Raw genomic sequence first — 56,887 nt, 5'->3', positions numbered from 1 at the left:
GGTCATGGACCTCGACCAGTGGCCGTACCCGAAGAACCCCATCGTGCCGCTGGCCGAGTCGGTCCACGAGCGCTACAGCGTCGAGATCTTCCGCGGCTGCACCCGCGGCTGCCGGTTCTGCCAGGCCGGGATGATCACCCGCCCGGTGCGCGAGCGCGGCTTCGAGACCGTCACCCGCATGGTCGAGCAGGGGGTGAAGTCCTCGGGGTTCCAGGAGGTCGGCCTGCTGTCGCTGTCCAGCGCCGACCACAGCGAGATCGGCGCCATCGCCAAGGGCCTGGCCGACCGCTACGAGGGCACCAACACCGGGCTGTCGCTGCCCTCCACCCGGGTCGACGCCTTCAACATCGACCTCGCCAACGAGCTGACCCGCAACGGCCGCCGCTCCGGGCTCACCTTCGCCCCCGAGGGCGGCAGCGAGCGCATGCGGCGGGTGATCAACAAGATGGTCACCGAGGCCGACCTCATCCGCACCGTCACCGCCGCCTACGCCGCCGGCTGGCGCCAGGTGAAGCTCTACTTCATGTGCGGGCTGCCCACCGAGACCGACGACGACGTGCTGGCCATCGCCGACCTCGCCCGCGAGGTCATCCGCACCGGCCGCGAGGTCACCGGCCGGTCCGACATCCGCTGCACCGTCTCCATCGGCGGGTTCGTGCCCAAGCCGCAGACCCCGTTCCAGTGGGCCGGCCAGACGTCGGCCGAGGTGGTCGACGCCCGGCTGCGCCGGCTCCGCGACACGCTGCGCGCCGACCGGCGCTACGGCAAGTCCATCGGCCTGCGCTACCACGAGGGGCGGCCCTCGGTCATCGAGGGGCTGCTGTCGCGCGGCGACCGCCGCGTCGGCGCCGTCGTCGAGCGGGTCTGGCGCGACGGCGGCCGGTTCGACGGGTGGAGCGAGCACTTCTCCTACGACCGCTGGGCCGGCGCCGCCGAGGCCGTGTTCGCGGACACCCCGGTCGACCTCGACTGGTTCACCGTGCGCGAGCGCGCCGAGGACGAGGTGCTGCCCTGGGACCACCTCGACGCCGGGCTCGACCGCGGCTGGCTCTGGCAGGACTGGCAGGACGCGCTGCACGGCGACGAGTCGGTCGAGGTCGACGACTGCCGGTGGAACCCCTGCTACGACTGCGGCGTGTGCCCGAGCATGGGTACCGAAATCCAGATCGGACCGGGTGAGGGGCGGAAATCCCTGCCGCTGACCGTGGTCTGAGCGGGACGCGATCGACCCGGAGGGGGATCGGCGCCGCGCGGTCCGGGGAGACCCGGGAGAGAACGAGGTATGGCCCGGCGCCCCGCTCGCGCCGGGCCATACGTGTACTAAGACGGGCCAGGGGGCGGGGAGGTTTGCACGCCGGCGCGGATTCCCGGGATTTTTTTCGGCCCCGGCCGGAGGCCCAGGTCAGCGTCCGACGGGTCCGGGAGGGCCGCGGCGGGGCTCTCCGCGATCCGCGGCCGCCAACGCTTTTCAACCGGTGCCCCGGCGGGAACAGCACATACGTGTGCGTCCGGCGACCGGGCGCGGCGACATCCGGTCATCCGCCGAACCGTCCGCTCCGCGGGCCGGAGCGGCCTTGACCCCGGGCCGGTGGCGCGCGCTCCCCGGCGCACACCGTACGCTGAGGTAAGACGTGAATCTCCCAGGTGGGGGTCTCAGGGAGGAATCTCCTCCCACCACGGGAGACATCGAGGAAAGGAGTAGCGCTGCCCCCCGCACCCGAGGGCACCACCTCGCCCTCCACCGGACACCCGGGCCAGCGGTTGCGCGTCCGCTACGCCAAGCGCGGCCGGATGCGGTTCGCGAGCCATCGCGACATCGCACGCGCGCTGGAGCGGGCGCTGCGCCGGGCCGAGGTGCCCGTCGCGTTCTCCGCGGGGTTCACGCCGCACCCGAAGATCTCCTACACCGGCGCCGCCCCCACGGGGGTGGCGAGCGAGGCGGAGTACTTCGAACTCACCCTGGCCGAACCCCGCGACCCCGGGCAGGTGCGTGCCCGGCTCGACGCGGCCATGCCCGACGGGCTCGACGTGGTCGAGGTCGTCGGAGCGTCGCCGGGCGGTCTCGCCGACCGCCTGGAAGCATCGGAGTGGCAGGTGGACATGCACGGCGTCGCCCCCGACGACGCCGAGCAGGCGGTGGCCGCGTTCCTCGCGGCCGACGCCGTGGAAGTGGAGCGGCTCACCAAGAAGGGCCGACGCCGCTTCGACGCCCGCGCGGCGGTCCTGCGCATGCGGGTCGACGGGCGCGGCACAACAGAGCAAGACGAGACATATGCCATACTTCGGATGGTCGTCCGGCACACGACACCTGCCGTTCGACCGGACGACGTGGTGACCGGCCTTCGTCAGGTGGCCGGCCTCGCGCCGCCGTCATCACCGGTGATGACCCGGCTGGCGCAGGGGCCGCTCGACGAGGCGTCCGACGCGATCGCCGATCCGCTGGCAGCGGATGACCAGGCCGATCCGGACGGACGCGCGGGACCACCGCGGCCGTCCTCGCCCACACGGAGTTCACCGCATGCGTGACCTCCTTCGGGGGTGGGCGACTCATGACGACTTTGCGCCGGCGGCGGGCACACCGCTTCCGGCGCCGACACAGCGACGACAGTCCTCGCGCGCAGCGGCCGCGGCCTCGCGCCGGTGCCGCGCCCGGGGACTCTGACGGGAGACCGCCCGGATGCTCGACAACGAGCCCAACAGCGGTGCCGACGGCACCGCGGGTACAACTGAAACCTCGGAGACCGGCCGCACCACCACCTTCGCGCCGCCGCAGGACGGTGAGGTCCGCGTGAGCGGGCCCACCGGCCGGCGCAGCGGGGCGTCCCGTTCGGCCGGTCCGCCGCCCGAGCCCGACCCCGCGCCCGTCGCCGACGGACCGCTGACCACGCTCGCGGGCGCGGTCGAGGCCGCGCCGCCCGTCGAGTCCGTCCCGGCCGAGGCGGAGCCCGCGGTGGAGGCCGCCGCGCCCGAGCCCGCCGCCGAGGAGAAGCCCAAGCGGACCCGCGCGCGCCGCACCACCGCCGCCGCCTCCTCCGCCGACGACAAGCCCAAGCGCACCCGTGCGCGCCGCGCCGCGGCCCCCGCGGCGGAGCCGCCGGCCGCCGACGACGCCGCCCCCGCGCCCACCGCCGAGGAGCCGGCCGCGGAGCCCGCGACGGCGCCGGGCGTGGCGTTCCAGCCGCCGATGGTGGTGTTCCAGCCGCCCGTCGCGCCCATCACCCCCGCCGCGGGCAACGGCGCCGCCCACGACGACGACTCCGACGACGACACCGCCGACGACGACGACGTCTACTCCGGCATGGCCGACGACGACGTCGACACCGACACCGACACCGAGGCCGACGCCGCCCACGACGACGACTCCGACGACGACGACCGCCCGTCGCGCCGCCGCCGGCGCCGCGGCGGCCGCGGCCGGGGCAAGTCCCGCATCGGCGAGGACGACACCGACACCGAGCCCGCCGCCGAGGTGGCGGAGCCCGAGCCGGAGGCCCGCGACGCCGCCGACACCGACACCGACGACGGCGAGTCCGGCGGCAGCCGCCGGCGCCGCCGCCGCCGGCGCCGCTCGGGCGGCGACGACGACGCGCCCGCCCAGGACGACCCGCCCAACACGGTGGTGCGGGTGCGCGAGCCCCGCGCCGAGAAGCCGATCGAGGACGAGGTCCAGGCGGTCCGGGGCTCCACCCGCCTGGAGGCCAAGAAGCAGCGCCGCCGCGAGGGCCGCGAGCAGGGCCGCCGCCGCACGCCCATCATCACCGAGTCCGAGTTCCTGGCCCGGCGCGAGGCTGTCAAGCGCGACCTGGTGATCCGCCGGACCGGCGAGCGCACCCAGATCGCGGTGCTGGAGGACGACGTCCTCGTCGAGCACTACGTCGACCGCGCCACCCACAAGTCCTACGTCGGCAACGTCTACCTGGGCCGCGTGCAGAACGTGCTGCCGTCGATGGAGGCCGCGTTCGTCGACATCGGCAAGGGCCGCAACGCCGTCCTCTACGCGGGCGAGGTCAACTGGGACGCGTCCGGGCTGGAGGGCCAGCCCAAGCGGATCGAGTCGGTGCTGAAGTCGGGCCAGTCGGTGCTCGTGCAGGTCACCAAGGACCCGCTCGGCCACAAGGGCGCCCGGCTGACCAGCCAGATCAGCCTCCCCGGCCGCTACCTGGTGTACGTGCCCGACGGCTCCATGACCGGGATCAGCCGGAAGCTCCCGGACAAGGAGCGCGCCCGGCTGAAGCAGATCCTGAAGAAGGTGATGCCGGAGAACGCCGGCGTCATCGTGCGCACCGCCGCCGAGGGGGCGAGCGAGGAGGAGCTGGAGCGCGACATCTCGCGCCTGGCCGCGCAGTGGGAGTCCATCAAGCGCAAGTCCAAGTCGGCCACGGCGCCCGCGCTGCTCAACAGCGAGCCCGACCTCACGGTCAAGGTCGTGCGCGACGTCTTCAACGAGGACTTCTCCAGCCTGGTGGTGGCCGGCGGCGACGCCTGGGAGACCGTGCGCGAGTACGTCGACTACGTCGCGCCGAACCTGGCCGAGCGGGTCTCGCACTGGACCGGCGACCGCGACGTGTTCGAGGCGTACCGGATCGACGAGCAGATCGCCAAGGCGCTGGACCGCAAGGTGTGGCTGCCCAGCGGCGGCTCCCTGGTCATCGACCGCACCGAGGCCATGACCGTGGTCGACGTCAACACCGGCAAGTTCACCGGTCAGGGCGGCAACCTCGAGGAGACCGTCACCAAGAACAACCTGGAGGCGGCCGAGGAGATCGTCCGCCAGCTGCGGTTGCGCGACATCGGCGGCATCATCGTGATCGACTTCATCGACATGGTGCTGGAGAGCAACCGCGACCTCGTGCTGCGCCGGATGCTGGAGTGCCTGTCGCGCGACCGCACCAAGCACCAGGTCGCCGAGGTCACCTCGCTCGGGTTGGTGCAGATGACCCGCAAGCGCGTCGGGCAGGGCCTGCTGGAGGCGTTCTCGCACACCTGCGAGCACTGCGGCGGCCGCGGCCTGGTCATCTCCACCGAGCCCGTCGAGGCCCGGGGCGGCGGCAACGGCGGCCAGAGCGGCAGCGGCGGCGGCAAGAAGAAGAAGGGCCGCGCCGACAAGGGCGACGACAAGGCCAAGGACGACAAGCCCAAGGGCGAGGACAAGTCGGCCAAGGCCGACGACGCCGCCGCCAAGGGCGAGGAGCAGGCCGAGTCCGGTCCGGCGCCCGCGGACACCGCGGGCGAGGCGACCGGGGCGGCGGCCGAGACCGCCGAGCCGGCCGCCGCGGAGGGTGCCGAGCCCGCCGCGGCCCCGGCCAAGACCCGCAAGGCGCCCGCCAAGCGGGCGTCGCGGAAGAAGGCCGCCCCCGCCGCCGAGGCGCCGGCCGCCGCGGACGCCGCGGCGGAGTCCGGCGACGCCGACACCGCCCCGGCCGAGGGCGCCGACGCCGAGTCGGGGGCCGAGCAGCGGCCGCGCCGGCGCCGTACCCGCCGCACCAAGGCGGCGGCGCCGGAGTCGGCCGTGGTCGAAGCGGGCTGATATGCGGGCGTGCCGGGCGCCGACCAGCGGGTGGTAACCTAATGGTCGGTGCGTCGGCGCGCCCCCAATGTTCGCGCGCCCGAGACCTGCTACCGATCCGGTGGCCCCACGGCGGGCGAACGGGTCGACGGTCGATTTTGAGCGCATTCCGATCCCCGCCCCGCGGGGATGGTCCACGAGCAGGAAGAGAGTTCCCCGGTGTACGCGATCGTGCGAGCGGGCGGCCGACAGGAGAAGGTGGCTGTCGATGACGTCTTGGACATCGACAGGGTCTCCGACGAGGCCGGTTCGACGCTGACGTGGGAGCCGCTGCTTGTCGTCAACGACGGCAAGGTCATCAGCGACACCACGGAGCTGAGCGGCTACCAGGTCACCGCCGAGGTCATCGGCGAGACCAAGGGCCCGAAGATCAACATCCTGAAGTACAAGAACAAGACCGGTTACAAGAAGCGCCAGGGTCACCGCCAGAAGTACACCCAGGTGCGCGTCACCGGCATCGCCGCGAAGTAGGGGAGGGCTCGACATGGCACACAAGAAGGGCGCGTCGTCCAGCCGTAACGGGCGCGACTCCAACGCGCAGCGCCTCGGCGTCAAGCGCTTCGGCGGCCAGACCGTCAAGGCCGGCGAGATCCTCGTCCGCCAGCGCGGCACGCACTTCCACCCGGGCGACAACGTCGGCCGCGGTGGTGACGACACCCTGTTCGCGCTCGTCGCGGGCCAGGTGCAGTTCGGCAACCGTCGCGGCCGCAAGGCCGTCAACATCGTTCCGAGCGCCTAGTCGTCGGCACGACTCCGGGGCGGGCCAGATGACGTCATCTGGCCCGCCTCGCGCGCGTTCGGGCGCATACGCTGGGCACAGGCTCTAGGCCACGGGGAGTGGAGACATGCCGGACTTCGTCGACGAAGCCGTCCTGCACATCAAGGCGGGTGACGGCGGGCACGGGTGTGCCTCCATCCACCGTGAGAAGTTCAAGCCGCTGGGCGGCCCCGACGGCGGCAACGGCGGCCGGGGCGGCGACGTCGTCCTGGAGGTCGACCCGCAGGCGGCCACGCTGCTCGACTACCAGCGCCGTCCGCACCGCAAGGCGCGCAACGGCACCCCGGGGCAGGGCGGCCACCGCTCCGGCGCCAACGGCGACGACCTGGTGCTGCCGGTCCCCGACGGCACGGTCGTGACCACCCCCGACGGCGAGCCGATCGCCGACCTGGTCGGCGCGGGCACCCGGCTGGTGATCGCGCGCGGCGGCAGCGGCGGGCTGGGCAACGCCGCCCTGGCCTCCGCCAAGCGCAAGGCGCCGGGGTTCGCCCTCAAGGGCGAGGAGGGGGAGTCCCTCGACGTCCGCATGGAGATCAAGACCATCGCCGACGCCGGGCTGGTCGGGTTCCCCAGCGCCGGCAAGTCCTCGCTGATCGCCGCGCTGTCGGCGGCGCGGCCCAAGATCGCCGACTACCCGTTCACCACGCTGGTGCCCAACCTGGGCGTGGTCGAGGCCGGCGCGGTCCAGTACGTGGTGGCCGACGTCCCGGGCCTCATCCCCGGCGCCAGTGAGGGCCGCGGGCTCGGGCTCGCGTTCCTGCGGCACGTGGAGCGCTGCTCCACGCTGGTGCACGTGCTCGACTGCGCGACCTACGAGCAGGGCCGCGACCCCATCAGCGACCTCGACGCGATCGAGGCCGAGCTGGCCGCCTACGGGGCGCGCACCGGGGTCGACCTGTCCGACCGGCCGCGGATCGTCGTCCTGAACAAGGTCGACGTGCCCGACGGCCGCGAACTCGCCGAGTTCGTCACGCCCATGCTGCACGAGCGGGGCCTGAAGGTCGTCGCGGTGTCGGCCGCCACCCGCGAGGGCCTGCGCGAGCTGGCGTTCGCCATGGGCGAGCTGGTCGACGCCGCGCGCGCGGCCCGCCCCGTGCCCGAGCCCACCCGTGTGGTGCTGCGCCCGCGCGAGCTCGGCGAGACCCCGTTCGAGGTCGTCGCCCTCGGCGACAACACGTTCCGGGTGCGCGGCGACAAGCCCGCCCGGTGGGTGCGCCAGACCGACTTCGCCAACGAGGAGGCGGTGGGCTACCTCGCCGACCGCCTCAACCGGCTCGGCATCGAGGAGGCGCTGGCCAAGGCCGGCGCGACCGAGGGCGCCGAGGTCTACATCGGCGCCGAGGACGACTCCGTGGTGTTCGACTGGGACCCCTCCATCGACGCCGGGCACATCCCGATCGGCCCGCGCGGCACCGACTCCCGGCTGGGCTGACGCCGCGCGGGGGGCCCGCGGGCCCGGCCGCCGATCGTACGAGGGACCACGGAGAGCAGCGACGTGCACAGCGCACCGTCCGACCAGGAAGTACAGCAGGGGCAAGAGCAGCGGCAGGAGCAGGGGGACCGGCGCGAGGCCGCCGAGCGCGCCGGGTTCGGCCGGGCCCGCCGCATCGTCGTGAAGGTGGGGTCGTCGTCGCTGACCCTGCCGGACGGGCACATCGACCGCGAGCGCATCCGCGACCTCGCGGACGTGCTCGCGGAGCGGCGCGCGGCGGGCGCCGAGGTGGTGCTGGTGTCGTCGGGCGCGGTGGCCGCCGGCCTGGGCCCCATGGGCCTGGCGGCGCGCCCGCGCGACCTCGCCACCCAGCAGGCGGCCGCCAGCGTCGGCCAGGGCCTGCTCGTCGCCCAGTACACCGCCGCGTTCGCCGCGCACGGGCTGACCGCCGCCCAGGTGCTGCTGACGGTCGAGGACCTGATGCGGCGGGTGCAGCACCGCAACGCCCGGCGGGCGCTGCGCCGGCTGCTCGACATCGGGGCCATGCCGATCGTCAACGAGAACGACACCGTCGCCACCCACGAGATCCGGTTCGGCGACAACGACCGGCTCGCCGCGCTGGTGGCGCACCTGCTGCGCGCCGACGCGCTGCTGCTGCTGTCCGACGTCGACGCCCTCTACGACGGCGACCCGGCGCGGCCGGGGACGCGCCGCGTGCCCCGGGTCGCCGACCCGCGCGACCTGGGCGGCATCGACATCGGGGGAGCGGGGCGGCGCGGGGTCGGCACCGGCGGCATGGTGACCAAGGTCGACTCCGCCCGGATCGCCACGCAGGCGGGGGTGCCGACCGTGCTGACCTCGGCCGCCAACGCGCGGGCCGCGCTGGCGGGCGGGCACGTGGGCACCCTGTTCGCGGCGCAGGCGGGGCGGCGGCCGTCCACGCGGCAGCTCTGGCTGGCGCACGCCACCGCGGGGCGGGGGAGCGTGGTGCTCGACCCGGGGGCGGTGCGGGCGGTGGTGGCCGAGCACGCGTCGCTGCTGCCCGCCGGGGTGGTCAAGGTGGAGGGCGACTTCACGGCGGGCGACCCGGTGGACCTGCGGTCGGAGGACGGCGCGATCGTCGCCCGGGGCCTGGTCAACTACGACGCCGGGGAGATCCCCGACCTCATGGGCCGGTCCACCCGGTGGCTGGCGCGCGAGATGGGCCCGGAGTACGAGCGCGAGATCGTGCACCGCGACGACCTGGTGCTCCTCGACGGCGCACGGCCGTAGCGCGCCGCGCGTCGGGCACGCTGCGCGGCCGCCCGGCCGGTTAGGCTGGCGGGATGAGGCCGACCACGCACGAGTTCGACACCGAGCTGCTGCACGGCGGCGAGGTGGCCGCCCTGGGCGCCGTGGTGTACCGGGGGCGCACGGTGCTCCAGCCGGGGCCGGACCGGTTCGCGCCGCTGCGGCGGTGGGCGCAGGGGGTCGCCGACGAGGTCGGCGGCCCGGTCACCTGGCGGGCGAGCGCCGACGGCGCGACCGTGGCCGAGGGAACGGTGCACCCCGCCTGACGCGCGCGCCGGGCGGGGTGTCCATGCCGTCGTCCGGCGGCACCCTCTACAGTCTGCGGGCGCTCTCCGCCCCGCACTTGGAGCAGTGGAACTTACGGTCGGTCCCGAGCACCCAATCGTGCTCTCCGCCGTTCGGACACGCGGACATCCACACCACCTACGCCCTCGACGAGCAACCTGGCGCGGACACCGTACAGCCGGGACCACCGCACTGTCCCGGAAACCGGAAATCCCGTGACCGCTAATCCCGATCATGCAATCCCGCAGGACAATCGGGGGGCGGGGCGGCCGGAGCCGCCCCGCCGCCGACCACACCCCGACCTCGTAAGCTGAAGACCCCTCCCACCCCTGGCGCAACCGGAAAGTGAACCACCATGAGTGACATCGAGCGCGAGGTCCGTGCCGTCGCGGAACGGGCCAAGGACGCCGCGGCCGACCTCGCGCCGCTGACCCGCGCGGCCAAGGACGACGCCCTGCTGGCCATGGCCGACGCCCTGGTCCGCGAGACCGAGGCCATCGTCGCCGCCAACGCCGAGGACGTCGCCCGCGCCCGCGAGGGCGGCGAGAGCGCGGCGATGATCGACCGGCTCACGCTCACCCCCGACCGCGTCGCCGCCATCGCCGACGCCGTGCGCGCCATCGCCGACCTGCCCGACCCGGTCGGCGAGGTCCTGCGCGGCGGCGTGCTGCCCAACGGGCTGGAGCTGCGCCAGATCCGGGTGCCGCTCGGGGTCATCGGCATCATCTACGAGGGCCGGCCCAACGTCACCGTCGACGCCGCGGCGCTCTGCCTCAAGAGCGGCAACGCGGCGCTGCTGCGCGGATCGTCCTCCGCGTACTCCTCCAACACCCGCATCGTCGAGGTGCTGCGCGCGGCGCTGGGCAAGACCGAGGTCCCCGCCGACGCCGTGCAGCTCGTGCCCGGCACCACGCGCGCCTCCGCCCAGGCGCTCATGCGGGCGCGCGGCCTGGTCGACGTCCTCATCCCGCGCGGCGGCGCGTCGCTCATCCAGGCGGTGGTGCGCGACTCCACCGTGCCCGTCATCGAGACCGGCGAGGGCAACTGCCACGTCTACGTCGACGCGGCGGCCGACCTCGACAAGGCGCTCGCCATCACGGTCAACTCCAAGACCCACCGCTGCTCCACCTGCAACACCGCCGAGACCCTGCTCGTCCACGAGGCGGTGGCCGACGCGTTCCTGCCCCGCCTGGCCGCCTCCTGCGCCGAACTGGGCGTCACCCTGCACGGCGACGACCGGGTGCGCGCCGCCGTTCCGGCCGCGGTGCCCGCCACCGAGGCCGACTGGACCGACGAGTACCTCTCCCTGGACCTCGCCGTGAAGGTCGTGGCGTCGCTGGACGAGGCGGTCGCGCACATCCGCGCCTACTCCACCTCGCACACCGAGGCCATCGTCACCGACTCCCAGTCGGCCGCCCGCCGGTTCGTGGCCCGGGTCGACTCCGCCGCGGTCATGGTGAACGCCTCCACCCGGTTCACCGACGGCGGCGAGTTCGGGTTCGGCGCCGAGATCGGCATCTCCACTCAGAAGCTGCACGCGCGCGGCCCCATGGGCCTGCCGGAGATGACGTCGACCAAGTACGTGGTGACCGGAGACGGCCACATCCGCTGACGCGGAAGGGCCGGCCGAGGGCGGCGGCACGGGGGCGGCGCCCGGTGATCGAAAACGCTACGATGCCGATGTTTCCGGTATTTCAGCGTTCGAGGAGCCCCCTATGCCCGACGACCTCAGCCGGCCCCCGCACGCCGAAGGCGGCGCGGCGCTCGACCTGGGCGTGCCCACCGCCGCGCGGGTCTACGACGTGATGCTCGACGGCAAGGACAACTACGCGATCGACCGCCAGGTGGCCGAGGCCAGCCTCGCGGTCATGCCCGAGCTGAAGCAGATCGCGCTCCACAACCGCGCGATGCTGCACCGCGTCGTGCGCCACCTCGCCGCCGAGCAGGGCATCACCCAGTTCCTCGACCTGGGATCGGGGCTGCCGACCGCCCGCAACACCCACGAGGTGGCGCAGGAGGCCGCCCCGGGCGCCAAGGTGGTCTACGTCGACATTGACCCGCTGGTGCTGGTGCACGGGCACGCCATCCTGGCCGACAACCCCGACACCGCCGTGGTCACCGCCGACATCCGCCGCCCGCGGGAGGTCCTCGACCACCCCGACGTGCGCGCGCACATCGACTTCGACGCCCCGGTGTGCGTGATGCTCGTGGGCATCCTGCACCACCTGCTCGACGAGGAGGACCCGAACGGCATCGTCGCGACCCTGCGCGACGCGGTGGCCCCGGGCTCCTACTTCTTCATCACCAACTTCACCCGGCTGGGCGACGCGCCCGAGAGCGTGGAGCTGGAGAAGGTCCTGCTCAGCCAGCTCGGCACCGGGCGGGTGCGCACGCCCGAGGAACTGGAGGCGTTCTTCGACGGCCTGGAGCTGCTGCCCCCGGGCATCGTGCCGCTGCCGCTGTGGCGGCCCGACGGCATCGTCCGCGACAGCGGCTCGATCGCGGCCCGGTTCATGACGGGCGGGGTGGCCGTCAAGCGGTGACCCCGGCCGCCCCGGTGCGGGCCCCGGCGTCGGCCGGGGCCCGTGCGGCGGGGACGGCGGGGGCGGTCAGGAGGCGCTTCCGCCGTTGCGCGGCCCGTTCTTCCACCGGTCGGCGACCGTGTCGAACAGCCGGCCGCCCGCGTTCGCCGCGCTGCCGGCGACGTCGCGCAGGGTGCCGACTAGGGGGTCCTCGCTGCGGGCCCAGGACTCGCGGTAGGAGTTGGCGGCGTTGCGGGCCTCCTGGCCCACGTTCGCGTCGCGGTCGGTGGAACGGCGGGGGTAGTCGCCGTTGATGATGCGCTGGTAGGAGCCGTCCTCGATCCACCGGTGCAGCTCGGCCATGCGGATGACCGCGAACGGGTGGGTCTGGCCCATCAGGCTGAGCAGCTTGATCAGGCTGTCGCGGGCGTCGCCGCCGCGGTCGTACTCGCGGGCCTGCTCCAGGAACGCGTCGGGGTTCATCTCGGCCAGGCGCGAGCCGCCGGCCAGCTTCATCAGGGCGCGCTTGGCGGCCTCGGGGTTCTGCGCGGCGAGCACGCCCGCGCGGTCGCAGGACAGCTCGGACTTGCGGTACCACTCCTCCAGCGCCGTGACGATCGCGCGGATCCCGATGTAGCCCAGCGGGATCCAGGCGACCCGCGCGGCGAGCCGGATGAGGGCGAGCAGCATCGTCCGGTACACGGCGTGGCCCGACAGGATGTGGCCGACCTCGTGGCCGACGACGAACCGCTGCTCTTCGGGGTCGAGCAGGTCGAACAGGCCGGTGGTCATGACCATGAACGGCTTGTGGCTGCCGATGGCCATGGCGTTGGGCCGCGGGTTCATCTGGATGTAGAGCTCGGGCACCTCCTTGAGGTCCAGGACGTAGGCGGCGTCGCGGACGTAGTTGTACACCTCGGGGAACTGCCGCTCGTTCACCCGCACGGCGCTGGACAGGAACATGAGGCGGAGGGCGCGCTCGTTGAACATGCCCGAGAGCCGCTTGAAGACCTCGTCGAAGCCGCGCAGCGACCGGAGCGCGACCAGCGCCCCGCGGTCGGCCGGATGCTCGTAGGCCCGGGAACTGATGTCGTCGAGTCGGACGCGTGCGCGCTCAGGTGAGTTGGTGGCCATGTCGGCATGCTATGCGGCGGTCGTACGCGGCGCCACGGTTTCGGGCTTCGAGATATGACGCGATTTTTCCGCGCCGCGCGGGTACGGGGTGAGGGGGCGGCCGGGCCGGTCGGTTACCCTCGGCGGTGCCGGAGAGAACCCGGCATCCGGGACGAAACGGAGTGGCAGTGGTGAAGCAACCGGACGGCACCCCCCGGCGCGTCGGGATCATGGGCGGCACTTTCGACCCGATCCACCACGGCCACCTCGTGGCGGCCAGCGAGGTCGCCCACCTCTTCCGGCTGGACGAGGTCGTCTTCGTCCCCACCGGCCGGCCCTACCAGAAGGACCCCGACAAGGTCGCGCCGCCCGAGGACCGCTACCTCATGACGGTCATCGCGACCGCGGAGAACCCCCAGTTCCGGGTGAGCCGCATCGAGGTCGACCGCCAAGGGCCCACCTACACCATCGACACGCTGCGCGAACTCCGCCGCATCCACCCGCCCGAGGTGGAGCTGTTCTTCATCACCGGTGCCGACGCTCTGGGCGCTATCCTGAGCTGGCACAACGTGGATGAACTCTTCGAACTCGCGCATTTCGTAGGCTGTAACCGTCCCGGCCACCGGCTCACCGACTCCGGTCTGCCCGACGGGAAGGTCAGCCTGGTCGAGATTCCGGCCCTGGCCATCTCGTCCACCGAGTGCCGGGAACGCGTCCGCAAGGGCGAACCCATCTGGTACCTCGTCCCCGACGGTATCGTCCGCTACATCAACAAGACCGGGCTCTACCTCGACGCATCCGCCGGGTAGGGGCCCACGGGAGGCATCCGCTACATCGTGACCGCCACGGACCGGGCCGTCGAGCTCGTGAACATCGCCGCCGAGGCGGCGGCCGACAAACTCGCGCAGGAGATCATCGCCTACGACGTCAGCGACCAGCTCGTCATCACCGACGCGTTCCTGCTCTGCTCCGCGCCCAACGACCGCCAGGTGCGGTCCATCGTCGACGAGGTCGAGGAGCGGCTGCGCGTCGCCGGCGCCAAGCCCGTGCGCCGCGAGGGCGAACGCGACGGCCGCTGGGTGCTGCTGGACTACGTCGAGTTCGTCGTGCACATCCAGCACGAGGAGGAGCGCGGGCACTACGGCCTCGAACGGCTGTGGAAGGACTGCCCGGAGATCCCCCTCCCCGAATCCGCGAAGGGCCGCCGGCGCGACGACGCCGACTGACCCACCGCACCGCCAGCCCACCCACCGGTCAGGAGACCCGCCCGTGCCCGAGCCCGACGAGACCCGCCGTGTGATCTGCTGGCGCCATGGGCGCACGGCCTGGAACGCCGAGAAGCGGTTCCAGGGGCAGACCGACATCCCGCTCGACGACACCGGTCTGGCCCAGGCGCGGCGCGCCGCCGCGCTGCTCGCCACCCTGCGCCCCGACGCCATCGTCGCGTCGGACCTGCGGCGGGCCGCCGACACCGCCGGGTTCCTCGCCGAGCACACCGGGCTCACCGTCGAGTACGACAAGGGCCTGCGTGAGCGGTTCGGCGGCTCCTGGGAGGGCCTGACCAACAGCGAGATCCGCGCGCGCTGGCCCGAGGAGAACGCGCGCATGGACATCCCCGACGGCGAGGACCTCTCCGCCGTCGGCGAGCGCGTGCGCGACGCCATCCTCCGGGCGCTGCCCCGGGTGCCCGACCACGGCCTGCTGGTCGTGGTCGGGCACGGCGCCGCCCTGCGCGCCGGGATCAACGCCATGATCGGCCTGCTCCCCGAGCAGCGCCAGGCGCTCGGGCCGCTCGGCAACTGCTCGTGGTCGGTGCTCGGCCCGCACCGCACCGGCGGCTGGCGGCTGCTCGAACACAACGCCGCCAGCCTCCCCGAGGAGCGCGTGCTCGGCGACGACCGCTAGACCCCGGGCCGGCGGACGGGCGTCCGCACGGGAAACCGTTTCGACGCCGCCGCCGGATTCCGCTATTGTTGCGGTGTCGCTGGGCCCCGCCCGGACGGCACCCATCAGGGGCTATGGCGCAGTTGGTAGCGCGCCTCCATGGCATGGAGGAGGTCTGGGGTTCGAATCCCCATAGCTCCACTCGACTCCGGGACGACTGTGCTCGGCGGCAGAGCCGCCTCGCGCGGTCGTCTCGTCATTTTGCCCGGGGGACAACCCCCGGACCCCCGGGAGGACACCCCCTGTGGCTGGTGCCGGGCTGGTCCGCCTCGCGCGGTCGTCTGGTCGTTTCCCCCGGGGGACGACCCCCGGAATCCCTGGGAGGACACCCCCTGCGGCCGGGAGCGAACCCCCTGGGGCTGGTGGGGGCGGGCGCCCGCAAGGGGGTGCGGACGCCCGGGCGGATCACAGGTACAGGCCGGTCCCGCGTTCGGGGGCCTCGTTGGCGACGGCGTGCACGTCGCGCTCGCGCAGGACCAGGTAGCGCTCGGCGTGCAGCTCGACCTCGCTCTGGTCCTCCGGGTCGAACAGGACCCGGTCGCCGGCCTTGACGTGCCGGACGCCGGTGCCCGCCCCGCAGACCTCGCCCCACACCAGCCGGGTGGCGATCTTCACGGTGTCGGGGATGACCAGGCCGCCGCTGCTGCGGCGCTCACCCTTCTCCGGCAGTTCGCGGACGAGCAGCCGGTCGTGCAGCATCTGGATTTCGAGCTTCGATGAGGACACGCCCCCAGCTTATTGCGGGTGGCGGGGGGAGGGGCGGCCGCGTCCGGCGCGAGCACCCGCCGCGATCCGGTAGAGTCGGTGTGTCGCACGGGGCTATGGCGCAGTTGGTAGCGCGCCTCCATGGCATGGAGGAGGTCTGGGGTTCGAATCCCCATAGCTCCACCCGGCGCACAAGGCTCGAACCCCTGCCAACGGAATCGTTGGCCCGGGTTCGGGCCTTGTCGGCGTTCTGGGCCCGGTTGAGGGCGTTGGCCTGGTCGCACGGGCGCCGCGGGCGGCGCGCTTGGAGTGCCGGCCGGAGCAGACCGAGTGACGGTAGACGTCACCGGGCCGGTACGTGGACCGGACACGATCGGCCGCGACCCGCACCGGCCGCAGCGGATGGTGGTACAAGGTTGTCGGGAGGAGGGCCACCATGGACGCTGCGCCGAAGGAGCCGGGGACGCGTGACAAGATCCTGATCGCCGCGGCGACGATGCTCGGCGAGAACCCGACCGCGCGCTTGAGCGTTCGCGCGGTCGCCGCCCGCGCGCAGGTGAGCACGGGCTCGTTGCGGCACTTCTTTCCCACGCAGCGGGCCCTCATCGACACGGTGATCGCCGGGCTCTACGACGTCGACATTCCCGACGACCCGATCAACGACCACACGAGGACGCCGAACGAGCGTCTCATCACGGGTCTGCGCCTGCTCCTCGCGCAAGTGGGCACCGGCGACCGTGCGCGACGGGCCTGGGGGGCGGTGTACGACGCGTACGTCGCTTCTGCTCCCTCCGACGACGACACCACCACCTACCTCGCGCTCGAGCGCATGGGCCGCCACCGCATCGAGCGATGGTTGGCCACTCTCGTCGAAGAGGGCGCGATTCCCGCGGGCGCGATCGAGCAACGGGCGCGGTTCCTCATGACAGTGGTCACCGGCCTCATGACGGAACGCGCCCTACCCGCTGACGCGGTGCGGGTCGAGACCGAAACGGAGACACTCCGCCTCGCCGTCCACGCCGTGACGTCCGCGCTGGCCGGAACCCCGAGCCCCGCCACGGCACCCTGACCACCCACCCGGAGATCGATCGTTCCGGCGCGACCGCGGGTCCGCCGCCCGCCGTCGCGATCCCGAACATCCATGGCATTCCGGACGCCGCCGTCTACAGTCGGCCGCGGATCCCGATGGGAATGCCGGAGAACCGGCCTGCCGGGTCCACGTCGCGCTTCACGGCGTGCAGGCGGGTGAGGTTGTCGCCGTAGACGCCCGCTGCGCGTTCGTCGTCGCCGGGTGCGAGGAGGTTCGGGTAGGCGGCGGAGAGGGCGAGCGGTCGCAACGCGTCGAGCAGGTGATCCGCCCACGCGATCTGCTCGTCGTGTCCCTCGGCATCCGTGGTGGCCGCGATGACCTCGACCATGAGGTGCGGCTCCCGAAGCGCCCACGCCGAGTGGTCGGCGCTGACGCGGGTGGCGGCCCCGTGGAAGTGATGGATGTTCACGGCGCTCAGTGGCGACGTGCGGCGCCGCTCGCCGTCCGCCAGCACCTCGGCGACAGCGGGTGTCAGGCGGGTGAGGGACGCGGTGCGGAGTGTGTAGTGCCGTCCCGCGGGGAACATCCCGTCGAGCGCGTGGAGGGCTTGTGCCGGTGTGGCCGGGCCGACCGTGGACATGAGGGGCGTCCCGAGCCGTTCGACCTCCCGCACCCACGGGGCGCCCTCATCCGCGTCGCCGCTCCAGTGCACCGCCAGGAGCAGCGCCGGGCCGCCGTCGGGACCGCCGGCGATCGCGGGACTGATCGCGAGCCGGTCCGGGACGGTGGGGAGGAGTCGGTCGAGGGCGGTGAGCACCTGCCGCAGCTCGGTGGTGCTGAACGCGATGACACCGGCGAGCATGCCGGGCAGCTCCGCCAGTGCGATATCGAGCGAGGTGACGACGCCGAAGTTCCCGCCCGCGCCGCGGAGCGCCCACAGGAGGTCGGCGTTCTCCTCCGCCGACGCGGTCGTGATCGACCCGTCGGCCAGTACCACCTCGGCCGAGACGATGGCGTCTGCGGCGAGACCGAGGGTGCCGAGATAGGGGCCGTATCCTCCGCCGAGGGTGAGCCCGGTGACGCCGACCTCGTTGACGGTGCCGACCGCCGCGACGAGACCGTGCTCGCCGGCGGCGTCGATCAGATCGTCCAGCCGCGCTCCGCCTTGCACGCGGGCGGTCCGTGCGTCCGCATCGATCTGGACGCCGCGCATCCGGGAGAGATCGAGCGTGACGCCACCCTCGGCGTGCGCTCTGCCCGCCCAGTCATGACCTCGGCCGCGCACGCTTACCGGCACCTCAAGGGGGACGCTCCGCAGCACGCGCCGCACATCCGCGGCGTTCGCCACCTGTGCGATGAGCGCCGGGCGCCGCGTCGGGTGCGCGCTCCATAGAGCGGCGGACGACTCGAAGGACTCGTCCGCGGGCTGGATCACCCGCCCCTCGATCGATCGGGTCAGCGTGCTCGCCAGCGTGTCCCAGTGGCGGCGTTCCTGCATGGTGTCTCCTGCTCGTTCGTATGCCGCGGCTGCGGCGACTGGTGCAGGTGCTCGGCCGACCGCCGTTCGCGGCGGCCGCGTCGGGGGCGTCGGACGGCTTGTGGGCCGGTCGGACGTGCGCGTCGTCCACCGCGTGCCCGCGGTGGAGACGCCGAGCTCGAAGCCGGGGACCGGAGGTCTCCGCACACCGTCTCTAGTACGCCGTGATAGTTTGTCCGCGGAACAGTAGCACACTGTATTAGAAGCGAGAGGGGTAGGACGGGCGAGACCGCGTCGCGGCACGAGACGCGACCGTGAACGCTGCCGCGACCCTATTCAGGGAGGACCCGGTGGCGCGGTGTGTGCGCCGTCTCCGCGCGAGCGGGGGCGAGCACAGGCTCATCGCGACACTTCTTCTCGATGCAACGGGTCCGGGTGGACACCGTGGTCGCGGGCCCGCACGAGGTCGAGCCGCCCCACGACCCGGTCCACGACGTCCGACCGGACTCTCTGCCGAGCGCCTCCTCGCCTGCCCGCACCCCATGCCCGCCGAGGCCGGCGCGGGGCCGATCGACCCGCTCGCCTGGCGGTGGGCCGCCCGGCCCCGCCGCGCATCACCTCACGACGACACGGAGAATCCCATCGACACGTCCCACGCATCCTCCATCCTGCGTCCGCTCGGAGCGTTCGAGCACATCATCGACCTGTACATCTCCCGCAACCCGGTGCAATTCTCGCTCGCCATCGAGCTGGCTTCGTCCGTTCCGCCTGGCCGACTGACGCAGGCGCTGGCCGAGCTGCAAGCCGCGCATCCGCTGCTGGCGGCCCGCATCGACCGAGGTGGTGAACGTCCGGCCTTCCATCGCGCAGACGCCACCATCCCCGTCAGGCACGTGGAGGGCGGCGACTGGCGCACCGAGGCCGCCACCGAACAGACCCGCCCCATCGACCCCGCCGGCAGCCCGCTGGCGCGGGCGACGCTGCTCACCGACGACGGCGGGAAGCACGGGTCGGTCGTGCTGCTGACGTTCTCCCACCAGATCGCGGATGGACGCGGAGCGCTGCGGGCGGCTCGCGACCTGCTCGCCCTGCTCGCCGGCCGAACGCTGCACCCGCGCCCGGTGCCGGACGCGCAGGAGGATCTCCTGCACCGTCTGCCCCCGGCAGCGGCGCCCTCCGTCGACGACGGGTCGGCCGAACAGCCGGTGCCCGAACCTGGAACGCTCCGACCGTTCGACGCCGCGGCACCCGGCATCGAGATCGCCGAGCTGGACCAGCTCACCACGGAACGCCTTCGCACCACGGCACGCGAGCACGACTCGACGGTGCAGGGCGCGCTCTGCGCGGCCGGTGCGCTGGAACTGCTCGAACGTCCGGGAGCAGAGCAGGTCCGCATCAACGTACCCATCGATCTCCGCTCCTCGGGCCTCGACGACGACCTCGTCAACCGCTTCGTCGCGACCACCGTGACGTTCCGTGCGTCAGCGGACGACGGCCTCTGGTCACGGGCGCGTGACGCGACCGCACAGCTGCGGTTCGCCCGCGACCACGCACGAGAGGCCGTCGCGATGCTCGCGTCGCTCCACCCCCGCGATGCCGCGGAGGCGGAGGCGGCGATGCTCGCCGCGACGTCAGCCGACCTGGAGATCACCAATCTCGGCGTCTCGGGAGAGGACACGTCCACCGCCGCCGCGATCTGGGGACCGACGATGACCACCCAGGTCGACGATGAACGCATCCTCGGCGTCCTCACCCACGGCGGACGGCTCCGGCTCGTGCTCACGACGCACGGGCGTCCCGACGGGCTCACCACCGGCATCGCACGTCGGCTGGCCGCCGCGGTGTGACACCGCCCCGCCGTCCGCGAGGGCGAGGTCCGCGAACCGCTCTCCCAGCACGAAGGGAGACGCGGTGTTCGGGTGGTCTCCGGCGGGCAGCGGATGGGTCCGCGCGTCATCGGAGCCGTAGAGCGCTCCGCCGACGAGGTGGAAGGGCGTCGTCCCGCGAAGGGCGGCCCGGTCACCGGGCCGCCCTTCCGCTTTCCGCACCGGACGGAGGCCCTGGAGCCGGGCGCTCCGGGGCGGTCACGCCGCGCCGACGCGCCTCACGCCGCTGCGCGGTCGCCCGCGGTGCGGCGGCGCAGGTCCGCGTCCTGGACGTGCGGCGGCACGTAGGCCACGTCGATCGGGCCGAGGTCGGTCCCCGGCGGGACGACGGCGTCGATGCGGTCGAGCACGCCGTCGTCCAGGACGGTGCCGGCCCCGGCCAGCAGGTCGTCCAGCTGCTCCATGGTGCGCGGCCCGATGATCGCCGAGGTCACCGCGGGATGGGCGATGGCGAACGCCAGCGCGAGGTGGGCCAGGGGGAGCCCGGCCTCCTCGGCGACCGGCAGCAGGGCCTCGACCGCGTCGCGCTTGCGCTCATCGGTCATGTGCCGGGGGACCCACTGCACGTGGTCGGCCGAGACCGGCTCGCCGCCGCTCCGGCGGAACCGCCCGGTGAGCAGCCCCATCGCCAGCGGGCTCCACACCAGGGCGCCCAGACCGTAGCGGCGGCAGACCGGGAAGACGTCGCGTTCGGCTCCCCTGTTGAGGATCGAGTAGTGCGGCTGCTCGGTCCGGAACCGGGCCAGTCCGCGCCGCTCGGCCACCCATTGGGCCTCCACGATCTCGGCGGCCGGCAGGTTGGAGTGCCCGATGGCCCGCACCTTGCCGGCGGCGAGCAGATCGGTCAGGGCGCCCAGCGTCTCCTCGATGTCGGTATCGGGGTCGGGGTGGTGGATCTGGTAGAGGTCGATGTGGTCGACGCCGAGGCGGCGCAGCGACGCCTCGACGGCGGAGACGATCCAGCGGCGGGAGTTGCCGCGCCGGTTGGGGTCCGTGCCCATCGGGCCGTTGAACTTGGTGGCGACGACGACGTCGTTTCGGCGGCCGCGCAGCGCCTTCCCGACGATCCGCTCGGACTCGCCGTCGCCGCTGTACACGTCGGCGGTGTCGATGACGTTGATCCCGGCGTCCAGCGCGCGGTGGATGATCCGCACGCACGCCTCGTGGTCGGGGTTGCCGGCGCGCCCGAAGCGCATGGTGCCCAGGGTGTAGGGGCTGACCTTGATGCCGGTGCGGCCGAGCGGACGCATTCGCATGAGGGGTGGTCCTCCTCCGTGGGTCCGCCGGGGCGCGGCGGGTCCGGGCCGCGCCCCGGGCGGGGGGTCGGTCGGGCGTCAGGACTGGGTGTACTCGGCGGCGACGTCGAGAATCCAGGTGACGCCGAAGCGGTCGGTCAGCATCCCGAAGGCCGGCGCCCACTGGGCCGGCCCGAACTCCTCGATGACCGTCGCGCCCTCGGCGAGACCCTTCCACAGCGCCTCGACCTCCTCCACCGTCTCGCCGCGGACGGAGAGGAAGAACGGCTCCTCGGTGATCGTGGCGCCGTTCTCGCGGCGCGTGGTGGGGGCACCCTGGACGATCGGCGCGTCCGGGCCGGGCACGTCGTAGGCCATGACCCGGAAGCCGTTGTCCGCGACGACCTCGCCGAACACCACGTTCGCGGCGCCGGGCGCCTCAGCGGGCATGCCGAAGTCGCCGTAGGTGGCGATGGCGGTGCGCCCGCCGAAGACCGACTGGTAGAACTCCAGGGCCGCGCGGGCCTGGCCGTGGAAGTTCAGGTGGGCGACAGCGTTAACCGACATGGTGGTCCGGTCCTTCACAGCAGTGGTCTGGTCCGCCGGAGGTCTCCGGCGACGACAGCGACTCTCGCAGCAGTACCGGACAGGGATCGTCCGCTACCTGTGGCAGCCTGGGGACCATGCCGACCACGTCCTCGTCCGGGACCTCCGCCCGCCTGCTCTCGCTGCTGTCCCTGCTGCAGGTCCGCCGCGACTGGCCGGGCGACCTGCTCGCCGAGCGGCTGGGCGTGAGCGAACGCACGGTGCGGCGCGACGTCGACCGCCTGCGCGGGCTCGGCTACCCCGTCACGGCGGTCAAGGGGCCCGACGGCGGGTACCGGCTCGCGGCCGGCAGCGAGCTGCCGCCCCTGCTGTTCGACGACGAGCAGGCGGTCGCGCTCGCCGTGGCGCTGCGGATCGCGGTGGGGACGGGAGCGGGCATCGAAGAGGCCGCCGCCCGCGCGCTGGCGACGGTCCGCCAGGTCCTACCGGCCCGGTTGCGGCGCCGCGTCGACGCCCTGGAGGTCACCGCCGTCGAGGCGGCGGGGCGCGGGCGCGGCCCGCAGGCCGACACCGGCGTGCTGCTCGCGCTGAGCGCCGCCATCCGCTCCGCGGAGGAGGTGCGGTTCGACTACCGGTCGCCGACCCGGCCGGACGACGGGGGCCTCCGGCCGCCGCGCCGGGTGCAGCCCCACCACCTCGTGGTCCGGGGCGGGCGGTGGTACCTCGTCGGCTGGGACCCGGAGGCCGGGGAGTGGCGCATCCACCGCGCCGACCGGATGACGCTCCGCGTCCCCAACGGGCCGCGCTTCGTCCCCCGGGAGGTGCCGGGGGGCGACGTCGCCGCCTTCCTGTCGGCCCGGTTCAAGGGCTCCGAGAGCGTGGACGCCTGGCCGTGCCGCGGCGAGGTGGTGCTCGACCTCCCGGCCGCGCGGGTGGCGCCGTTCGCCGCCGACGCCCTCGTCGAGGAGGTCGGCCCGGCCCGGACCCGGGTGGTCATGGGCTCCTGGTCCTGGGCCGCCCTCGCGGCGACACTGGCGCGCTTCGACGGCGATATCGAGGTGGTCGGCCCGGACGCGCTGCGGGACGCCTTCGCCGACCTGTCCCACCGCGCCCGACGCGCGGCGGGCGGGAGGGCCGACTGAGCACGCCGGGGGCAGCGGGGCCCGATGATCCGAGCGACGGCCTGACGGCCTGACGGCCTGACGGCCTGACGGCGGCGCCCGGCCCGGTGACCGCGGGGCCGGCGGGGTCCGCGCAGGTCCGCGCCGCCCCCGCGCGTCCGATACACTGGACCCTGCGTTCACGGGGCTATGGCGCAGTTGGTAGCGCGCCTCCATGGCATGGAGGAGGTCTGGGGTTCGAATCCCCATAGCTCCACTCCACTCCGAGACGACCCCGCTCTTACGAGCCCGGGTCGTCTCGTCGTTTCCCCGGGCCCCGGTGCGGTCGGCCGCCCCTGCTCCTCCGAGCCGAGTCGTCTCGGCGTTCCTCCTGAGGGGCATCCCCCCGGATAGCCCGGTTGGGCCGGGGCCGACCTGGCCTGGCGAGCCCGGGCCTCGTCGCTCCTCCGAGGGCATGGGGTCGGGACCGGAAATGCCCGGCGCGCCGTTCCCTTATCGGGCATGGGGGGCTGCGTGCCGGTCGGGTCCGCGGGCGGCGGGCGGGGTTCCGATTCCGTTGTGGGGAGGCGGTCCGGGGGTGATTGGCCGGAACCGGCCGGGCCGGAACCGTTTGCGGTTGCGGTCCGTTCCGATTTCGGTCCGTCGTGTACGGGCCGTGCTGACCTGCGCTTCCCGTCCCCGATGCCGGATCACGGCCCTTCACGGGGGCGGTTTCCGGTTCGACGGTGTTTCCCGGCGCGCGGAGGCGCATTATAGATTCGAGTCCGAGTACACCCCCCGGCTCCGATCGGTCCGCGTCGAAATCCCCCCTCCGCACGGCGTCCGCCGCCGGCGGTCTTCGACACAACAGAGGACAGCCGTGACCCCGAGTCCCCCCTCCCGGTACCGTCCGCCCCGTCCGGCGCGGCGCCTCGCCGCCGTGGCGGGCGCCTGCGCGGTGGCGGGAGCTTTGGCGGTGGCGGTCCCCGCCGCCGCCGACCCCACCGCGCCCGGTACCGGCGGCGCCCACGTCGCCACGGGCCGCATCGCCGCGGTGGAGTGGTGCGGGCACGGGGTCGTCGGGGACGTCGACACCGACCGCGCCGGCCACGCCGACACCGCCACCTGGGGCGACGACCACCAGGGGGTCGGCGGCGCCGAGCACTTCACCGCGCCGCCCGCCGCCGCCGACGCCGCCGCCGAACGCAGCGACACCGCGCTGCGGTCGACGGCCGCCGTGTCCGGCCTCCGCTTCGACCCCTCCTGCGCGCCCGTCGCCGAACCCGGCGGCACGGTCGCCGACGCCTTCGGCGCCGACGACCTCGTCACCCTCGACGCCGCCGCCTCCACCGCCGAGTGGACCGCGGGCTCCGGCGCCGAGGCCGAGATCACCGTCGAAGGGCTCCGCGTCCTCGGCCAGGACGCCGACCTCGCCGACGGCTCCTACGAGGCCACCTTCAGCCGCCCGCTCGACAACGGCGGCACCGCGGTCCTGGAGGTCAGCGTCGAGCAGCACGCCGCCGCCCTCACCGAGGGCGCCGCGCACGCCACCACCGCCACCGCCGGCCTCGCCCTGCGGTTCGAGGCCGCCGAGGTCGACGCCCAGGGCCGGCGCACCGGCACCACCGAGTACCGGCTCGACCTCGCCTCCGCCGGGGTGCACAGCAGCGGCCCCGCCGCCTCGCCCGGCACCACGCTCACCCCCGACGCCGACCGCTCCGAGCCCGCCGAGCCGAGCCCCTCCGACGCCGCGCCCAGCCCGTCGTCCCCGCCCGCGACCCCCGACCCCGCGCCCAGCCCGTCGCCGTCGGCCGCGGGCACGCCCACCGAGGGCACCTGGACCCCCGGGACCGCGCCGCCGCGCCCCGACGGCAGCCTGCCCGTCGCCGGGTCGGCGCTCTTCGGCCTCGTCGGCGCCGGGCTCGCCGCCGTCGGCGGCGGCGCAGCGGCCATCTACCTGGGCCGGAGCCGCAAATCCGGGTTCGACGGCGACGACGTCGGCCCACCGCAACGGCGGTGAACATCCGCCGCGGCGGGTAGGACCCCCGCTGATGCCCGAACAGCGGTGAAGGAGACCGGCATGTCCTTGACCTTCGGCGGGGGGCCGCTCGCCGTCAACGCGCCCACGACCGTCAACTACACGCTCGACTCCCCGAAGCACGCCCTCTACCTGCACCCGTTCCCGCGCCGGGTGCGGGCCGCGGTCGGCGGGACCACCGTGCTCGACTCCGACCGCGGCAGCCTGCTCCACGAGACGCGGCTGATGCCGCAGCTCTACGTGCCCACGGAGGACCTGCTCGCGTCGGCGCTCGAACCCAGCGACCACACCACGCACTGCCCGTTCAAGGGCGACGCCGTGTACCACCACCTGAGCGTCGGCGGCCGCACGGTCGAGAACGCCGTGTGGTCCTACCCCGACCCGAACCCCGAGGCGGCGTGGCTGCGCGGCCTGTCCGCCCTGTACTGGGAGGCCGCCGACTCCTGGTTCGACGAGGACGAGGAGGTCCACGGCCACCTGCGCGACCCGTTCCACCGGGTCGACGTGCGCCCGTCGTCGCTGCGGGTCCGCGTGGCGCTCGGCGACACCGTCGTCGCCCAGACGTCGGCGCCGCAGGTGCTCTCCGAGACCGGGCTGCCGAACCGGCTCTACCTGCCGCCGGGGGACGTCCGCCGCGACCTGCTCGTGCCCAGCGCCACCACCGCCTACTGCCCGTACAAGGGCCGGGCCGCGTACTGGACGCTGCGCGTCGGCGACCGCGAGATCCCGGACGTCGCGTGGACGCTGCCGGACCCGCTGAAGGACGGCCGCGAGGTCCGCGACCACTTCTGCTTCCTGCACGACGACCTGGAGATCACGGTCGAGCGCGGCTGACGGCCGGTGCGGTGCCCGAGCCGGCGCCCGGTGTGGCGGGACGGTCGGCGCCGCGGGGGAGTGGCGGTGCGGGTGTCCGGTCCTGCCGTGCGGTGAGCCGGGGGGTGCGGTCGAGCGCGGTCGACGGCCGGTCCGGGCGTCCGCGCCGGTAGCCGGCGCCGCCGGGGCGATCGGGGCCACGGGGAGTAGTGGTGTGCGCGCGTCGCGTGGTGCGGCGCGGGTGCGTGGGCGAACATGGGGCCGTCGGCGGAGCCCGCCCGACCGCCGGCCGCCGGGCCGGGCCCGCGGCGCGGGCGGGGGGCTCCCACCTCCGGACGGAACGGACCACCCATGACCCCGACCGCGCGGCCGGCCGCGCCGGACACGGCCGCGGCGGCGCCCGCCGCGGGCGCCAAGGGCCGCGCGATCGTGCGGTGGCTGACCGCCACCGACCACAAGGTCATCGGCCACCTCTACCTCATCACGGCCTTCGCCTTCTTCGCCGCCGGCGGCGCGATGGCCATGGTCATCCGGGCCGAACTGTTCTGGCCGGGCGCGCAGCTCGTCACGGCCCAGCAGTACAACGAGTTGTTCACCATGCACGGCACGGTGATGATGCTGCTCTTCGCCACCCCGCTGTTCGCCGGGTTCGCCAACGCGATCATGCCCCTGCAGATCGGCGCGCCCGACGTCGCGTTCCCGCGCCTGAACATGCTGAGCTACTGGCTGTTCCTGTTCGGCGGCCTGACGGTGATGGCCGGGTTCCTCACCCCCGGCGGGGCGGCGAGCTTCGGCTGGTTCGCCTACACCCCGCTGTCCGACGCCGTGCGCTCGCCCGGGCTCGGCGGCGACCTGTGGGTGCTCGGCCTGCTCGTCGCGGGCCTCGGGACCATCCTGGGCGCGGTCAACTTCGTCACCACGATCACGGTCATGCGCGCCCCGGGCATGACCATGTTCCGGCTGCCGATCTTCACCTGGAACGTCCTGTTCACCTCCCTGCTGGTGCTCCTGGCGTTCCCGGTGCTGACCGCGGCGCTGGCCGGGCTGGGCGCGGACCGGATGCTCGGCGCGCACGTCTTCGCCCCCGCGACCGGCGGGGCGATCCTGTGGCAGCACCTGTTCTGGTTCTTCGGCCACCCCGAGGTCTACATCGTCGCGCTGCCGTTCTTCGGCATCGTCACCGAGGTGATCCCGGTGTTCTCCCGCAAGCCGATCTTCGGCTACAAGGGCATGGTCGGGGCCACCATCGCCATCACCGGCCTGTCCATGACCGTGTGGGCCCACCACATGTTCCCGACCGGGGCGGTGCTGCTGCCGTTCTTCTCCTTCCTGTCCTTCCTCATCGCCGTCCCCACGGGCATCAAGTTCTTCAACTGGATCGGCACGATGTGGCGGGGACAGCTCGTCTTCGCCAGCCCGATGCTGTTCGCGGTCGGGTTCCTGGTGACGTTCCTCCTCGGCGGGCTGACCGGGGTGCTCCTCGCCTCGCCGCCGCTGGACTTCCACGTCCACGACTCCTACTTCGTCGTGGCCCACTTCCACTACGTGCTGTTCGGCACCGTCGTGTTCGCCATGTTCGCCGGCTTCTACTTCTGGTGGCCGAAGTTCACCGGCCGCCGACTGCACGAAGGGCTCGCCCGCCTCCACTTCTGGACCCTGTTCCCGGGCTTCCACGGCACGTTCCTGGTGCAGCACTGGCTGGGCGCCCAGGGCATGCCGCGCCGCTACGCCGACTACCTGCCCGAGGACGGGTTCACCGCCCTGAACGCCGTCTCCAGCGTCGGGTCGTTCCTGCTGGGGGCGTCCACGCTGGTCTTCTGCTGGAACGTGTGGTGGGCGGCGCGCAACGCCGCCCTGGTCGGCACCGACGACCCGTGGGGGTACGGCGGCTCGCTGGAGTGGGCCACCTCGTGCCCGCCGCCCCGGCACAACTTCGCGTCGCTGCCGCGCGTGCGCGGTGACCGCCCGGCGTGGGACCTGCACCACCCCCTCGCCGCGATGGGGGACCGGCCGCAGCCCGGCGCCCCCGGGGAGCGGCGCGGCGGCCCGGCCGGCCCGCCCGGCTGACCCGGCCACCCGGTCGGTCGGCGCCGACAGCTCCGCCCCGCGCCCGCGCCGGGGCGGTTGTGGACGACGGCGCCCGGGCGTCGGCACGGGGCGGTACTGTCGCATCCGTGGCTGATCTCCCCGACGTCGACACCCTGCTGGACGCCGCCGTCTCCGCCCTGGGCGGCACGCGCCGCGACGGCCAGGCCACCATGGCCGCGGCCGTCGACTCCGCCTTCACCGACCAGGAGCACCTGGTGGTCCAGGCGGGCACCGGCACCGGCAAATCGCTCGCCTACCTCGTCCCGGCCATCCGCCACGCCATGGCCACCGACTCCACGGTGGTCGTGTCGACCGCCACCATCGCGCTGCAGCGCCAGCTCATCGACCGCGACCTGCCCCGCCTGGCCGAGGCGCTGGCGCCGCACCTGCCGCGCACCCCCGCGTTCGCCATCCTCAAGGGCCGCCGCAACTATCTGTGCCGGCACCGGCTGCAGACCGCCGGCGACGCCGAACCCGACGAGGCCGAGCTGTTCGACCCCCGCCAGCTCTCCTCGCTCGGCCGCCAGGTCAAGCGGCTGCACGAGTGGGCCGACACCACCGCCACCGGTGACCGCGATGAACTCGTGCCCGGCGTCAGCGACCTCGCCTGGCGGCAGGTGTCGGTGTCGGCCAACGAGTGCGTGGGCGCCGCCGCCTGCCCGTTCGGCCAGGAGTGCTTCGCCGAGCAGGCGCGCGCCGACGCCGGGGGCGTCGACGTCGTCGTCACCAACCACGCCATGCTCGCCATCAGCGCCCTCCAGGGCTACCAGCTGCTGCCCGAGCACCGGCTGCTCGTCGTCGACGAGGCCCACGACCTGGTCGACCGGGTCACCTCCGTGGCCACCGGCGTCCTCGGCGAGCGCGTCATCACCACCGCGGCCAAGCGCGCCGGACGGCTGGTCGAACCCGGCCTCACCGAGCGCCTGAGCGAGGCCGCCGACGGTCTGGCGCTGATGTTCGCCGACGCCGGCTCCGGCCGCCTCGACCACCTGCCCGACCCGCTGGCCGGCGCGGTCGCGAGCGTCCGCGACGCCGCCCACGCCTGCCTCACCGCCGTCAAGTCCACCGGCACCGAGGGCGACCCCGACTCCGCCACCGCCCGCAAGCTCGCCCTGGCGGCCCTGGAGGACGTCCACGACACCGCGGTGCGCGTCCTGGAGTCCGTCGAACCGCCGCTGCGCGACCGCACCGACGTCGTCTGGCTGGCCAAGGGTCCCAAGCAGCCGCCGAGCCTGCAGGTGGCGCCGCTGGGCGTCGGCGGGCTGCTCCGCGAGAAGCTGTTCGGCGACCGCACCGCCGTGCTGACCTCCGCCACCCTCGCCCTCGGCGGCTCGTTCGGCGGGCTCGCCGGGCAGTGGGGGCTGGGCCGCGAGACCACCGACGACCCGCCCGGCACCGACGACCCCACCTCCGCCGGCGAACCCCGCTGGCGGGCGCTCGACGTCGGGTCGCCCTTCGATCACGCCCGCAGCGGCATCCTCTACGTCGCGCGGCACCTGCCGCCGCCCGGCCGCGACGGCCTCGACCCCGGCTACCTGGACGAGATCGCCGAACTCATCGAGGCCGCGGGCGGCCGCACGCTCGGCCTGTTCTCGTCCATGCGGGCCGCCACCCAGGCCGCCGAGGAGCTGCGCGAACGCCTCGATCTCCGCATCCTCTGCCAGGGCGACGACTCCACCGGCCGGCTCGTCGCCGAGTTCGCCGACGACCCCGCCTGCTGCCTGTTCGGCACGCTGTCGCTGTGGCAGGGCGTCGACGTCCCGGGGCCGTCGCTGTCGCTCGTGGTGGTCGACCGCATCCCGTTCCCGCGCCCCGACGACCCCCTGGCCTCGGCCCGCCAGCGCGCGGTGGGGGCGCGCGGCGGCAACGGGTTCATGGCGGTGGCGGCCACGCACGCGGCGCTGCTCCTGGCGCAGGGCACCGGGCGGCTGCTGCGGTCGGTCCACGACCGCGGCGTCGTGGCGGTCCTCGACCCCCGGTTGGCCACCGCGCGCTACGGGGGCTTCCTGCGGGCGTCGCTGCCGCCTTACTGGGGCACCACCGACCCCGAGGTCGCGCGGGCCGCGCTGCGGCGGCTGGCGGCCGCCCCGGTGCCGGGCTGAGCCGGCGGGGTCAGCGGCGCACGCGGTAGCCGAACAGCCGGACCGCGTACCCGGGGGTGTCGTCGTCGGAGTGCTGGATGTACCACCGGTCGTCGTGGTCGCCGATGGACAGCTCGTTCCACATCAGGTCGATCAGCTTGAGCCGGGCCACCACCGAGGCGCTGGGGTCGAGCACGATGGCGTACGACAGGTCGGTGAGCCGCTGGGTGACCATGCCCACCGGCTGGCCGTCCCACACCGCGGGCACGGGGGCGTGGCCGATGTCGATGCCGCACAGGCGCAGCTGCTCGATCTCCTCGTCCAGGGCCTCGGCGGCGAGCGCGTCGTCCAGGTTGAGCGCGTCCTCCAGCTCGTCGCGTTCGGCGTCGCGGCGCAGATAGGCGTGGTACGTGCGGTAGCCGCAGGGCCGGCACATCCGCCACACCACGCACCGGGCGAGCCCGTAGGCGGATTGCGCCTCGCCTATGCCGCGGTAGTCGCTGACCTTGCGGCTCGCGCCGCACTCGCAGCACAGAGCGGTGAGATCCTGCTTCATGCGTGTGTCCCCCTCCCACGCGAGTATGCGATGGCGACCCCCGCTATGGGAACCGGTTCGCCGAAGGAGTTCCTACAAACTGTCGTCATCAATGCGCCAAAACGCGAACACGGAGCGTGTCGGCCCGTGCTCCGCGGCGGCCGCACCCGCTCACGCCCCGGGGCCGCGGCGGGCGGCGTCCCCGCGCGGGGCGGCGGTCGCCCCGCCCGGCACGGCCGGCGCCGCGGGCTCCCCGGGGCCCTCGGCGCCGTGCTCCTCGTCGTCGTCCGGGACGTCGTCCAGCAGCGGGTGCTCGGCGACCGTGTAGCGGCGGATGTAGACCCCGAGGAACGCCTGGAGGCTGGCGCCCGCCGGGAGCGCCAGCAGGGCGCCGGGGGCGCCGAGGATCGCGGCCCCCGCGATGACCGACCCGAACGCCACGGCGGGGTGCATGTCGAGGGTGCGGGCGGTGATCCGGGGCTGGAGCAGGTAGTTCTCGAACTGCTGGTACAGGGTGATGAACACGAGCATCCACAGGGCCGGCCAGGGCCCCTGCATGAGCGCCACCAGCACCGGCAGCGCGCCCCCGATGTAGGTGCCCACGGTCGGGATGAACTGCGAGAGCACGCCCACCCACAGGGCCAGCGCGAACGCGTAGTGGATGTCCAGGACCACCAGGGCCAGGTAGTGCGCGACCGTGGCGACCAGCGCCATCAGTGCCCGCGAGTAGATGTAGCCGCCGGTCTTGTCGATGGCGATCTCCCACGCCCGCAGCACCTCGCGCTGGGTGCGGGGCGGCAGCACCGAGCAGATGGTGCGCCGGAAGCGGGGGCCGTCGGCGGTCAGGTAGTAGGTGAACAGGGCCACCGTCAGCCCGTTGAACAGCAGCACGAGCAGGGTGGTGCCCGCGCCCCAGGCGTTCTCGGCCACGCTGGTGGCGTACTGGTCGATGAGCCCGGTGGCGTCGGTGATCTCACTGAGCAGGTTGTTGGGCGAGAACCTGGTGTTGAACGTGGCGTTCACCCAGCTCAGCAGCCCCCGGCTCATGGCGGGCACCTGGTTGACGAACTCCAGGACCTGGCCCACGAGCATCGAGCCCAGGACCGAGAAGAACAGCACGACGATGACCAGCCCGCTCAGCATCACCGCGCCGGTGGCGGCGCCGCGCGACCACCGGTGCCGGTGCAGGAAGTTGACCGCGGGCTCCAGCGCCAGGGCCAGGAACAGCGAGATGAGCAGCAGGACGAGCAGGCCCCGCAACTGGAGGAACAGCCACGCGGCGACGCCGAAGGCGATCACCGTCCACACGGCGAGGAACATGGCCCGCGGCAGCCACGGGGGCATGCCGCTCTTGTCCTGGGCACTCATGCGAGGTCGCGACTTCCTTCCGGCCGCGGCCCGCGCGGCGGATGCGGACCGGTCCTCCCCGACAGTATCGCCGCGGCCGCCCGCCGATGCGGAGCCGGCCCGGCGGGCCGCGCCGCGGGGTCAGTCGCCGAGGGACAGGCCGCGCTTGTTGCGGGCGGTCCAGTCGCGCATGCGCTGCGGGTAGCCGACGACCAGCACGTCGTAGACGGGGGCGCGCAGGCTCCGGGCGACCTTGCGGATGACGTCGGGCGAGCCCACCCGGCGGCGGATCCACTCGCCGTTGGCGGCCACCGCGACGGCCGTGGTGGCGGTGGCGAAGGTCTCGGGCTCCACGAAGAACTCGACGCCGGTGCGGCTGCGGGCGAAGTCGCGCAGCGCGGTGAGGTCGGAGTCCTCGGCGGCGCGGTCGAAGCGGGCCCGCCCCGTCCGTCTGGCCTTGCGCAAACCGAACCGGTCTCGCCAACCCATGTCTGCCGTGCTCCCGTCACCCTCGCGCCATGCCGTCGCCCGCGCGTCGACTGCGAGTCTAGCGGCCCGGTACGACGGCGGACTTCCCCGTTTCCGGTACAGGCGGGTGACCGCGCTGCTACGTTCGGTGCGCGGCTGACGATGGGAGCGCCGATGACCGTGTGGACGTGGCTGGCCGGGACGGCCCGGGCGATCCGGGACGCCGGCGACCCCGAACTCGCCGATCTCGTGGCCCGCCTGCCCGTCCTCGCGGTCGACGGCGACGTCGCCCGCCTCGCCGCCGCCCTGCCCGCGCTGCGCCGAGCCGCGCGCGCGGACGACGCCCCGGCCTGGCTGCCGGTGTTCGCCGAGCACTGGCCGGTGGCGGCCCGGGTGGGCGACCGTGCCGAGGGCACGGCCGCGCTGCCGGACGCGCTGGCGCTGCTGCGCGCGGCCCACCCGGGCGGCGGCGCGGCACCCGCGTGCCCGCCGGGGTTCTGCGCCGCCGAGGCCGTCCTGGCCTGCTACGCGGCCATCGACGGGCCCGGGCACGCCGTCGACCGTGCGGCGCTGCTGACCGAGGCCCGCGCGCACGTGCGCGCCGACCACCCCGCCCACCTGAACCTGGCGCTCGCCCACGCCGACACCCTCGTCGACGACGACCGTCCCGACGAGGCGGTCGCCGAACTCGACCGCCGCGCCGCCGAGTCCCGCGCGGCGGGCGGCACCGTCCCCCTGGAGTACGCGTTCGGCTACGTCCGCGCGCTGCGCCACCAGGACCGGCACGCCGAGGCCCTGTCGGTGGTGGAGCGGGTCGAGGCCGCGCCGCCCTCCGCGTGGCCCGGCGGCGCCGTGCGCGCGGCCGTGCGGCGCCGGGCGCGCGTCGAGCGCGCCCGGCTGCTCGCCTGGATGGCGCGCACCGGCGGCCGCCCGGTCGCCGAGGCCGCCGGCGCGCTGCCCGACGTCCGCGAACCCGACGCCCACCCCGCGCTCCGGGTGGCGTGGGCCGACGCCGCCGAACACCTCGCCGCGCAGGGCGCCCTGGCCAACGACTGGCGTCTGGGGGTCGCGCTCACCACCTGGTCGCGCTACAGCGAGCGCGTGGGGGCGCACCGCACCTGCCTGGAGCTGTCGCTGGCCGGGGCCCGGCTGGCGGCGGCGCGCGGCGCCCGGTGGGTGGCCGACGCCGCGCTGCTGCGGGCCGGGCGCGCGCTCGGCCGGGTGCGCCGCGCCGACGAGGCCGCCGCCGACCTCGCCGAGGCCCGCGCCTCGGCCCGCCGGGTGCCGCTGGTCGAACCCCCCGCGCCGCCGGACCGGCTGCTGGACCTGCTCCGCGCCGAGCCCCCGGAACGGGTCGACCCCGAGCGGCAGGCCGACCTCGTCGTGGACGCGCTGCCGCACCGCCCCGACGACTCCGCGCTGCTCAACGCGCTGGGCCAGGTCGGCCGCACCCTGATGCTCACCGACTCCGCGGCCGAACAGCAGTGGCGGCACGTCCGCCGCGCCCCCGGCGACCAGAAGGCGGCGCTGGCCCTGCTGGAGACCCTGCTGCACGACAACGACACCGCGGGCGTGCGCACCCTGGTGCGCACGCTCACCGACGCGGCCGTGGCCGCGCGCGCCCCGGCCTGACCCCGCCGGGCGGCGCGGACGCGGCCGGTCAGCGCAGCGCGGCGCCCGCCGGATAGGCCAGGGCCGCGCCGGGCAGGGCGGCGGGCCGACCACTGGCCAGGACCGCCACCGTGCCGGTGCGCGGGCGCTCCGGCACGGCCGCCGCGCCGAGGCGGCGCAGGGTCTGCGCGGCCACGGCCGGGGCGGCGGTGAACAGCGTCGGCCGGTTCCCCAGCGCCGCCGCGATCTCGGTGCCCACCAGGTCGTAGTGGGTGCAGCCCAGGACGATCGCGGCGACGTCGGCCGGGGTCCGCCCGGCCGCGTCGGCCACGGCCGCGGCCACCGCGCCCGGGTCGGCCGACTCCACCGCCTCCGCGAGCCCCGGGCAGGGGACCGGCGCCACCGCGGCGTCCCCGGCGAAGCGGTCGATCAGGTCGCGCTGGTAGCGGCTGCGGGTGGTGGCCACGGTCGACCACACGGCGATGGGGCCGCCGCCCGCCGCAGCGGGCTTGATCGGCGGAACGGTGCCGATGACCGGAACACCGGGCTCGAACTCCGCGCGCAGGGCGTCCAGGCCGTGCACGGAGGCGGTGTTGCACGGCACCACCACGGCGTCGGGGCCCCACGGCAGGGCGGCGCGGGCGCCGGCCAGCACCCGGCCGATGATGTCTTCGGGGGAGCGGGGCCCCCACGGCATGTGGTCGGGGTCCATGGAGAGCAGGAGGTCGGCGTCGGGGCGCGCCGCGCGGAGGGCGGCGGCGGTCGACAGCATGCCGATCCCGGAATCGACGAGGGCGATGCGCACGTCAGACGATCCTATGCGCGCGCCGACGTGAAATGGCATGGATGTCCGGGCCGCGGAGGACCAGAATAGGGCGACGGGCGGTGGCCGAAAGCGCGTCCCCCGTCCGGACCGAAACAGTGACATGCCGAACACGGAGGTGCCGGGGGGTATTACCCGCAAGTAGGCATAGGCTGTCCGACGGCCGTGCCGCGCGGCGGTCCCGGCCCAGGACGACGGAGGCGCAGCGGCGCCGTGGTGGGGAGAAGCGGATGAGCGTGGGTCCTTCGCAGCGAGACTTCGCCGAGCACGTCGAGGCCGTCCAGCGGGTGCGGCGCGACTACGCCGCCCTGCCGCCGGACGCCCCGGTCCGGCTGGCCAAGCCCACCTCCAACCTCTTCCGGTTCCGCGACGCGTCCGCGGCGCCCCGGCTGGACGTGTCGGCGTTCTCCTCGGTCCTGTCGGTAGACCCGGTCGAGCGCGTCGCCGAGGTCGGCGGCATGACCACCTACGAGGACCTCGTCGCCGCCACCCTGCCGCACGGCCTGATGCCGCTGGTGGTCCCGCAGCTGCGCACGATCACCCTGGGCGGCGCGGTCACCGGGCTGGGCATCGAGTCGTCGTCCTTCCGCAACGGGCTGCCGCACGAGTCGGTCCAGGAGATGGAGATCCTCACCGGAGGCGGCGAGACCGTCGTGGCCCGCCGCGACAACGAGTACCGGGACCTCTTCCACGGCTTCCCCAACTCCTACGGGACCCTCGGCTACAGCCTGCGGCTGCGCATCGACCTGGAACCGGTCAAGCCCTACGTGCACCTGCGCCACCTGCGGTTCGGCTCGGCCGACGAGGCCATGGACGCGTTCTCCCGCATCTGCGCGGCCGGCGAGCACGGGGGCGAGGCCGTGGACTTCGTCGACGGTGTCGCGTTCGGCCCCGACGAGCTGTACCTGACCCTGGCCGCGTTCACCGACTCCGCGCCCTGGACCAGCGACTACGCCGGGAACGACATCTACTACCGGTCGATCCCGCGCTACGCGGGCACCGGCCCCGGCGACTACCTCACCGTCGAGGATTACCTGTGGCGGTGGGACACCGACTGGTTCTGGTGCTCGCGCGCGTTCGGCGTGCAGCACCCGGCGGTGCGCCGCCTCTGGCCCCGGTCGCTCAAGCGCTCCGACGTCTACCGCCGGCTGGTCGCCCTGGACCGGCGCACCGACTTCAGCCGGCTGCTCGCCCACTACCGGGGCCGGCCGCAGCAGGAGCCGCTCATCCAGGACATCGAGGTCGGCGTCGAGCGCGGCGCGGAGTTCCTGGAGTTCTTCCACGCGGAGATCGGCATGAGCCCGGTCTGGATGTGCCCGCTGCGCCTCCGCGAGAAGCCGGCCGCCGGGACCGAGGGCCACGTGTGGCCGCTGTACCCGCTGGAGCAGGACCGGCTCTACGTCAACTTCGGGTTCTGGGGCCTGGTCCCCATGCGCCCGGGGCAGCGCCGCGCCCACCACAACCGGCTCGTGGAGGAGGAGGTCTCCCGGCTGGGCGGGCACAAGTCGCTGTACTCCGATGCCTTCTACTCCGAGGACGAGTTCTGGGGGCTCTACAACGGCGAGGACTACCGGCGCCTCAAGGACGCCTACGACCCGGACGGGCGGCTCCTCGACCTCTACGCCAAGTGCGTTGGAAACAGATGACACGCCGGCCCGTCGGGGGGACGGGCGGCGTGCGGTGAGAAGGGAACGATCATGCGGCTTGCGGAGATCTTCGAACGGGTCGTCGGCGCCGACGCCCCGGTTCGCTTCCGGGCCTACGACGGAAGTACCGCGGGCGATCCGGACAGCGACACCACGCTGGTCGTGCGGACGCCCGTGGCGCTCAACTACCTCGCCCAGTCGCCCGGCGCGCTGGGCCTGACCCGCGCCTACGTCTCGGGCCACGTCGACCTCGAAGGCGACATGTACACCGCGCTGAAGCGGATGTCCGACGTCGCCCTCGCCGACGGGCCGCGCCTGGGGGCGGGCGACCTGCTGGACATCGCCCGCAGCATCGGGTGGGTGAAGTTCGTCAACCGCGTCCCCCCGCCGCCGCAGGAGATGCGGCGCGGCACCCTGCTGGGCCGGGGTACGCGGCACTCCAAGGACCGCGACGCCGAGGTCATCCACCACCACTACGACGTCTCCAACGCGTTCTACGAGCTGGTGCTGGGGCCTTCGATGACCTACACCTGCGCGGTGTACGCCACGCCGGAGACCTCGCTGGAGGACGCCCAGGCCGCCAAGTACGACCTGGTCGCGCGGAAGCTCGGCCTGGAGCCGGGCATGCGCCTGCTCGACGTGGGCTGCGGGTGGGGCGGCATGGTCCGGCACGCGGCCAAGGAGTACGGGGTCAAGGCGCTCGGCGTCACCCTGTCCAAGGAGCAGGCCGAGTGGGCGAGCAAGCGCATCGCCCAGGAGGGGCTGTCCGACCTCGCCGAGGTCCGGCACATGGACTACCGCGACGTCCCCGACGGCCACTACGACCGGATCAGCTCCATCGGGCTCACCGAGCACATCGGCGCGCGCAACCTGCACGCCTACTTCACGAGCCTGCACGCCAAGCTCAAGCCGGGCGGCCGGCTGCTCAACCACTGCATCACCCGGCCGCGCAACGACCTGCCGCGGATGGTGCCGGGCGGCGTGATCAACCGGTACGTGTTCCCCGACGGGGAGCTGGAGGGGCCGGGCGAGATCCAGACCCGGATGAACGACGCCGGGTTCGAGATCCGCCACCAGGAGAACCTGCGCGAGCACTACGCCCTGACCCTGCGGCACTGGTCGGCCAACCTCGACCGCAACTGGGACGCGGCCGTCGCGGAGGTCGGCGAGGGCACGGCCCGCGTGTGGCGGCTCTACATGGCGGGGTGCGTGCTCGGGTTCGAGCGCAACGTCGTACAGCTCCACCAGATCCTCGGGGTCAAGCTCGACGGCACCGACGCGCACATGCCGCTGCGGCCGGACTTCTCCTAGTAGGGAGTGTTTTTTGGATGCTTCCGGATCAGCGAGCGTCGTTCTGGTGGTCGCGAGCCCGGAATGATCCACAAAAACACGACCTTGTCCGGCCCCCGGCCGGCCGAACGGCGGGAACGCGGGCGGGCCCGGTGTCGCGGCACCGGGCGCGCCCGCGCGCGGGCATGATGGAGGCATGTCCGACACCCACGGTGCCGACCGCGTGAAGCGGCTCGCGATCGGCCTCATCGACGCCTACGTCCGTTCCGACGCCGACGGGGTGCAGCGCACCGCGGCCGACGTCGCCGCCGACGACGCCGCGGTCGACGGCGTCACCTCCGAGCTGAAGGTGTTCGCGTCCTTCCTCACCCGCCGGGTGCAGGAGACCGGCGTGGTGTGGAAGCCCGCCGACTCCCGCGAGGCCGTCGCCGCAGCGGTGGCCGACCTGCTCCCGCCCGAGCTGGAGTTCGCCGTGGTCACGGCGTGGGAGGCGCACTCGGTGGGCGAGGAGGAGGTCGCCGAGCGGTTCACCAACGGCGACCCCATGGTGCGCGCGCACATGCTGGCGGCGTTCTGCGCCGCGGTGGGCCGGGCGGTCTACAAGCCGGCCGAGCTGATCTCGACGCTGCGCATCGCCACCGGCCTGGCGGAGTAGGCGGGGACCACGTCTTGACACGAAAACTCCATATGTAAAGAGTGGGTGGCGTAGCGCACACCGCCACGGAAGGGGCGCCGCCATGCCCGCCTCGACACCCATCGCCGACCTCGCCGACATCGACCTCTCGGACATGGAATTCTGGGCGCGGCCGCTGCGCGAGCGCCACGCCGCGTTCGCCCGGCTCCGCCGCCACCCGCCCGTCTTCTTCACCGAGCCCGACCTCGGGCCGGTGCCCACCGGCCCCGGCTACTACGCGCTGGTGCGGCACGCCGACGTGGTCGAGGCGAGCCGCACCCCCCAGGTGTTCGCCTCGCAGCCGAGCGCCATCTCCATCCCCGACCTGCCCGAGGGGTTCAACGAGTTCTTCGGGTCGATGATCAACCTGGACGACCCCCGCCACGCGCGCATGCGCCGGATCGTCTCGCGCGGGTTCACCCCGCGCATGCTCGCCAAGCTCCAGGACGACGTCCAGCGCATCGCCGAGGACATCGTCGACGACCTGGTGCGCACGGGGCCGTGCGACTTCGTCTCCGCGGTGGCGGCGCGCCTGCCGCTCACCGTGATCTGCGAGCTGATGGGCATCCCGGAGGAGCACCGGCGCATGGTGTTCGACAACTCCAACATCGTGCTCGCCGGCAACGACCCCGACTACCTGGGCGCCGACGTCGAGACCGCCCTCACCCGGCTGCTCACCGCAGGGGGCGAACTCGCCGGGCTGCTCGCCGAACTGGCCGCCGAGCGGCGCGCGGCACCCACCGGCGACCTCACCTCCGCCCTGGTCACCGCCGACATCGACGGGGAGGCACTGACCGACCAGGAGCTGGGGTCGTTCTTCATCCTGCTCGCGGTGGCCGGCAACGAGACCACGCGCAACGCCATCAGCCACGCCGTCAAGCTGCTCACCCTCCACCCGGAGCAGCGGGAGCTGTGGTGGTCCGACTTCGAGGCCTACGCCGCGCCGGCGGTCGAGGAGGTCATCCGCTACGCGTCACCGGTCGTGTGGATGCGCCGGACCGTCACCCGCGACCACGAGATGAACGGCCACCGCTACCGGGCGGGGGACAAGGTGGTGCTCTACTACGCCTCCGCCAACCGCGACTCCGCGGTCTTCACCGACCCCGACACCTTCGACATCACCCGCCACCCCAACCCGCACGTCGGCTTCGGCGGCCCCGGGCCGCACTTCTGCCTCGGCGCCCACCTGGCCCGGCGCGAGGTCACCGTGATGCTCCGCGAACTCCACCGCCGGGTCCCCGGCATCCGCTCCACCGGCCGCCCCGAGCGCCTGGTCTCCAACTTCGTGAACGGAATCAAATCGATGCCGTGCGCCTTCTGACGGCTCCGCTGCGTCTCGGTACCGTGACCGTGGGGCGCGAAGACCGGGTGAAATCGCGAGGTCGGGAGGGAGTTGCTGCGGTTTACTTCACACCAACCGGGTTTTTGCGTAAGTTTCTTACCAACCCCCCGGGGGATCGTGAATGGACGGAGATCGCCGATGGCACGCACGCATGTCCTGCCCGTCGCCGCGCTGGTCGCGACCCTCAGCCTGGTCGCCACCTCCTGCGGCGGCGGTGAGGGAGGCGGTGAGGGCGCGACCCTCGACGTCTGGATCATGGAAGGCACCAACCCCGACGCCACCGCGTACTTCGACGAGGTGGCCGCGCAGTTCACCGAGCAGACCGGCGCCGAGGTCAACGTCGAGTTCGTGCCCTGGGCCGACGCCCACGAGAAGTTCGTGACCGCCATGGCCGGCGGCACCATGCCCGACGTCGCCGAGGTCGGGACCACCTGGACCCCCGAGTTCGCCGACGCCGGCGGCCTCATCGACCTCACCGAGCGCGCCGGCGACACCGCCGCCTACTCGGAGGGCCTGGTCGAGGCCGGCACCGTCGACGGGCAGCTCTACGGCCTCCCCTGGTACGCCGGGGTGCGGTCGGTCGTCTACCGCACCGACGTGTTCGAGGAGCTCGACCTGGAGGAGCCCACCACCTGGGAGGAGCTGCGCGAGACCGCCATCACCATCGCCGAGGAGCGCGACGACATCACCGCCTTCCCGGTGCCCGGTGACGCCGAGTACTCGCTGATGCCGTTCGTCTGGGGCGCCGGCGGCGAGATCGCCGTCGAGGAGGGCGGCACCTGGACCTCCGGCATCGACAGCGCGGAGGCCCGCGAGGGCATCTCCTTCTACACGGACCTGGCGCTGGAGGACGGGGTCTCCTCCACGGGCGCCACCACGTGGAAGGAGACCGACGTCCAGGACAACTTCATCTCCGGCGACGTGGCCATGGCCATCTCCGGCAGCTGGACCCCCACCGCCATCCTGGAGGCCGCCCCCGACCTCGAAGGCAAGATCGACGCCTTCCCCATCCCCGGCCCCGAGGGCGGCTACAGCCCGAGCTTCCTCGGCGGCTCCCACCTGGCGATGTTCAACGGCACCGAGGACGAGGACCTGGCCTGGGAGTACATCCAGCTCCTCACCAACGAGGACAACGCCGCCCGCTGGTCGGAGGAGACCACCTACTTCCCCGGCAAGCAGGACCAGATCACGCCCTACACCGAGTCCGACGACCCGCTGGTCCAGCCGTTCGCGCTGCAGATGGCCGAGTCCGGCAAGGGCGTGCCCGCCACCCAGAACTACGGCAAGGTCCAGGGCGAGATGGTCCTCCAGACCATGGTGCAGGCCATCCTCAACGGGGACGCCTCCGTGGAGGAGGCGACGGCCACCGCCGCCGAGGACATCGAGTCGATCCTGAACGAAGGCTCCTAGCAACGTGAGCGGTACCGTCCTCACGCGGCCGGCCACCACGGTGGCCGGCCGCCCGCCCTCCCGCCGCCGCCGGTCCTCGGCGCGCGCCCGCCGCCGCGCCCTGCCGTGGGTGCTGCTGGCGCCCGCGCTCCTGGTCATCGGCGTGCTGCTGCTCTACCCGCTGATCCGCGTGTTCCTGCTGTCGCTGCAGGACTACGGGCTGCGCAACGTCGTCTCGGGCCAGTCGAACTACATCGGCCTCGGCAACTACGCCGAGATCTTCACCGACGCCTACCTGTGGCAGGTGGCCCTGCCCAACACCGCCGTGTTCGCGGTGGCCACGGTCGGCGGCACGGTCGTGTTCGGCACCCTCGTCGCGCTGCTGCTGCGCACGCTCGGGCCGGTGGCCCGCACCGTCGTCGTCAGCTGCATCATGGTCGCCTGGGCCATGCCGGCGGTCACCGGCACCTACGTCTGGATCTGGATCTTCGACGTGGACCGCGGCATCGTCCGCGAGGCGCTGACCGCCGCCGGCGTGCTCGGCCCCGACGGGTTCAACTGGTTCACCGAGCGCCTGACCTTCTACGCGATCGCGACGCTCAACGTCGTCCACCACGGCTTCCCGTTCGTCGCCGTCACCGTCCTCGCCGGGCTGCTCACCGTGCCCCGCGAGCTGTACGAGGCCGCGGCGCTCGACGGCGCCAACGCCTGGCAGCGGTTCTGGCACGTCACCGTGCCCACCCTGCGCCCGGTGTTCGCGGTGGTCACCATCCTGTCGACCATCTGGGACTTCAAGGTGTTCGCGCAGGTCTACCTCATGCCCGGCGGCGCCGGCTCCAACGTCGACGTGCTCAACCTCGGCGTGTGGTCCTACGTGCGCTCCTTCGGGCGGCAGGAGTACGGCATGGGGTCGGCCATCGCCGTCGTCCTCACCCTGATGCTGCTCGCCATCACCGTCGTCTACCTGCGGTCCCTGTTCCGTGATGAGGAGCTGTCATGAGCAGGTCGGCCCTTGGCAAGGGCGCCGCCGTCGCCGGGGTGCTGGCGTTCACCCTGTTCCCCGCCTACTTCATGTTGATGAGCGCCTTCTCCGAGGGCGGCGCCACCGGCACCGGCGCGCTGCTGCCCACCTCGTTCACGCTGGAGCACTTCCGCTACGTGCTGGTCGAGGCCGGGTTCCTCACCTACCTGCGCAACTCGCTGATCGTCGCGCTGATCACCGTCGCGGGCAGCAGCCTGGTCGCGCTGCTCGCCGCCGTCGCGGTCGCCCGGTTCCGGTTCCGGCTGCGCACCACGGTGCTGATCATGGTGCTGGTGGTGCAGATGGTCCCGCTGGAGGCGCTGGTCATCCCGCTGTTCCTGCAGGTGCGCGACCTGCAGATGCTCAACACGCTGATCGGGCTGAGCATCGTCTACATCGCGCTGGCGCTGCCGTTCGCCGTGTGGATGCTGCGGGGCTTCGTCGCCGCGGTGCCCAAGGAGGTCGAGGAGGCCGCCTACATCGACGGCGCGTCGTGGCCGCGCATGTTCTGGTCGGTGCTGCTGCCCCTGGTGGCGCCCGGCCTGGTGGCCACCGCGATCTTCTCGTTCATCACCGCGTGGAACGAGTTCATCCTCGCCATGACGTTCATGAACCAGGGCGACAAGTACACGGTGGCCGTCGGCCTGCGGCAGTTCTTCGGCCAGTACACGACCGACTGGCCGTCGGTCATGGCGGCCTCCACGATCATCACCCTTCCGGTGATGGTGTTCTTCCTGTTCGTGCAGCGCGGACTGGTGTCCGGGCTCGTCCAAGGGGCGGTGAAGGGATGACCGGGGCAGGGCGCGACCCTGAGGTGCGGCGCATGGCCAACGCGGTGGTCATGCCGGGGTTCACGGGGACCGGCGTCCCCGACTGGCTGGCCCGCGCGATCGACGAGGGGCTGCGGTCGGTGCTGTACTTCGCGCCGAACCTCACCGCCGACCCCGCCGGGCTGTCGGAGCGGCTGCACGGCCTGCGCCCCGACCTGCTCATCGCCTCCGACGAGGAGGGCGGCACCGTCACCCGGCTGCACGCGGCCGCCGGCTCGCCCTACCCCGGCCACGGGGAGCTGGGCGCCGCCGACGACCTCGACCGCACCCGCGACGTGGCCGAGGCCATGGGCCGCGAGCTGCGGTCGGTCGGCGTGGACGCCGCCATCGCCCCGGTGATGGACGTCAACGTCGACCCGGCCAACCCGGTCATCGGTCCGCGCTCCTTCGGCGCCGACCCGCACCGGGTCGCCGCGCACGGCACCGCGTTCATCGCCGGGCTGCGCGCCGCCGGGCTGGCCACCGCGGCCAAGCACTTCCCGGGCCACGGCGACACCCGCACCGACTCCCACGTGGCGCTGCCGGTCATCGACATCGGCATGGCGACCCTGCGCGAGCGGGAGCTGGTGCCGTTCGCCGCCGCCGTCGAGGCGGGGGTCGACATGGTCATGGCCGGGCACATCCGCATCCCGGCCCTCGACGGCGCCCCGGCCAGCGTCTCGCCGCGCGCCTACGCGCTGCTGCGCGAGGAGCTCGGCTTCGACGGGGTCGCCATCACCGACGCCCTGGACATGCGCGGCCTGGCCCGGCACACCGGGGCCGACACCGTCCTGGAGGGGACCGCGCGCGGCGCGCTCGCCGCGTTCGCGGCGGGCGCCGACCTGCTCTGCCTGGGCAACCCCACCACGGCGGGCGAGGACGACGAGGCGCTGTTCACCGCGTCGCGCGACCGGGTGCTCGCCGCCGTCGACAGCGGCGACGTCCCGGTGGCGCGGCTGGAGCAGGCCGCCGAGCGCGTCGAGCGGCTGATCGCGGGGCGGCAGCGGGCTTGACCGCGGCCTCCGGGGTCGGCGAGGGTGGCCCCGGAGGCGGCGGTGGACCGCCGCTCGGGAGGGGGCCCGTGGACGCCGGACCGGGGGAGCACCCCATCGAGCCCGAGGCGCCGTGGCAGCGGAGCCCCACCGGGGTGCCCATCCGCTGCAACGTCTGCATGGACCTGCGCCACTTCGCCGACCGGCACGCCGACCACCTCGACGAGTACAGCCCCGGGCCGCACTGCCGGACCTGCGGCAAGCGCATCGAGTTCCGCTGCACGGCCTGCGACGCGCCCTGGCGGCCCCTGTCGTGACCGCCCCGGCGCGGGGCGGGGCGGCGGGCGGTGGTGGGCCGCCCGCCCGGGGGTCAGCGGAGTTCGCGCTTGAGGATCTTGCCGGTGGCGGTCATCGGCAGGGTGTCGCGGAACTCGACAAGGCGGGGGTACTTGTAGCCGGCGAGGCGCTCCTTGGCCCACGCCACCAGCTCGTCCTCGGTGAGCCCGGCGCCCTCCTCGCGGATGACGTACGCCTTGATCTCCTCGCCGTGGGTGTCGTGGGGGACGCCGACGACCGCGGCCAGGCTCACGCCGGGGTGCGTCATCAGCACCTCCTCCAGCTCCCGCGGGTACACGTTGTAGCCGCCGCGGATGATCATGTCCTTGGAGCGGTCCACGATGAAGTAGAACCCCTCCTCGTCGCGGCGGGCGATGTCGCCGGTGCGGAACCAGCCGTCGCGCATCACCTGCGCGTTGACGTCGGGCCGGCCGTGGTAGCCCTTCATCACGCAGTGGCCGCGCACCGCGATCTCGCCGGGGCCCTCGCCCTCGACGTCCTCGAACATCTCGTCGACGAGCTTCATCTCGACGCCCCAGATCGGCCGGCCGATCGACCCCGGCTTCGACTTCACCTTGGGGTTGTTGAACGACACCACCGGCGAGGTCTCGGAGAGCCCGTACCCCTCCAGGATGTCGACCCCGAACCGCTCCTTGACCTTGCGGAGCAGCTCGGCGGGCAGCGCGGCGCCGCCGGAGACCGCGGTCGACAGGTTGGCGGTGATGCGCTCCATGTCGTGCTCGCCCTTGGCGCCGAGCAGCCCCCAGTACATGGTGGGGACGCCCGCGAAGATGGTGACGCCCTCCTTCTCCATGAGGGCCAGCGCCTCGTCGCCGTCGAAGCGGGCCTGGAGCACGAGGGTGCCGTGCCGGTACAGGCCGCAGTTCATCATCGTGGTCTGGCCGAAGATGTGGAACAGCGGGAGGACGGTCAGGAACACGTCGCGCTCGGCGCCGTGGTCGAACAGCGCGTCGGAGGCCACCGCGTTGAACAGCAGGTTGGCGTGGGTCAGCTCCGCGCCCTTGGGGCTGCCCGTGGTGCCGCTGGTGTAGATCAGCACGGCGGTGTCGCCGGCCTCGGTGCGCACGGTCTCGAACGTGCCCGGCGGCCCGTCGAGCGCCGCCCAGAACGTCTCGGCGCCCTCGATGGCCGACTCGGTGGCGCCCGGTACGGCGGGCAGGTCGATGTACGTCTCGCACCCGTCGACCTGGCCGAACGCGGCGAACGCCCGCTCGCCCAGCGGCAGCTCGGGGGTACCGGTGAACGCGAACAGCGCCTTGGCGCCGGAGTCCTCCAGGTGGTAGGCGATCTCCCGGGGGGTGAGCAGCACGTTCAGCGGCACCACCACGGCGCCGGCCTTCAGCGCCCCGAAGTACACGAACGGGAAGTAGGGCACGTTCGGGCTGGCGAGCGCGACCTTGTCGCCCGGCCGCACGCCGCGCGCCACCAGCAGGTTGGCGACCTGGTTGGCGATCATGTCGGTGAGCGCGTAGGAGAGCCGCAGGTCACCGAAGACGATGCAGTCCCGGTCCGGAGTGGTCCTGGCCCCGTCCTCCAGCAGTACTGACAGGTTGAGCATCGCGCCTCCCGCGTGGTGAGAGTGGTCCGGGTCACTGTTCTACCGCACGGTAACAACCGGGGGTGCGCTCGGGGGAGCTATTCGTCAACCGCGCGTGAGGGTGACGCCGCCGGGCTGGCCGCCGTCCGCGCCGATGCCGATCTCCGACACCCGCCACGCGGTGCCGCCCACATCGACGGTGTCGCCCAGGCGCAGGGTGTGCTCGCGCGCCTCGCCCCCGGCGCCGACGTCGAGCACCGCCGCCGGGTCGTCGCCGTCCTCGAACCCGGTGAGCACCACCGGCACCGGGTCGCCCGACCCGGTCGCGACGTCCTGCGGCACGTCCTCGGTCAGCCGCAGCGGCCCCTCCGCCGCCGGGGCGGGGGACGGGGCGCCGCCGCCGTCCTCCGCGCCGGTGTCCCCGCCGCCGCACCCGGCCGCCAGCAGCAGGGCGAGCGCCAGGCCCGCCGCCCGGCGCCGGTACCGCCCCGCACCCTCGAACGTCGCCATCGTGACCGGAACCCCTCTCCGCAGCGGATGTGTCGGCGGCGCGCGGCCCCCGGCCGCCCGCACCCCCGACATCCTGCCACCGCCGCCGACCCCCGCTCCCCGCCGCCGCGCCGCCCGCCCCCGGCGGCCCGCCCGGGTGCCGCGCCCCGCCGGAGCGGGGGCCGGCCGCGCGGCGCCGCCGCGACGGCCGGCGCCGGGGTCCGGAACGGGCGCCTCCCCGGGGCGTCCGGGCGGGAGGTATCGGCACGTCCGGGCGGGTCCGCGCGGCGCGCGGGCCCCGGTCCGCCGGGGCCGGCGGAGTGTCCGCGCCTATCGGGGGCAGCACATAGGGGAGCGCGAGACAAGGAGAGCGACCATGCCCTCGTGGATACTGGCCGGAGCCGTCCTCATCATCGCCTGCGGGGTGTTCGTCATCTGGCGCCTGGTCCAGTTGACCAAGCAGCCGCGCACCTACTTCCGCGGCGGCAACGCCGACCCCCAGCGCCACCACATCGAGACCGACCGGCCCGGCCCCCTGGCGCCGGAGACCGTCAAGGAGCCCACCCGGCGCAACATCTTCGAGACGACCGTCGACGAGCAGGCCGCCCTGCTCATCCAGGGCGAGCGCCACGAGAAGACCCCCATCACCACCAACCTCGACCGCGAGGTGCGCCGCGCCGTCGAGGAGGAGGTCCGCGGCGAGCCGCTGGCGGAGGGCAACGAGGTGGAGGTCCGCACCCCCACCCCGCCCGACGACTTCCCGCCCGACGTCAAGGGCGGCGTCGCCGGCGGGCCGGAGCACCACCGCAAGGCCGCCGAACAGCACCGCCAGGCCGCGGAGCAGTACGAGAAGGCGGCCGAGAGCGAAATGCCCGTCTCCCGGGACGAGAGCAGGCGCCCCGCCGACGAGAACGCCGACGGCTCGCCGCGGCGCGGCTGACCCCCTCCGGGAACGTCGAGGGACCGGCGGCGGCCGCGCTAACCTTGGAGCCAGACTCTCGGCCGGCCGAACCGCCCGAGCGCGCCGCCCGCCACCGCGGGGCCGGGCGGCGCCCGGGCCACCCGGCCGCCCCGTGCCCCAGTGCGAACCCGGTAGAGGACGACCCAGCGATGACAGCGGTAGACGGCGACCAGGCGGCGAACGACACCTACGACGCCCGCGCCCTCCAGGACAAGTGGCAGAAGCGGTGGGCCGAGGAGAACCCCTTCGCCGCCAGCGAGGACCCGGCCGACGGCCGCCCCCGCCGCTACGTGGTCGACATGTTCGCCTACCCCTCGGGCGACCTCCACATGGGCCACGCCGAGGTGTACGCGATCGGCGACGTCATCGCCCGGTACCGGATGCAGCTCGGCGAGAACGTCCTGCACCCGATCGGGTGGGACTCCTTCGGCCTGCCCGCCGAGAACGCCGCCATCCGCAACGACAGCCACCCGGCCGCCTGGACCTACGCCAACATCGAGACCCAGGCCGAGTCGTTCCGCCGCTACGGCATCTCCGTCGACTGGTCGCGCCGCCTGCACACCAGCGACCCCGAGTACTACCGGTGGAACCAGTGGCTGTTCCTCCGCTTCTTCGAGCGGGGGCTGGCCTACCGCAAGGACGGCCTGGTCAACTGGTGCCCCAAGGACCAGACCGTGCTCGCCAACGAGCAGGTCGTCCAGGGCCGCTGCGAGCGGTGCGGCACCGAGGTCGTGCGGCGCACCCTCAACCAGTGGTACTTCAAGATCACCGACTACGCCGACCGCCTGCTCGCCGACATGGACCAGCTCGAAGGCGGCAACTGGCCGGACGAGATCCTGACCATGCAGCGCAACTGGATCGGCCGCTCCACCGGTGCCGACGTCCGGTTCGCGATCGAGGGCCGCGACGAGCCCGTCACCGTCTTCACCACCCGCCCCGACACCCTCTACGGGGCCACGTTCTTCGTCGTCGCCGCCGACGCCCCGCTCGCCGAGGAGCTGTGCGCCCCCGAGCAGCGCGCCGCGTTCGAGGCCTACCGCTCCGAGGTCGCCAAGCTCAGCGACATCGAGCGGCAGTCCACCGAGCGCCCCAAGACCGGCGTGTTCCTCGGCCGGTACGCGGTCAACCCCGTCAACGGCGAGCGCATCCCGGTGTGGGCCGCCGACTACGTCCTGGCCGACTACGGCCACGGCGCCATCATGGCGGTCCCCGCCCACGACCAGCGCGACCTCGACTTCGCCCGGAAGTTCGACCTGCCCGTGCGGGCGGTCGTCGACACCGGCGAGCCCGACCCGGCCGCCACCGGTACCGCCACCACGGGCGAGGGCGTCCTCGTCAACTCCGGCCCGCTCGACGGCCTCACCAAGAGCGAGGCCATCCCGCGGATCATCGAGATCCTCCAGGAGCGCGGCACCGGCAGCGGCACCGTCAACTACCGGCTGCGCGACTGGCTGCTGTCGCGCCAGCGGTTCTGGGGCACGCCCATCCCGATCGTGCACTGCCCCGCCTGCGGCGAGGTCCCCGTGCCCGACGACCAGCTCCCCGTGCGGCTCCCCGACGACCTCAAGGGCGCCGACCTCGCCCCCAAGGGCGTCTCGCCGCTGGCCGCGGCCACCGACTGGGTCAACGTCGACTGCCCCGCGTGCGGCGGCGCCGCGACGCGCGACACCGACACCATGGACACCTTCGTCGACTCCTCGTGGTACTTCCTGCGGTACTGCTCGCCGCACGACGACACCGCGCCGTTCGACGTCGAGCAGGTCCGCAGGTGGGGGCCCGTCGACCAGTACATCGGCGGCAAGGAGCACGCCACCCTGCACCTGATGTACGCGCGGTTCTTCACCAAGGTGCTGCACGACATGGGCATGGTCGACTTCACCGAGCCCTTCACCCGGCTGCTCAACCAGGGCCAGGTCATCAACCAGGGCAAGGCGATGTCGAAGTCCCTCGGCAACGGGGTCGACCTCGGCGCCGAGATCGACCGCTACGGGGTCGACGCCGTCCGGCTGACCATGATCTTCGCCGGTCCGCCCGAGGACGACATCGACTGGGCCGACGTCTCGCCCGCCGCGTCGCTGCGCTTCCTCAACCGCGCCTACCGCGTCATGGCCGAGGCCGGGGCCGCGTCGGCGCCCGGCACCGACCCCGCCGCGGGCGACCCCGAGCTGCGCCGGACCACCCACCAGACCATCGACAAGGTGACCGCCGCCGTCGAGGCGCACCGGTTCAACGTCGCCGTCGCCCGCGTCATGGAGCTGGTCTCGGCCACCCGCCGGGCCATCGACTCCGGGCCGGGCGCCGCCGACCCCGCCGTGCGCGAGGCCGCCGAGACCATCGCGGTCAGCCTGTCGCTGGTCGCCCCCTACCTCGCCGAGGAGGGCTGGGAGCGGCTCGGCCACACCGGGTCGGTCGCCCTCGGCAACTGGCGCACGGCCGACCCCGCGCTGCTCGTCCAGGAGTCCGTCACCTGCGTGGTGCAGGTCGCCAGCAAGGTCCGCGACAAGCTGGAGGTCTCCCCGGACATCACAGAGGACGAGCTGCGCGAACGCGCGCTCGCCTCCGAGAAGGTGCGCGGGTTCACCGAGGGGCGGACCATCCGCAAGGTCGTCGTCCGCGCGCCCAAGCTCGTCAACATCGTGGTGGGCTGAGCGCCGTGGCCACTCGGGTGCGGAGCACGTGGGGTGCCGCCGTCGCCACCCCGGGACGGCGGTGGCTGCTCGCCGCCGGCGGGGTCGTGCTGATCTCCGCCGCGGCGGTCACCGCCGGCCTCGTCCTGGGGGCGGACGCCCCGGCCGTGCGGGCCGGCGCCGACGACGCCTACACCGCCGCGCCCGGGTGCGGCGACGTCCCCGCCGACGCGGTCGAGGCCGCGGTGCCCGGCGCGCGGCTCGACGCCGCCGAGCACGGCCCCCTGCACGGGGGCGACGGCGCCACCTGCGTGTGGACCTCCGTCGGCGTCGACGGCGAACCGCCGCGCTCGCTGCACGTCGACCTCACCGCCCACTACACCGACCGCTCCGGCGAGGTCAGCGGGGCGCGGTCGGCGGCCGCCGAGCTGGAGCGGCTGGGGCCCGTCGCCGAACTCGAAGGCGCCGCCCCGGTGGCGCCGCTGGGCGAGGACGCGCTGGCCTGGCCCAGCACCTCCACCGGCACCGCCGCCGAGGTCGCGTTCCGCCGCGACAACCTGGTCGTGCGGGTCTACTACGGCGGCGACGACGGCACCGACGGAACGGCGCTGCCCTATGGCGCCGCCCGCGACGGGGCGGTGGCCGTCGCCGAGCGGGTGGCCGAGGAGCTGTGAGGGCGCGCCCGCGCCGGTGCCCCCGGCGGGCGGGCCGACCCTAGTACCGTAAGGCGTCCGCCGATGGCGAAGCGCGCGATGAGGAGGCCACCATGACCCAGCCGCCTTCCGGCCGGCCCGAGGACGGGCCGCCCGGACCGCCCGGCGGGTCACCGTCCGGACCGCCCCCCGCCGAGGGGGCCGCGGCCGGCCCCGGCCGCCCCGGCGCGCCGGACCACGGCGGTGCCGACGGCGCCCCCGCCCCCTGGTTCCCGCCGCCCGGCGACGACCCGCGGCCGGACGCACCCGGAGCGTCGGACCCGGCCGGCCAGGGCGGACCGCCCGCACCGGCGAACGGGGGACCGCACCCCGGCCCGGCCGTCCCGCAGGGCGCGCCCGCGCCCGCCGGGGCGTGGCAGCCGGGGCCGGTACCGCCGGGCGCCGGCGCGCCCGCGGCCCCGCCGCCGGCCGGCGGGCCCCGCCCGCCCTTCGGCCCGCCGCCGGGTCCGCCCGGACCGCCGCCCGGGCAGCCCGGACCCTACGGCCACGCCGCCGCCCCCGAACCCGAGCCGGTGCGCTCCGCGCCCCGGCAGAGCCGGGGGTGCGCGGTCGCCGCCATCTCCGTTCTCGCGGCCGCCGCCCTGCTCATGGTGGTCGGCGGCGTGTGGGCGATCGTCTCGCTCACCGTGGGCGCCGGGGCCTACGAGGCCGCCCCCGGCTGCGAGGTCGGCGAGACCGAGGCGCTCGACGCCCGGGTCCCCGAGCGCCGCACCGAGATCGAGCAGCCCGTCGAAGGGCTCGACCCCACCTGGCGCGACGGCCACGAGTGCCGCTGGGGGACGGCCGAGGACTCCACCGAGGTCCCCGCCGCCGCCCGGCTGGTGCTCATCCGCAACGGCGACCACGGCGGGACCGACGGCGAGCAGCAGGCGTCCGACGCGCTGGCCGCCGCCTCCCGCGAGCGCGCCCCCGAGCCCATCAACGACCTGGGCGACGAGGCGTACGCGTGGAACGAGAGCAGCCAGGGCTTCGCCTGGGGCTGCGTGGGCGTGCGGCTGTCCAACCTGTACACCCTGACCTGCTACACCGCGTCGATCGACTACCACGTCAGCGGGGCCATCCCCGAGGACGAGTCGCTCGCCGCCGCCGAGGAGATCGCCCGCGCGACCGTCGCCCGCATCGAGGAGGGCGACTACTAGACCAGGGAGCCGCCCCGCCGGACCGGCGGGGCGCAGCGGTTTCCGGGGCGGCCCGGTGCGGTGGGGGAGTGGTCGGGTGGACCGCGGTGGCCGCGGCCCGGCCACCGGGGGCGCCGGCTCAGTCCTCCGAGCCGACGACGGCGGTCACGCGGATCTCCACCCGCATGGCGGCGAGGCCGAGGGCCGTGACGCCGGTCTCGGTCCAGATCGGCTCGCGGCCGCCGAGGCGGCGGCGGAACTGCTCGGCCATGACCGTGTTGTGGTCGTCGCCGATGACGCCGTCCCCCGGCGCGACCTTGTGGTAGGAGTTGACATGGATGACGTCCTTCCAGGTGGCGCCGACCGTGGCCAGGGTGCGCTCGACGTTGTCGAAGGCCTGGACGATCTCGTCCTCCAGCGCGTCGGGGACGACCAGGTCGTCGTCCACCCCGGCCTGGCCGGAGGTCTCGACCCGGTCGCCGACGCGGACGGCCCCGCTGTAGCCGAGGGCCGCGTTCAGTTTCTCGCCGAAGCCCGGGGCGACGCCGAAGGTGACGGTGCTCATGGCGCTTCTTCTCTCTGTCCATAGGGGGGCATATCTCCGCATATGACTTCACGCGTAAAGTGAGAATAGTGAGCGATGACTTCAAGCGCAAAGTGATGGCCGTCTCCGTCGAAAGGCGGGGCGGGAGAACGCACGAGGAACGGGAGGGCCCATGGGCGGTACGGGCGGACACGCGGACGACGCGGAGCCGCGCTGGCTCGACGAGCGGGAGAAGGCGGCGTGGACGGGGCTGATCTCCCTCATCCTGCTGCTGCCCGGCAGGCTGGAGTCGCCGCTGCGGCAGGAGCACGGCCTCACGCTGTTCGAGTACCTGGTGCTCAGCCACCTCTCCGAGGCCCCGCGGCGCAGGCTGCGCATGGGCGAGCTCGCCTTCCTCGCCAGCGGGTCGCTGTCCCGGCTGTCCAACGTCGTCAAGCGGTGTGAGCAGCGGGGCTGGGTCGTCCGGATGCCCGACCCGGACGACGGCCGCTACACGCTCGCCGAACTCACCGACGCCGGCTTCGACGTCGTGCACCTGGCGGCGCCCACCCACCTGCGCTCGGTGCGCGGCACCGTCCTCGACGCGCTCACCGCGACCGACCTGAAGGCCCTGGCCCGCATCGCGGACAAGCTCCGCATCGTCCCCGACGGGCTGGGCTGACGGCCGTTCCGCGCGGCGGGCCGAGGCCGGGGCCGAGGCGGCCCCCGCCGGGCGGGAGCATCGGCCCCGACCCGCCGGGCGCGGCCCTCAGGGGGGCACGGCCGCGTCGCACCACCCACCGGGCGGTGTGCGGAGCCGCCCGGCGGCCCCGGGCCCTCAGCGGTCGAGAGCGGCGGGGAGGAAGTCGGCGAGGGCCTCGGCGGTACCGGGCGCGAACGGGCGGTCGGCGTCCAGCACCGCCGCCCCGGGGGCGTCGTCCTGCACCCGGAACACGTGGTCGGCGTCCGGCACGTCGACCCGTTCGGCGTCGGGCAGGCCGGTCATGAGCCGGTCGACGTCCTCGCGGGCGACCTGGGTGTCGGCCTCGCCCCACAGCACCAGGGTGGCCACGCCCTCCGGCAGCCCCCGCCCCAGCTCCACCGGGTCCAGGGCGTCGATCTCGCGCAGGAACGGCGCCACCGAGGGCGAGAACACGCCGCCCAGCTCGGGGGCGGGGTCGGGATCGAGGTCGCTGCCCGCGCGCACCTCGGAGATGGCGTAGCGGGCGTCCGACAGCAGGTCCTCGGCGCCGGCCGGGTCGAGCGCGCCCGCGCTCTCCTGGAGGCGCACCTGGTCGGTCAGCTGCCGGTCGAGCGTGTCGAGGTAGCGGCCCCCCGGGGGAGCGGCCAGCACCAGGGCGGCCGGCGGATGGTCCCCGGCGACGGCGGGCGCGCGCAGCGCGAACAGGGCGCCCTCGCTGTGGCCCAGCACCAGCAGGCGCTCGGGGTCGACCTCCGGGCGGTCGGCCAGGAACGCGTACGCGTCGGCCATCCCCTGCTCGAACACGTCGTAGCCGACGGGGGTGTCCTCGTCGCGTCCACCCATGCCGGTCTCGCCGCTGCCCAGCTTGTCGTAGCGCAGGGAGGCCACCCCGTTGTCGGCGAGGACGCGGGCGAAGTTCTCGTTGGTGCCGGCGTCGGGCCGCATCGGGTTGTCGCCGTCGCGGTCGGTGGGGCCGCTGCCGGAGATGATCAGGGCCGCCGGGACCGGGCCGTCGGCGCCCCGGGGCACCGCGAGGGTGCCGTGGAGGGTGTCGGGCCCGCTGTCGAAGCCGACCTCCTGCTCCTCGGGCGCCGCGCCGGGCGGCTCGGCCTCGGGGGCGGAGTCCTCGCGCGCCCCGCACCCGGTGGCGGCCAGGAGGAGGGCGGCGGACAGGGCGGCGCGGCGGAGGGAGGGGGACGCGAAGGGCATGCCCCTACGGTACGGGGGCCGGCGGGGGGCCGGAGCGGGGTGGCGGCGGACGGGCGCGGGGTGGTGCTGCCCACATCGGGTACCGGGCGGTAGGGGACCATGGTCCCTGGCGGGGCCGGGCGGTGGCCGCCCCCGGCCGCCGGAGCGGCGCGGCGGCCCGGCGCCCGGGCGCGGTGCGCCGATAACCCTTGCATTCCGAAACGGGCACGCCCCCGTGATCTTCGGCGAAGATCACGGGGGCGTGCCAAACAGATACCGAGTCGTGACGTACCGAGCGGTTAGGGATCAGACACGGCGGAGAACGGCCACGACCTTGCCCAGGATGGTGGCCTGGTCGCCCTTGATGGGCTCGTAGGCGTCGTTGCGCGGCAGCAGCCAGACGTGGTCGCCGTCGCGCTTGAACGTCTTCACGGTGGCCTCGTCGTCGAGCAGGGCCGCGACGATGTCGCCGTTGTTGGCCTCGGGCTGCTGGCGGACGACGACCAGGTCACCATCGGTGATGGCGGCGTCGATCATCGAATCGCCGACGACGTTCAGCATGAACAGCCGGCCCTCGCCGACGAGCTGCTTGGGCAGCGTGAGGACGTCCTCGATGGCCTCCTCGGCGAGGATGGGCCCGCCGGCCGCGATTCGGCCGACGACCGGGACGTCCGTGGCCCGGGAGTCGTCGGCGCGCGGGGTGTCGTCGAGGTGGTCCCAGGACCGCACCGGAGGCTGGCCCGGTATGCGAATTTCGACCGCTCGTGGGCGATTCTGGTCGCGGTGAAGGTACCCCTTGCGTTGCAACACCTTCAATTGGTGCGCGACACTGGAGGGGCTCGACAGCCCCACCGCGTCGCCGATCTCCCGGATGGACGGTGGGTACCCGCGCTGCCGAACGTACCGGTGGATGCAGTTCAGAACGCTCTGCTGGCGCGCCGTGAGCTTCGGTGCGGCACCGTCCGTACCGGGCGCGGGACCCCCGGCCTCCGGCGGCGTCGCGGTGGACCGCAGCGCGGTGACGGATGCTCCGCCCGCGTGAGGTTCCTGCGTTCCGTGGTTCTCCTCCGGCACGGCCGGCCTCCTCGGCGGTCGGTGTTCAGGGCGTTGGGGTGTCGCAGCAGTCGGGAGCGCCCCGCGCCCGCGGGCCGAACCGTACGACCGTCCGACGCGGTATTGGCGGAATCAGCCACCCCGGTGGTGGCTACGCCGATACCGCAGTGAAACATGTCCAACGTTAGTGCCTGCACAGGGCAATATCAAACAAACGTTCGAGCCGGTGATGAAAAAATCGCCGAGATGCGGTAATAGTCGAACGCTAGTTCTAACGAACGGGCGTTCGAAGGTGGGGGTCATGTCAGAACTTTCCATGCCGCGGCCCGGGGGGCCCGTCCTGTTCGACTGGGCGGTCGAGATCCCCGAGTGGCGCGCCGCGTCCCAGGTCCGGGCCGACCGGCCGTACCCGCCCGCGCGCAGGACCGCGCGGGTCCCGGCCGACCTGCCCGAGCTACCCGAGCTGTCCGAGGTCTACGCGGCGGCCGCCCGCGAGACCTGGACCGCCCTCCCCGGCCGCGCGTGGGCGCGGCTCACCCGGCGCGGCCGCGTGGTGCTCGTCTCGGCGGCGTCGGCCACCGCCACCGGGGTGCTCTCCCTGCTGTTCCTCACCGCCGTGGCCGCCGGGGCGTCCGCCTCCGGCGCCCCCACCGGCAACGTCTTCCTCCCCGGCGACCCCGCCACGGTGGTCGTCCGCGACGGCGACACCCTGTGGGGCATCGCCGAGCGGGCCCGCCCCGGGGTCGACCCCCGGCGGACCGTGCACGACATCGTGCGCATCAACGAGTTGTCGGGCCCCGAGCTCGAACCCGGGATGGAGCTGCGGCTCCCCGAGGTCTGATCCACCCCGCCCCCTCCGCGCCGCGCGGCGGAACGCGTCCGCCGCGCACGGCGGCGGCACGGCCCTGAGCGACCCAGGCGGTCCCGGCGGCCTGGTGGTCGGTCCCGGCGGACTCCGGTCGGAGCCGCGGCGGCGGTGTCACGCGCCGCCGCCCAGGTGCACCATGGTCCGGTGGCTGTCGTGGACGAGGGCGGTGAAGTCGGCGAACTCCTGCGAATCGCCGTACTTCGGCTTGAACAGGTACGCCCGCCACTCGCCGTCCGGGCCGACCCGCGCGGGGTCGAGGAGCCAGTAGTCCTCCCCGGCGGCCACCACGAGCGCGCGCATGAACAGCGCGACGTACTCCTCCGCGCCTTCGTCGTCGTCGTCGTCCTCGCCCCGGTACAGCTCGATGAGGAAGGCGCCGTTGCCCTCGTCGCGCATCCACTCCAGGCGCGCGCACGGGTGGATCTCCTCGATCCAGCCGCCGACCCCGGACCAGCCGTCGCTCGCCCGCAGGAAGGCGCGCAGGCTCGGCGGCAGGCGCGTGCCGAGCCGGTCCTCGGCGGCCGCCAGGGCCGCCTCGGTGGCGGGCTCCCCGCCCATCCAGCGGGTCTCCTCCTGCTCGGCCGTGATCACCTGGTACTCGTTGGCCGTGCGGATGTAGGTATCGCCGTACGCGTACAGGTAGGCGCGCCACTCCTCGGGGGTGGCGGGGCGGGTGCCGAGCGGGTCGGGGCCGTCGTCGCTCATCTCGGGTCCTCCTGCGGGAATGGCGGTCCTCGGGGCCGGAACGCCGTCGTGGCAGCAGCCTAGGGCGCCGCACCGACAATCCGGCGGGGGAGCGGCGCCGCGCCGCGCGGGGGCGGCGGAGGACCGCGCGGGGCCGGGCGGGGGCGGCGGCGGGCGGACCCGGGGCCCGC

51 protein-coding genes and 3 tRNA genes (1 of these 54 cut by a window edge) are annotated in these 56,887 nt (G+C 73.9%); 39 read left to right on the top strand and 15 right to left on the bottom strand.

Annotation, left to right across the window (positions count from 1 at the left end; all coding sequences use genetic code 11):
* The 10 genes from NT8_RS02850 to NT8_RS02805 all read left to right on the top strand — a co-directional run.
* A protein-coding gene (locus tag NT8_RS02850) for a TIGR03960 family B12-binding radical SAM protein (protein WP_067963919.1) crosses the window boundary here: on the top strand, positions 1-1,213 show its 3' portion. 722 nt of this gene lie to the left of the window's left edge; 1,213 of the gene's 1,935 nt are visible here — the last part of the coding sequence; its start codon lies off the left edge, out of view; the stop codon is at positions 1,211-1,213.
* Between the two features lie 578 nt (positions 1,214-1,791).
* Positions 1,792-2,526, top strand: a complete 735-nt coding sequence (locus NT8_RS02845) for a TIGR03936 family radical SAM-associated protein (protein WP_067963917.1) — start codon at positions 1,792-1,794, stop codon at positions 2,524-2,526.
* 151 nt (positions 2,527-2,677) lie between these two features.
* Positions 2,678-5,527, top strand: a complete 2,850-nt coding sequence (locus tag NT8_RS02840; protein ID WP_067963915.1) for an Rne/Rng family ribonuclease — start codon at positions 2,678-2,680, stop codon at positions 5,525-5,527.
* A gap of 198 nt (positions 5,528-5,725) precedes the next feature.
* On the top strand, positions 5,726-6,037 hold the full coding sequence (rplU, locus tag NT8_RS02835) for a 50S ribosomal protein L21 (RefSeq protein WP_067963913.1): 312 nt from the start codon (positions 5,726-5,728) through the stop codon (positions 6,035-6,037).
* Positions 6,038-6,050: 13 nt separating this feature from the next.
* The gene (gene rpmA / locus NT8_RS02830) at positions 6,051-6,305 is read left to right on the top strand and encodes a 50S ribosomal protein L27 (protein ID WP_067963911.1); all 255 of its coding nucleotides are present in this window, start codon (positions 6,051-6,053) and stop codon (positions 6,303-6,305) included.
* Positions 6,306-6,411: 106 nt separating this feature from the next.
* Positions 6,412-7,776, top strand: coding sequence for a GTPase ObgE (gene obgE, locus NT8_RS02825; protein WP_067963909.1), 1,365 nt, complete (start codon positions 6,412-6,414; stop codon positions 7,774-7,776).
* Between the two features lie 63 nt (positions 7,777-7,839).
* Positions 7,840-9,048 (top strand): glutamate 5-kinase, encoded by a 1,209-nt coding sequence (gene proB, locus NT8_RS02820; protein ID WP_067963907.1) that lies wholly within the window; start codon positions 7,840-7,842, stop codon positions 9,046-9,048.
* Positions 9,049-9,101: 53 nt separating this feature from the next.
* Complete coding sequence (locus NT8_RS02815) at positions 9,102-9,332, top strand: hypothetical protein (protein WP_067963904.1); 231 nt, start codon at positions 9,102-9,104, stop codon at positions 9,330-9,332.
* Positions 9,333-9,706: 374 nt separating this feature from the next.
* Positions 9,707-10,963: a glutamate-5-semialdehyde dehydrogenase gene (locus tag NT8_RS02810; protein ID WP_067963902.1), complete on the top strand. Its 1,257-nt coding sequence runs from the start codon at positions 9,707-9,709 to the stop codon at positions 10,961-10,963.
* A gap of 103 nt (positions 10,964-11,066) precedes the next feature.
* Positions 11,067-11,894, top strand: coding sequence for an SAM-dependent methyltransferase (locus NT8_RS02805; RefSeq protein ID WP_067963901.1), 828 nt, complete (start codon positions 11,067-11,069; stop codon positions 11,892-11,894).
* A gap of 66 nt (positions 11,895-11,960) precedes the next feature.
* Here the strand turns inward: NT8_RS02805 and NT8_RS02800 are convergent, their stop codons facing one another.
* Positions 11,961-13,007, bottom strand: coding sequence for a M48 family metallopeptidase (locus tag NT8_RS02800; protein WP_067963899.1), 1,047 nt, complete (start codon positions 13,005-13,007; stop codon positions 11,961-11,963).
* 209 nt (positions 13,008-13,216) lie between these two features.
* Between NT8_RS02800 and nadD the strand changes: the two genes are divergently transcribed.
* The 4 genes from nadD (at position 13,217) to NT8_RS02780 (ending at position 15,071) form a co-directional block, all read left to right on the top strand.
* Complete coding sequence (gene nadD / locus NT8_RS02795) at positions 13,217-13,795, top strand: nicotinate-nucleotide adenylyltransferase (protein WP_217999049.1); 579 nt, start codon at positions 13,217-13,219, stop codon at positions 13,793-13,795.
* Positions 13,796-13,822: 27 nt separating this feature from the next.
* The gene (gene rsfS, locus NT8_RS02790) at positions 13,823-14,212 is read left to right on the top strand and encodes a ribosome silencing factor (RefSeq protein ID WP_067963895.1); all 390 of its coding nucleotides are present in this window, start codon (positions 13,823-13,825) and stop codon (positions 14,210-14,212) included.
* Between the two features lie 70 nt (positions 14,213-14,282).
* Complete coding sequence (locus NT8_RS02785; protein WP_067963945.1) at positions 14,283-14,891, top strand: histidine phosphatase family protein; 609 nt, start codon at positions 14,283-14,285, stop codon at positions 14,889-14,891.
* A gap of 107 nt (positions 14,892-14,998) precedes the next feature.
* Positions 14,999-15,071 (top strand) — tRNA-Ala (locus tag NT8_RS02780).
* 264 nt (positions 15,072-15,335) lie between these two features.
* Here NT8_RS02780 and NT8_RS02775 read toward each other — a convergent pair.
* A complete protein-coding gene (locus NT8_RS02775; RefSeq protein ID WP_067963892.1) occupies positions 15,336-15,629 on the bottom strand; it encodes a GroES family chaperonin in 294 nt (97 codons plus the stop codon).
* Between the two features lie 116 nt (positions 15,630-15,745).
* On the opposite strand from NT8_RS02775, the gene NT8_RS02770 reads away from it, so the two are divergent.
* Positions 15,746-15,818 (top strand) — tRNA-Ala (locus NT8_RS02770).
* 253 nt (positions 15,819-16,071) lie between these two features.
* Positions 16,072-16,704: a TetR/AcrR family transcriptional regulator gene (locus NT8_RS02765; protein WP_067963890.1), complete on the top strand. Its 633-nt coding sequence runs from the start codon at positions 16,072-16,074 to the stop codon at positions 16,702-16,704.
* 94 nt (positions 16,705-16,798) lie between these two features.
* On the opposite strand, the gene NT8_RS02760 is transcribed toward NT8_RS02765, so the two are convergent.
* The gene (locus NT8_RS02760) at positions 16,799-18,163 is read right to left on the bottom strand and encodes an FAD-binding oxidoreductase (RefSeq protein ID WP_084468593.1); all 1,365 of its coding nucleotides are present in this window, start codon (positions 18,161-18,163) and stop codon (positions 16,799-16,801) included.
* A 521-nt stretch (positions 18,164-18,684) separates the two neighbouring features.
* Here NT8_RS02760 and NT8_RS02755 point away from each other — a divergent pair.
* Complete coding sequence (locus NT8_RS02755) at positions 18,685-19,989, top strand: hypothetical protein (protein WP_067963886.1); 1,305 nt, start codon at positions 18,685-18,687, stop codon at positions 19,987-19,989.
* A 257-nt stretch (positions 19,990-20,246) separates the two neighbouring features.
* On the opposite strand, the gene NT8_RS02750 is transcribed toward NT8_RS02755, so the two are convergent.
* Positions 20,247-21,284 carry an aldo/keto reductase gene (locus NT8_RS02750; protein WP_067963883.1) on the bottom strand — a complete coding sequence of 346 codons (1,038 nt, stop codon included), beginning with the start codon at positions 21,282-21,284 and terminating at the stop codon, positions 20,247-20,249.
* Positions 21,285-21,362: 78 nt separating this feature from the next.
* On the bottom strand, positions 21,363-21,830 hold the full coding sequence (locus NT8_RS02745) for a VOC family protein (protein WP_067963943.1): 468 nt from the start codon (positions 21,828-21,830) through the stop codon (positions 21,363-21,365).
* 116 nt (positions 21,831-21,946) lie between these two features.
* On the opposite strand from NT8_RS02745, the gene NT8_RS02740 reads away from it, so the two are divergent.
* From NT8_RS02740 to NT8_RS02715, 6 genes are all read left to right on the top strand, one after another.
* Positions 21,947-22,951: a helix-turn-helix transcriptional regulator gene (locus tag NT8_RS02740; protein ID WP_067963882.1), complete on the top strand. Its 1,005-nt coding sequence runs from the start codon at positions 21,947-21,949 to the stop codon at positions 22,949-22,951.
* A 162-nt stretch (positions 22,952-23,113) separates the two neighbouring features.
* A tRNA-Ala gene (locus tag NT8_RS02735) sits at positions 23,114-23,186 on the top strand.
* A gap of 603 nt (positions 23,187-23,789) precedes the next feature.
* On the top strand, positions 23,790-24,929 hold the full coding sequence (locus NT8_RS02730; protein ID WP_157515467.1) for a hypothetical protein: 1,140 nt from the start codon (positions 23,790-23,792) through the stop codon (positions 24,927-24,929).
* 60 nt (positions 24,930-24,989) lie between these two features.
* Positions 24,990-25,781, top strand: a complete 792-nt coding sequence (locus tag NT8_RS02725; RefSeq protein WP_067963878.1) for a DUF427 domain-containing protein — start codon at positions 24,990-24,992, stop codon at positions 25,779-25,781.
* 330 nt (positions 25,782-26,111) lie between these two features.
* Positions 26,112-27,827, top strand: coding sequence for an aa3-type cytochrome oxidase subunit I (gene ctaD, locus NT8_RS02720; RefSeq protein WP_084468592.1), 1,716 nt, complete (start codon positions 26,112-26,114; stop codon positions 27,825-27,827).
* A 107-nt stretch (positions 27,828-27,934) separates the two neighbouring features.
* Positions 27,935-29,950 carry an ATP-dependent DNA helicase gene (locus tag NT8_RS02715; protein WP_067963876.1) on the top strand — a complete coding sequence of 672 codons (2,016 nt, stop codon included), beginning with the start codon at positions 27,935-27,937 and terminating at the stop codon, positions 29,948-29,950.
* A 10-nt stretch (positions 29,951-29,960) separates the two neighbouring features.
* Here NT8_RS02715 and NT8_RS02710 read toward each other — a convergent pair whose 3' ends face one another.
* The 3 genes from NT8_RS02710 to NT8_RS02700 form a co-directional block, all read right to left on the bottom strand.
* Positions 29,961-30,485, bottom strand: coding sequence for a DUF6315 family protein (locus NT8_RS02710; protein WP_067963874.1), 525 nt, complete (start codon positions 30,483-30,485; stop codon positions 29,961-29,963).
* A gap of 150 nt (positions 30,486-30,635) precedes the next feature.
* Positions 30,636-31,832, bottom strand: a complete 1,197-nt coding sequence (locus NT8_RS02705) for an AI-2E family transporter (protein WP_067963872.1) — start codon at positions 31,830-31,832, stop codon at positions 30,636-30,638.
* 120 nt (positions 31,833-31,952) lie between these two features.
* Positions 31,953-32,300, bottom strand: coding sequence for a hypothetical protein (locus NT8_RS02700; RefSeq protein ID WP_067963870.1), 348 nt, complete (start codon positions 32,298-32,300; stop codon positions 31,953-31,955).
* Positions 32,301-32,453: 153 nt separating this feature from the next.
* Here NT8_RS02700 and NT8_RS02695 point away from each other — a divergent pair, with 153 nt between their 5' ends.
* On the top strand, positions 32,454-33,911 hold the full coding sequence (locus NT8_RS02695; protein WP_067963868.1) for a hypothetical protein: 1,458 nt from the start codon (positions 32,454-32,456) through the stop codon (positions 33,909-33,911).
* 28 nt (positions 33,912-33,939) lie between these two features.
* Here NT8_RS02695 and NT8_RS02690 read toward each other — a convergent pair whose 3' ends face one another.
* Positions 33,940-34,695 carry a glutamate racemase gene (locus NT8_RS02690; RefSeq protein WP_067963866.1) on the bottom strand — a complete coding sequence of 252 codons (756 nt, stop codon included), beginning with the start codon at positions 34,693-34,695 and terminating at the stop codon, positions 33,940-33,942.
* Positions 34,696-34,943: 248 nt separating this feature from the next.
* Here NT8_RS02690 and NT8_RS02685 point away from each other — a divergent pair, with 248 nt between their 5' ends.
* From NT8_RS02685 to NT8_RS02645, 9 genes are all read left to right on the top strand, one after another.
* On the top strand, positions 34,944-36,359 hold the full coding sequence (locus NT8_RS02685; RefSeq protein WP_067963864.1) for an FAD-binding oxidoreductase: 1,416 nt from the start codon (positions 34,944-34,946) through the stop codon (positions 36,357-36,359).
* Between the two features lie 51 nt (positions 36,360-36,410).
* Positions 36,411-37,670 (top strand): SAM-dependent methyltransferase, encoded by a 1,260-nt coding sequence (locus NT8_RS02680; RefSeq protein WP_067963862.1) that lies wholly within the window; start codon positions 36,411-36,413, stop codon positions 37,668-37,670.
* A gap of 175 nt (positions 37,671-37,845) precedes the next feature.
* A complete protein-coding gene (locus tag NT8_RS02675; RefSeq protein WP_067963859.1) occupies positions 37,846-38,304 on the top strand; it encodes a hypothetical protein in 459 nt (152 codons plus the stop codon).
* Positions 38,305-38,386: 82 nt separating this feature from the next.
* Positions 38,387-39,643 carry a cytochrome P450 gene (locus tag NT8_RS02670; RefSeq protein WP_067963857.1) on the top strand — a complete coding sequence of 419 codons (1,257 nt, stop codon included), beginning with the start codon at positions 38,387-38,389 and terminating at the stop codon, positions 39,641-39,643.
* Positions 39,644-39,802: 159 nt separating this feature from the next.
* The gene (locus NT8_RS02665) at positions 39,803-41,074 is read left to right on the top strand and encodes a sugar ABC transporter substrate-binding protein (protein ID WP_067963855.1); all 1,272 of its coding nucleotides are present in this window, start codon (positions 39,803-39,805) and stop codon (positions 41,072-41,074) included.
* 4 nt (positions 41,075-41,078) lie between these two features.
* Positions 41,079-42,053, top strand: coding sequence for a carbohydrate ABC transporter permease (locus NT8_RS02660; protein WP_394326560.1), 975 nt, complete (start codon positions 41,079-41,081; stop codon positions 42,051-42,053).
* Complete coding sequence (locus NT8_RS02655) at positions 42,050-42,865, top strand: carbohydrate ABC transporter permease (protein ID WP_067963853.1); 816 nt, start codon at positions 42,050-42,052, stop codon at positions 42,863-42,865. Before NT8_RS02660 ends, NT8_RS02655 begins: the two co-directional genes overlap by 4 nt.
* Positions 42,866-42,897: 32 nt before the next feature.
* Positions 42,898-43,896 carry a glycoside hydrolase family 3 N-terminal domain-containing protein gene (locus NT8_RS02650; RefSeq protein WP_245646004.1) on the top strand — a complete coding sequence of 333 codons (999 nt, stop codon included), beginning with the start codon at positions 42,898-42,900 and terminating at the stop codon, positions 43,894-43,896.
* A 68-nt stretch (positions 43,897-43,964) separates the two neighbouring features.
* Entirely contained in the window at positions 43,965-44,192 is a 228-nt protein-coding gene (locus tag NT8_RS02645; RefSeq protein WP_157515465.1) for a hypothetical protein, read from the top strand.
* A 53-nt stretch (positions 44,193-44,245) separates the two neighbouring features.
* On the opposite strand, the gene NT8_RS02640 is transcribed toward NT8_RS02645, so the two are convergent.
* Positions 44,246-45,790 carry a long-chain-fatty-acid--CoA ligase gene (locus tag NT8_RS02640; RefSeq protein WP_067963847.1) on the bottom strand — a complete coding sequence of 515 codons (1,545 nt, stop codon included), beginning with the start codon at positions 45,788-45,790 and terminating at the stop codon, positions 44,246-44,248.
* 84 nt (positions 45,791-45,874) lie between these two features.
* The gene (locus NT8_RS02635; RefSeq protein WP_067963845.1) at positions 45,875-46,279 is read right to left on the bottom strand and encodes a DUF6406 domain-containing protein; all 405 of its coding nucleotides are present in this window, start codon (positions 46,277-46,279) and stop codon (positions 45,875-45,877) included.
* A 355-nt stretch (positions 46,280-46,634) separates the two neighbouring features.
* Here NT8_RS02635 and NT8_RS02630 point away from each other — a divergent pair, with 355 nt between their 5' ends.
* The 4 genes from NT8_RS02630 (at position 46,635) to NT8_RS28300 (ending at position 51,698) form a co-directional block, all read left to right on the top strand.
* Positions 46,635-47,198 (top strand): hypothetical protein, encoded by a 564-nt coding sequence (locus NT8_RS02630; protein ID WP_067963843.1) that lies wholly within the window; start codon positions 46,635-46,637, stop codon positions 47,196-47,198.
* Between the two features lie 170 nt (positions 47,199-47,368).
* A complete protein-coding gene (gene leuS / locus NT8_RS02625; protein ID WP_067963840.1) occupies positions 47,369-49,867 on the top strand; it encodes a leucine--tRNA ligase in 2,499 nt (832 codons plus the stop codon).
* A gap of 5 nt (positions 49,868-49,872) precedes the next feature.
* Positions 49,873-50,520 carry a hypothetical protein gene (locus tag NT8_RS02620; protein ID WP_157515463.1) on the top strand — a complete coding sequence of 216 codons (648 nt, stop codon included), beginning with the start codon at positions 49,873-49,875 and terminating at the stop codon, positions 50,518-50,520.
* Between the two features lie 551 nt (positions 50,521-51,071).
* Complete coding sequence (locus NT8_RS28300) at positions 51,072-51,698, top strand: hypothetical protein (RefSeq protein WP_084468591.1); 627 nt, start codon at positions 51,072-51,074, stop codon at positions 51,696-51,698.
* Positions 51,699-51,816: 118 nt separating this feature from the next.
* Here the strand turns inward: NT8_RS28300 and NT8_RS02610 are convergent, their stop codons facing one another.
* A complete protein-coding gene (locus tag NT8_RS02610; RefSeq protein WP_067963834.1) occupies positions 51,817-52,242 on the bottom strand; it encodes a Rid family hydrolase in 426 nt (141 codons plus the stop codon).
* A gap of 151 nt (positions 52,243-52,393) precedes the next feature.
* On the opposite strand from NT8_RS02610, the gene NT8_RS02605 reads away from it, so the two are divergent.
* The gene (locus NT8_RS02605) at positions 52,394-52,882 is read left to right on the top strand and encodes a MarR family winged helix-turn-helix transcriptional regulator (protein ID WP_067963832.1); all 489 of its coding nucleotides are present in this window, start codon (positions 52,394-52,396) and stop codon (positions 52,880-52,882) included.
* A gap of 156 nt (positions 52,883-53,038) precedes the next feature.
* On the opposite strand, the gene NT8_RS02600 is transcribed toward NT8_RS02605, so the two are convergent.
* Together NT8_RS02600 and lexA are read right to left on the bottom strand one after the other, a co-directional pair.
* The gene (locus NT8_RS02600) at positions 53,039-54,112 is read right to left on the bottom strand and encodes an alpha/beta hydrolase family protein (RefSeq protein WP_067963830.1); all 1,074 of its coding nucleotides are present in this window, start codon (positions 54,110-54,112) and stop codon (positions 53,039-53,041) included.
* A gap of 285 nt (positions 54,113-54,397) precedes the next feature.
* Complete coding sequence (lexA, locus tag NT8_RS02595; protein ID WP_067963829.1) at positions 54,398-55,165, bottom strand: transcriptional repressor LexA; 768 nt, start codon at positions 55,163-55,165, stop codon at positions 54,398-54,400.
* 280 nt (positions 55,166-55,445) lie between these two features.
* Here lexA and NT8_RS28295 point away from each other — a divergent pair, with 280 nt between their 5' ends.
* Positions 55,446-55,985, top strand: coding sequence for a LysM peptidoglycan-binding domain-containing protein (locus tag NT8_RS28295; protein ID WP_157515462.1), 540 nt, complete (start codon positions 55,446-55,448; stop codon positions 55,983-55,985).
* A gap of 138 nt (positions 55,986-56,123) precedes the next feature.
* On the opposite strand, the gene NT8_RS02585 is transcribed toward NT8_RS28295, so the two are convergent.
* Positions 56,124-56,717, bottom strand: a complete 594-nt coding sequence (locus tag NT8_RS02585) for an SMI1/KNR4 family protein (RefSeq protein ID WP_084468589.1) — start codon at positions 56,715-56,717, stop codon at positions 56,124-56,126.
* Between the last annotated feature and the right edge of the window lie 170 nt (positions 56,718-56,887).

The organism is Nocardiopsis trehalosi NBRC 14201, assembly GCF_001552555.1.
In the GTDB taxonomy this organism is placed as follows: domain Bacteria; phylum Actinomycetota; class Actinomycetes; order Streptosporangiales; family Streptosporangiaceae; genus Nocardiopsis_B; species Nocardiopsis_B trehalosi.
The sequence above is the reverse complement of the archived record's forward strand: the minus strand, read 5'-3'. Positions and strand labels throughout refer to the sequence as shown.

Excerpts from the sequence above, each read along its gene's own strand:
- NT8_RS02845 (WP_067963917.1), top strand. The coding sequence starts at position 1,792 with ATGCGGTTCGCGAGCCATCGCGACATCGCACGCGCGCTGGAGCGGGCG.
- NT8_RS02840 (WP_067963915.1), top strand. The coding sequence starts at position 2,678 with ATGCTCGACAACGAGCCCAACAGCGGTGCCGACGGCACCGCGGGTACA.
- rpmA (WP_067963911.1), top strand. The coding sequence starts at position 6,051 with ATGGCACACAAGAAGGGCGCGTCGTCCAGCCGTAACGGGCGCGACTCC.
- obgE (WP_067963909.1), top strand. The coding sequence starts at position 6,412 with ATGCCGGACTTCGTCGACGAAGCCGTCCTGCACATCAAGGCGGGTGAC.
- NT8_RS02815 (WP_067963904.1), top strand. The coding sequence starts at position 9,102 with ATGAGGCCGACCACGCACGAGTTCGACACCGAGCTGCTGCACGGCGGC.
- NT8_RS02810 (WP_067963902.1), top strand. The coding sequence starts at position 9,707 with ATGAGTGACATCGAGCGCGAGGTCCGTGCCGTCGCGGAACGGGCCAAG.
- NT8_RS02805 (WP_067963901.1), top strand. The coding sequence starts at position 11,067 with ATGCCCGACGACCTCAGCCGGCCCCCGCACGCCGAAGGCGGCGCGGCG.
- NT8_RS02800 (WP_067963899.1), bottom strand. The coding sequence starts at position 13,007 with ATGGCCACCAACTCACCTGAGCGCGCACGCGTCCGACTCGACGACATC.
- nadD (WP_217999049.1), top strand. The coding sequence starts at position 13,217 with ATGGGCGGCACTTTCGACCCGATCCACCACGGCCACCTCGTGGCGGCC.
- NT8_RS02775 (WP_067963892.1), bottom strand. The coding sequence starts at position 15,629 with ATGCTGCACGACCGGCTGCTCGTCCGCGAACTGCCGGAGAAGGGTGAG.
- NT8_RS02765 (WP_067963890.1), top strand. The coding sequence starts at position 16,072 with ATGGACGCTGCGCCGAAGGAGCCGGGGACGCGTGACAAGATCCTGATC.
- NT8_RS02760 (WP_084468593.1), bottom strand. The coding sequence starts at position 18,163 with ATGCAGGAACGCCGCCACTGGGACACGCTGGCGAGCACGCTGACCCGA.
- NT8_RS02755 (WP_067963886.1), top strand. The coding sequence starts at position 18,685 with ATGCCCGCCGAGGCCGGCGCGGGGCCGATCGACCCGCTCGCCTGGCGG.
- NT8_RS02750 (WP_067963883.1), bottom strand. The coding sequence starts at position 21,284 with ATGCGAATGCGTCCGCTCGGCCGCACCGGCATCAAGGTCAGCCCCTAC.
- NT8_RS02745 (WP_067963943.1), bottom strand. The coding sequence starts at position 21,830 with ATGTCGGTTAACGCTGTCGCCCACCTGAACTTCCACGGCCAGGCCCGC.
- NT8_RS02740 (WP_067963882.1), top strand. The coding sequence starts at position 21,947 with ATGCCGACCACGTCCTCGTCCGGGACCTCCGCCCGCCTGCTCTCGCTG.
- NT8_RS02725 (WP_067963878.1), top strand. The coding sequence starts at position 24,990 with ATGTCCTTGACCTTCGGCGGGGGGCCGCTCGCCGTCAACGCGCCCACG.
- ctaD (WP_084468592.1), top strand. The coding sequence starts at position 26,112 with ATGACCCCGACCGCGCGGCCGGCCGCGCCGGACACGGCCGCGGCGGCG.
- NT8_RS02710 (WP_067963874.1), bottom strand. The coding sequence starts at position 30,485 with ATGAAGCAGGATCTCACCGCTCTGTGCTGCGAGTGCGGCGCGAGCCGC.
- NT8_RS02705 (WP_067963872.1), bottom strand. The coding sequence starts at position 31,832 with ATGAGTGCCCAGGACAAGAGCGGCATGCCCCCGTGGCTGCCGCGGGCC.
- NT8_RS02700 (WP_067963870.1), bottom strand. The coding sequence starts at position 32,300 with ATGGGTTGGCGAGACCGGTTCGGTTTGCGCAAGGCCAGACGGACGGGG.
- NT8_RS02695 (WP_067963868.1), top strand. The coding sequence starts at position 32,454 with ATGACCGTGTGGACGTGGCTGGCCGGGACGGCCCGGGCGATCCGGGAC.
- NT8_RS02685 (WP_067963864.1), top strand. The coding sequence starts at position 34,944 with ATGAGCGTGGGTCCTTCGCAGCGAGACTTCGCCGAGCACGTCGAGGCC.
- NT8_RS02680 (WP_067963862.1), top strand. The coding sequence starts at position 36,411 with ATGCGGCTTGCGGAGATCTTCGAACGGGTCGTCGGCGCCGACGCCCCG.
- NT8_RS02675 (WP_067963859.1), top strand. The coding sequence starts at position 37,846 with ATGTCCGACACCCACGGTGCCGACCGCGTGAAGCGGCTCGCGATCGGC.
- NT8_RS02670 (WP_067963857.1), top strand. The coding sequence starts at position 38,387 with ATGCCCGCCTCGACACCCATCGCCGACCTCGCCGACATCGACCTCTCG.
- NT8_RS02665 (WP_067963855.1), top strand. The coding sequence starts at position 39,803 with ATGGCACGCACGCATGTCCTGCCCGTCGCCGCGCTGGTCGCGACCCTC.
- NT8_RS02655 (WP_067963853.1), top strand. The coding sequence starts at position 42,050 with ATGAGCAGGTCGGCCCTTGGCAAGGGCGCCGCCGTCGCCGGGGTGCTG.
- NT8_RS02650 (WP_245646004.1), top strand. The coding sequence starts at position 42,898 with ATGGCCAACGCGGTGGTCATGCCGGGGTTCACGGGGACCGGCGTCCCC.
- NT8_RS02640 (WP_067963847.1), bottom strand. The coding sequence starts at position 45,790 with ATGCTCAACCTGTCAGTACTGCTGGAGGACGGGGCCAGGACCACTCCG.
- NT8_RS02635 (WP_067963845.1), bottom strand. The coding sequence starts at position 46,279 with ATGGCGACGTTCGAGGGTGCGGGGCGGTACCGGCGCCGGGCGGCGGGC.
- NT8_RS02630 (WP_067963843.1), top strand. The coding sequence starts at position 46,635 with ATGCCCTCGTGGATACTGGCCGGAGCCGTCCTCATCATCGCCTGCGGG.
- leuS (WP_067963840.1), top strand. The coding sequence starts at position 47,369 with ATGACAGCGGTAGACGGCGACCAGGCGGCGAACGACACCTACGACGCC.
- NT8_RS02610 (WP_067963834.1), bottom strand. The coding sequence starts at position 52,242 with ATGAGCACCGTCACCTTCGGCGTCGCCCCGGGCTTCGGCGAGAAACTG.
- NT8_RS02605 (WP_067963832.1), top strand. The coding sequence starts at position 52,394 with ATGGGCGGTACGGGCGGACACGCGGACGACGCGGAGCCGCGCTGGCTC.
- NT8_RS02600 (WP_067963830.1), bottom strand. The coding sequence starts at position 54,112 with ATGCCCTTCGCGTCCCCCTCCCTCCGCCGCGCCGCCCTGTCCGCCGCC.
- NT8_RS28295 (WP_157515462.1), top strand. The coding sequence starts at position 55,446 with ATGTCAGAACTTTCCATGCCGCGGCCCGGGGGGCCCGTCCTGTTCGAC.
- NT8_RS02585 (WP_084468589.1), bottom strand. The coding sequence starts at position 56,717 with ATGAGCGACGACGGCCCCGACCCGCTCGGCACCCGCCCCGCCACCCCC.